The organism is Sphingobacterium thalpophilum, from assembly GCF_038396785.1.
Lineage (GTDB): Bacteria > Bacteroidota > Bacteroidia > Sphingobacteriales > Sphingobacteriaceae > Sphingobacterium > Sphingobacterium thalpophilum_A.
On record NZ_CP151087.1, the window covers coordinates 5,421,118 to 5,478,788 of the forward strand.

General features: G+C 41.1%; 53 protein-coding genes, 1 pseudogene and 1 riboswitch (2 of these 55 only partly in view). Of the genes and pseudogenes, 38 read left to right on the forward strand and 16 right to left on the reverse strand.

All coding sequences use genetic code 11. The annotated features are described in order from the left end of the window. A protein-coding gene (locus tag AACH28_RS23895; protein WP_341831729.1) for a two-component regulator propeller domain-containing protein crosses the window boundary here: on the reverse strand, positions 1-1,247 show its 5' end (the start). The gene continues 1,909 nt to the left of window position 1, outside the view; 1,247 of the gene's 3,156 nt are visible here — the first part of the coding sequence; it begins with the start codon at positions 1,245-1,247; its stop codon lies beyond the left edge, outside the window. A 173-nt stretch (positions 1,248-1,420) separates the two neighbouring features. Between AACH28_RS23895 and AACH28_RS23900 the strand changes: the two genes are divergently transcribed. The 9 genes from AACH28_RS23900 (at position 1,421) to AACH28_RS23940 (ending at position 17,255) form a co-directional block, all read left to right on the forward strand. Next, positions 1,421-2,581: an aldose epimerase family protein gene (locus tag AACH28_RS23900; protein WP_286734813.1), complete on the forward strand. Its 1,161-nt coding sequence runs from the start codon at positions 1,421-1,423 to the stop codon at positions 2,579-2,581. Between the two features lie 201 nt (positions 2,582-2,782). Next, positions 2,783-5,974, forward strand: coding sequence for a TonB-dependent receptor (locus AACH28_RS23905; RefSeq protein ID WP_341831730.1), 3,192 nt, complete (start codon positions 2,783-2,785; stop codon positions 5,972-5,974). Positions 5,975-5,978: 4 nt separating this feature from the next. Continuing rightward, positions 5,979-7,802 carry a RagB/SusD family nutrient uptake outer membrane protein gene (locus AACH28_RS23910; RefSeq protein WP_341831731.1) on the forward strand — a complete coding sequence of 608 codons (1,824 nt, stop codon included), beginning with the start codon at positions 5,979-5,981 and terminating at the stop codon, positions 7,800-7,802. 10 nt (positions 7,803-7,812) lie between these two features. Then, the gene (locus AACH28_RS23915; protein WP_341831732.1) at positions 7,813-8,487 is read left to right on the forward strand and encodes a DUF3823 domain-containing protein; all 675 of its coding nucleotides are present in this window, start codon (positions 7,813-7,815) and stop codon (positions 8,485-8,487) included. A gap of 2 nt (positions 8,488-8,489) precedes the next feature. Next, positions 8,490-10,535: a beta-L-arabinofuranosidase domain-containing protein gene (locus tag AACH28_RS23920; protein ID WP_341831733.1), complete on the forward strand. Its 2,046-nt coding sequence runs from the start codon at positions 8,490-8,492 to the stop codon at positions 10,533-10,535. Positions 10,536-10,575: 40 nt separating this feature from the next. Further along, positions 10,576-12,420, forward strand: coding sequence for a sugar-binding domain-containing protein (locus AACH28_RS23925; protein WP_341831734.1), 1,845 nt, complete (start codon positions 10,576-10,578; stop codon positions 12,418-12,420). 90 nt (positions 12,421-12,510) lie between these two features. Then, complete coding sequence (locus AACH28_RS23930) at positions 12,511-14,985, forward strand: glutaminase domain-containing protein (RefSeq protein WP_341831735.1); 2,475 nt, start codon at positions 12,511-12,513, stop codon at positions 14,983-14,985. A 41-nt stretch (positions 14,986-15,026) separates the two neighbouring features. Further along, on the forward strand, positions 15,027-16,127 hold the full coding sequence (locus AACH28_RS23935) for a family 43 glycosylhydrolase (RefSeq protein WP_341831736.1): 1,101 nt from the start codon (positions 15,027-15,029) through the stop codon (positions 16,125-16,127). Positions 16,128-16,193: 66 nt separating this feature from the next. After that, positions 16,194-17,255 (forward strand): acyltransferase, encoded by a 1,062-nt coding sequence (locus AACH28_RS23940; protein ID WP_341831737.1) that lies wholly within the window; start codon positions 16,194-16,196, stop codon positions 17,253-17,255. On the opposite strand, the gene AACH28_RS23945 is transcribed toward AACH28_RS23940, so the two are convergent. Beyond that, the gene (locus AACH28_RS23945; RefSeq protein WP_341831738.1) at positions 17,247-18,191 is read right to left on the reverse strand and encodes an alpha/beta fold hydrolase; all 945 of its coding nucleotides are present in this window, start codon (positions 18,189-18,191) and stop codon (positions 17,247-17,249) included. The two genes, AACH28_RS23940 and AACH28_RS23945, sit on opposite strands and share 9 nt — an antisense overlap. 426 nt (positions 18,192-18,617) lie before the next feature. On the opposite strand from AACH28_RS23945, the gene AACH28_RS23950 reads away from it, so the two are divergent. From AACH28_RS23950 to AACH28_RS23965, 4 genes are all read left to right on the forward strand, one after another. Beyond that, positions 18,618-20,123: an ankyrin repeat domain-containing protein gene (locus tag AACH28_RS23950; protein ID WP_341831739.1), complete on the forward strand. Its 1,506-nt coding sequence runs from the start codon at positions 18,618-18,620 to the stop codon at positions 20,121-20,123. A 118-nt stretch (positions 20,124-20,241) separates the two neighbouring features. Next, positions 20,242-20,727, forward strand: coding sequence for a DUF2271 domain-containing protein (locus AACH28_RS23955; protein ID WP_341831740.1), 486 nt, complete (start codon positions 20,242-20,244; stop codon positions 20,725-20,727). A gap of 13 nt (positions 20,728-20,740) precedes the next feature. Continuing rightward, positions 20,741-22,939, forward strand: a complete 2,199-nt coding sequence (locus AACH28_RS23960; protein ID WP_341831741.1) for a PepSY domain-containing protein — start codon at positions 20,741-20,743, stop codon at positions 22,937-22,939. A gap of 85 nt (positions 22,940-23,024) precedes the next feature. Then, a complete protein-coding gene (locus AACH28_RS23965; RefSeq protein ID WP_341831742.1) occupies positions 23,025-24,005 on the forward strand; it encodes an FAD:protein FMN transferase in 981 nt (326 codons plus the stop codon). A gap of 367 nt (positions 24,006-24,372) precedes the next feature. On the opposite strand, the gene AACH28_RS23970 is transcribed toward AACH28_RS23965, so the two are convergent. Further along, positions 24,373-25,569 (reverse strand): IS110 family transposase, encoded by a 1,197-nt coding sequence (locus AACH28_RS23970; RefSeq protein ID WP_341831097.1) that lies wholly within the window; start codon positions 25,567-25,569, stop codon positions 24,373-24,375. A 265-nt stretch (positions 25,570-25,834) separates the two neighbouring features. On the opposite strand from AACH28_RS23970, the gene AACH28_RS23975 reads away from it, so the two are divergent. The 4 genes from AACH28_RS23975 (at position 25,835) to AACH28_RS23990 (ending at position 27,806) form a co-directional block, all read left to right on the forward strand. Further along, on the forward strand, positions 25,835-26,392 hold the full coding sequence (locus tag AACH28_RS23975) for an RNA polymerase sigma factor (RefSeq protein WP_201303555.1): 558 nt from the start codon (positions 25,835-25,837) through the stop codon (positions 26,390-26,392). 12 nt (positions 26,393-26,404) lie between these two features. Further along, on the forward strand, positions 26,405-26,743 hold the full coding sequence (locus tag AACH28_RS23980; RefSeq protein ID WP_070567905.1) for a hypothetical protein: 339 nt from the start codon (positions 26,405-26,407) through the stop codon (positions 26,741-26,743). 238 nt (positions 26,744-26,981) lie between these two features. Next, a complete protein-coding gene (locus AACH28_RS23985) occupies positions 26,982-27,275 on the forward strand; it encodes a hypothetical protein (RefSeq protein ID WP_341831743.1) in 294 nt (97 codons plus the stop codon). Between the two features lie 75 nt (positions 27,276-27,350). Then, positions 27,351-27,806 (forward strand): Hsp20/alpha crystallin family protein, encoded by a 456-nt coding sequence (locus AACH28_RS23990; RefSeq protein WP_341831744.1) that lies wholly within the window; start codon positions 27,351-27,353, stop codon positions 27,804-27,806. Positions 27,807-28,463: 657 nt separating this feature from the next. Here the strand turns inward: AACH28_RS23990 and AACH28_RS23995 are convergent. Beyond that, complete coding sequence (locus AACH28_RS23995; protein WP_341831745.1) at positions 28,464-29,048, reverse strand: DUF4126 domain-containing protein; 585 nt, start codon at positions 29,046-29,048, stop codon at positions 28,464-28,466. A gap of 266 nt (positions 29,049-29,314) precedes the next feature. On the opposite strand from AACH28_RS23995, the gene katG reads away from it, so the two are divergent. From katG to AACH28_RS24100, 21 genes and pseudogenes are all read left to right on the forward strand, one after another. After that, positions 29,315-31,594, forward strand: coding sequence for a catalase/peroxidase HPI (gene katG, locus AACH28_RS24000; RefSeq protein WP_286767936.1), 2,280 nt, complete (start codon positions 29,315-29,317; stop codon positions 31,592-31,594). 408 nt (positions 31,595-32,002) lie between these two features. Continuing rightward, positions 32,003-32,404, forward strand: coding sequence for a hypothetical protein (locus AACH28_RS24005; protein ID WP_341831746.1), 402 nt, complete (start codon positions 32,003-32,005; stop codon positions 32,402-32,404). Between the two features lie 82 nt (positions 32,405-32,486). Beyond that, positions 32,487-32,831 (forward strand): hydrogenase maturation nickel metallochaperone HypA, encoded by a 345-nt coding sequence (locus AACH28_RS24010; protein ID WP_070567893.1) that lies wholly within the window; start codon positions 32,487-32,489, stop codon positions 32,829-32,831. Between the two features lie 11 nt (positions 32,832-32,842). After that, positions 32,843-33,571 carry a hydrogenase nickel incorporation protein HypB gene (gene hypB, locus AACH28_RS24015; protein WP_112376082.1) on the forward strand — a complete coding sequence of 243 codons (729 nt, stop codon included), beginning with the start codon at positions 32,843-32,845 and terminating at the stop codon, positions 33,569-33,571. Between the two features lie 155 nt (positions 33,572-33,726). Next, a complete protein-coding gene (locus AACH28_RS24020) occupies positions 33,727-34,257 on the forward strand; it encodes a hypothetical protein (RefSeq protein WP_286767937.1) in 531 nt (176 codons plus the stop codon). Continuing rightward, positions 34,258-35,259, forward strand: coding sequence for an ABC transporter substrate-binding protein (locus AACH28_RS24025; RefSeq protein ID WP_201638979.1), 1,002 nt, complete (start codon positions 34,258-34,260; stop codon positions 35,257-35,259). Then, entirely contained in the window at positions 35,256-36,272 is a 1,017-nt protein-coding gene (locus AACH28_RS24030) for an iron ABC transporter permease (protein ID WP_341831747.1), read from the forward strand. The genes AACH28_RS24025 and AACH28_RS24030 overlap by 4 nt, the downstream gene beginning before the upstream one ends. Beyond that, a complete protein-coding gene (locus tag AACH28_RS24035) occupies positions 36,269-37,111 on the forward strand; it encodes an ABC transporter ATP-binding protein (protein WP_341831748.1) in 843 nt (280 codons plus the stop codon). Before AACH28_RS24030 ends, AACH28_RS24035 begins: the two co-directional genes overlap by 4 nt. A 94-nt stretch (positions 37,112-37,205) precedes the next feature. After that, positions 37,206-37,799 (forward strand): GNAT family N-acetyltransferase, encoded by a 594-nt coding sequence (locus AACH28_RS24040; protein ID WP_341831749.1) that lies wholly within the window; start codon positions 37,206-37,208, stop codon positions 37,797-37,799. Beyond that, the gene (locus tag AACH28_RS24045; protein ID WP_341831750.1) at positions 37,744-40,278 is read left to right on the forward strand and encodes a TonB-dependent receptor; all 2,535 of its coding nucleotides are present in this window, start codon (positions 37,744-37,746) and stop codon (positions 40,276-40,278) included. The genes AACH28_RS24040 and AACH28_RS24045 overlap by 56 nt, the downstream gene beginning before the upstream one ends. A 186-nt stretch (positions 40,279-40,464) precedes the next feature. Continuing rightward, a complete protein-coding gene (locus AACH28_RS24050; protein ID WP_070567885.1) occupies positions 40,465-40,815 on the forward strand; it encodes a hypothetical protein in 351 nt (116 codons plus the stop codon). A gap of 176 nt (positions 40,816-40,991) precedes the next feature. Further along, the gene (ureA, locus tag AACH28_RS24055) at positions 40,992-41,294 is read left to right on the forward strand and encodes an urease subunit gamma (RefSeq protein WP_070567883.1); all 303 of its coding nucleotides are present in this window, start codon (positions 40,992-40,994) and stop codon (positions 41,292-41,294) included. A gap of 18 nt (positions 41,295-41,312) precedes the next feature. Beyond that, a pseudogene (gene ureB, locus AACH28_RS24060) lies at positions 41,313-41,618 on the forward strand (urease subunit beta); the annotation flags it as partial. A 65-nt stretch (positions 41,619-41,683) separates the two neighbouring features. After that, positions 41,684-43,405, forward strand: a complete 1,722-nt coding sequence (ureC, locus tag AACH28_RS24065) for an urease subunit alpha (protein WP_070567879.1) — start codon at positions 41,684-41,686, stop codon at positions 43,403-43,405. Positions 43,406-43,601: 196 nt separating this feature from the next. Beyond that, a complete protein-coding gene (locus AACH28_RS24070) occupies positions 43,602-44,150 on the forward strand; it encodes a hypothetical protein (RefSeq protein WP_070567877.1) in 549 nt (182 codons plus the stop codon). Between the two features lie 3 nt (positions 44,151-44,153). Continuing rightward, complete coding sequence (locus AACH28_RS24075) at positions 44,154-44,729, forward strand: urease accessory protein UreE (RefSeq protein ID WP_286767939.1); 576 nt, start codon at positions 44,154-44,156, stop codon at positions 44,727-44,729. Positions 44,730-44,771: 42 nt separating this feature from the next. Then, positions 44,772-45,461: an urease accessory protein UreF gene (locus tag AACH28_RS24080; protein ID WP_070567872.1), complete on the forward strand. Its 690-nt coding sequence runs from the start codon at positions 44,772-44,774 to the stop codon at positions 45,459-45,461. A 12-nt stretch (positions 45,462-45,473) separates the two neighbouring features. Continuing rightward, entirely contained in the window at positions 45,474-46,112 is a 639-nt protein-coding gene (ureG, locus tag AACH28_RS24085) for an urease accessory protein UreG (protein WP_341831751.1), read from the forward strand. A gap of 2 nt (positions 46,113-46,114) precedes the next feature. Beyond that, positions 46,115-46,912, forward strand: a complete 798-nt coding sequence (locus AACH28_RS24090) for an urease accessory protein UreD (RefSeq protein ID WP_159333069.1) — start codon at positions 46,115-46,117, stop codon at positions 46,910-46,912. 10 nt (positions 46,913-46,922) lie between these two features. Further along, complete coding sequence (locus AACH28_RS24095; RefSeq protein ID WP_201638982.1) at positions 46,923-47,813, forward strand: urea transporter; 891 nt, start codon at positions 46,923-46,925, stop codon at positions 47,811-47,813. A gap of 28 nt (positions 47,814-47,841) precedes the next feature. After that, entirely contained in the window at positions 47,842-48,648 is an 807-nt protein-coding gene (locus AACH28_RS24100; RefSeq protein ID WP_341831752.1) for a DUF2490 domain-containing protein, read from the forward strand. Here the strand turns inward: AACH28_RS24100 and AACH28_RS25580 are convergent. The 12 genes from AACH28_RS25580 to AACH28_RS24155 form a co-directional block, all read right to left on the reverse strand. Further along, positions 48,645-48,911: a helix-turn-helix domain-containing protein gene (locus tag AACH28_RS25580; RefSeq protein ID WP_407073625.1), complete on the reverse strand. Its 267-nt coding sequence runs from the start codon at positions 48,909-48,911 to the stop codon at positions 48,645-48,647. The two genes, AACH28_RS24100 and AACH28_RS25580, sit on opposite strands and share 4 nt — an antisense overlap. Next, the gene (locus AACH28_RS24105) at positions 48,854-49,531 is read right to left on the reverse strand and encodes a hypothetical protein (RefSeq protein WP_341831753.1); all 678 of its coding nucleotides are present in this window, start codon (positions 49,529-49,531) and stop codon (positions 48,854-48,856) included. Before AACH28_RS24105 ends, AACH28_RS25580 begins: the two co-directional genes overlap by 58 nt. Before the next feature lie 150 nt (positions 49,532-49,681). Next, positions 49,682-50,260 carry a DUF1572 family protein gene (locus tag AACH28_RS24110; RefSeq protein ID WP_341831754.1) on the reverse strand — a complete coding sequence of 193 codons (579 nt, stop codon included), beginning with the start codon at positions 50,258-50,260 and terminating at the stop codon, positions 49,682-49,684. 423 nt (positions 50,261-50,683) lie between these two features. Continuing rightward, positions 50,684-51,427: a GIN domain-containing protein gene (locus AACH28_RS24115; protein WP_341831755.1), complete on the reverse strand. Its 744-nt coding sequence runs from the start codon at positions 51,425-51,427 to the stop codon at positions 50,684-50,686. Positions 51,428-51,668: 241 nt separating this feature from the next. Then, positions 51,669-52,325, reverse strand: coding sequence for a thiaminase II (gene tenA, locus AACH28_RS24120; protein WP_341831756.1), 657 nt, complete (start codon positions 52,323-52,325; stop codon positions 51,669-51,671). Next, positions 52,312-53,151 (reverse strand): bifunctional hydroxymethylpyrimidine kinase/phosphomethylpyrimidine kinase, encoded by an 840-nt coding sequence (gene thiD, locus AACH28_RS24125; protein WP_341831757.1) that lies wholly within the window; start codon positions 53,149-53,151, stop codon positions 52,312-52,314. Before thiD ends, tenA begins: the two co-directional genes overlap by 14 nt. Further along, a complete protein-coding gene (gene thiE / locus AACH28_RS24130; RefSeq protein WP_341831758.1) occupies positions 53,148-53,780 on the reverse strand; it encodes a thiamine phosphate synthase in 633 nt (210 codons plus the stop codon). The genes thiD and thiE overlap by 4 nt, the downstream gene beginning before the upstream one ends. After that, positions 53,770-54,573 (reverse strand): hydroxyethylthiazole kinase, encoded by an 804-nt coding sequence (gene thiM, locus AACH28_RS24135; RefSeq protein WP_341831759.1) that lies wholly within the window; start codon positions 54,571-54,573, stop codon positions 53,770-53,772. The genes thiE and thiM overlap by 11 nt, the downstream gene beginning before the upstream one ends. 82 nt (positions 54,574-54,655) lie before the next feature. After that, positions 54,656-54,748, reverse strand: a riboswitch (TPP riboswitch). Between the two features lie 62 nt (positions 54,749-54,810). After that, the gene (locus tag AACH28_RS24140) at positions 54,811-55,653 is read right to left on the reverse strand and encodes a VanW family protein (RefSeq protein WP_341831760.1); all 843 of its coding nucleotides are present in this window, start codon (positions 55,651-55,653) and stop codon (positions 54,811-54,813) included. Positions 55,654-55,778: 125 nt separating this feature from the next. Continuing rightward, positions 55,779-56,435, reverse strand: coding sequence for a hypothetical protein (locus AACH28_RS24145; protein WP_341831761.1), 657 nt, complete (start codon positions 56,433-56,435; stop codon positions 55,779-55,781). 30 nt (positions 56,436-56,465) lie between these two features. After that, positions 56,466-57,029, reverse strand: a complete 564-nt coding sequence (locus tag AACH28_RS24150; protein ID WP_341831762.1) for a hypothetical protein — start codon at positions 57,027-57,029, stop codon at positions 56,466-56,468. Between the two features lie 33 nt (positions 57,030-57,062). Continuing rightward, positions 57,063-57,671 carry the 3' portion of a dienelactone hydrolase family protein gene (locus AACH28_RS24155; protein WP_341831763.1) on the reverse strand. Its footprint extends 135 nt past the window's final position, so the window shows 609 of its 744 coding nt (coding positions 136-744); its start codon lies beyond the right edge, outside the window — the gene reads right to left on this strand; the stop codon is at positions 57,063-57,065.

The window sequence follows — 57,671 nt, forward strand, 5'->3', positions numbered from 1 at the left end:
TCCAGGCCATTGACGAAGGTGCCGATCAGTAGTTTATCACCAATAGGAAGAACGCCATGGATATTATTGTTTGCCAGATTCCCCTGCTTATCGGAAAAGTTTTGGATATTACCCGACTTAGGGTCCAGTTTAGATAGCCCTCCATTTTCGGTGCCTATCCATATATTCTGATCGATATCTTTTTTGATAATGCGTACAACAGAGCCTTTTAAGCTCCCGGGGCGATCTTGTGGGAGGAATTTTTCGATGATACTATTGTTCTTATGATAATAGTTGATCCCACCAAAATAGGTTCCCAGCCAAATACCCTCATCCTTATCCTGTAGGATGTTATAAATGGCATTGTCAGATATACCCCAAGGGTTTTCTTGTTCTTTCTGAATGTTGATGTAACGTCGGCTAGCAATTTGATAAATGAAGAGGCCCGACTCCGTTGCAAACCAATATTCATGATCATTTGGCTGTATAATATCTCTGACATAGAGAAATTGATGCAGTTGATCTGGTCCAAGGATAGACTTAAGGGATTTATCTCGAAAGCGATAGCTATAAACACCAGTTTTTGAAGTACCAATCAATAAGTCTCCGTCGCGGTTTTCCATTATTTTCTCAATACTAAACCAATCCTTAGCACCATATTTTGCTTGAAAGTCAAGCATGAGTACGGGTTTTCCGGAAGGACCTATTTGGAAGATTTTGCCTTCAGGAGTTCCAAAAAATACCGCTCCATTTTTTGTGCAGCTGATGGACGTAATGTAGAGATCTGATTTTGTAAATTGTTGAATTGCATGACTAACTAAATCATGGCAATAGAGCATTCCATTTGATATAAACCAGATCCTTTTGCGTTGATCGGTAATAATAACAGGGACGTCCGCATTTTCAAATTGTTTACTCAGCAGTCTAAATTGTTCATCGACGGGGTTGTAACAATAGATTCCCTGATCTGTACCAATCCAAATTCTCTTTCGAAAATCTTCTTTCAATGAAATGATATTATTGCCCCCCAGACTATTTTTTCCAGATTTTGATGCATCAAAATGTTTGAAATTATTACCATCAAAACGATTTAACCCATCTTTTGTACCGAACCAAAGAAAGCCCTGACTATCTTGCATACTACAAATGACAGCATTGTTAGACAATCCTTCATTGATTTGATAATGATTGAAATAATAGGGCTGCGCATGGAGCAACGAGGGAAGCAACAGAAAAAATAGAAGACGTAAAGGCTTTAGGTTGATCATGATCATTTGGTTATTGATACAAAATAGTGCTAAAATGAAACAATTTAATCTTAAAATTTCTGAAAAATTTAAGACTTTAGCTTATATATTGTAAGCGTTAAAATTATAAAAAATCTAGAAAAGGACGTATGTTCTATCTAAACAAAGATTATAAACCATTTAAAATATTACGAATGAGAGGAAAATTGACCTTGCTTGGTCTTTCTGCAATGCTGGCATTTTGTGTGTCTTGTCAGCAATCGACTGGTTCCAAAACTTCAAAAGCAGATTCTTTATCGGCCTACATGGATACCGCACAGTTCAGCGGAACTATTGATCAAAAACAGGCTTATCTATATGAACTGAGCAATAAAAATGGCGTACAAGCTTATTTTACCAATTTTGGTGCACGTTTAGTGGGATTATGGGTGCCTGACAATAAGGGGGAGTTATGCGATGTTGTTTTGGGTTTTTCTAAAGCGGCTGATTATAATAATCCCAAAGAACCATTTTTTGGTACTATTGTAGGGCCTTTTGGTAATCGGATTGCTAAGGGAAAATTTAAGTTGGATGATAAAACCTATACATTGGCGGTAAATAACGGTCCTAATACACTGCATGGAGGTTTTAAAGGTGTGCATTTTGCCAATTGGACATTAAAATCGTCAGATAAATCGTCTCTTACTTTTGCTTACACCTTACCTGATGGACACGAGGGTTTTCCAGGAAACATCCAGATGGAAGTGACTTATACGCTTAACGATAATAATGAATTGATGATTGCCTATCGTGCTACTTCCGATAAAAAGACGGTGATCAATTTGACCAACCATGCTTACTTTAATTTAAATGGTGAGGGGAGCGGTACAATTCTGGATCATCAGCTTCAATTGTTTGCGAATGAATACACACCAGTGGATAGTACACTAATACCAACAGGGCAATTAGCACCGGTAAAGGGAACAGCTTTTGATTTTACAACCTTGAAACCAATAGGAAAAGATATTAATGCCAATGATCAGCAACTGAGCTTTGGAAAGGGCTATGATCACAACTTTGTCTTAAGCAAGGAGAAAGATGGCGATTGGTACAAAGCAGCCCATGTGATTGGAGATAAATCGGGTATTGTTATGGATATTCTGACTGCAGAACCTGGAATACAATTTTATAGCGGTAATTTTATGAATGAACAAGTGCAATTGAAGAACGGGAAAAAAGACTCCTTTCGTACGGCCTTTTGCCTCGAACCGCAGCATTTTCCGGATGCACCAAACCAACCTAATTTTCCAACAACTGTCCTAAACCCCGGGCAAGTTTATCAAACGAAATCCCTGTATCGTTTTTCGGTAAAATAATACATATTTAATAATGATTGGTTTGAAAGTACACCACTGAAAAGAGGTGTACTTTCTCTTTTTAATAGACCTTAAAACGTTTTAGGTCTATTTTATTTCTTTGATACAAATAGGCAGTTTTTTGAGAAAAAACGAAAGTCTGTACGATTGAATATATCTTAATTTTGGACAAATCAATTATACAAACTAATCAATCTAGGTATGTTTAAGGGTCTTAAATGTCTGCCAATATCTGCTACATTGCTCTGCTGTGCGAGCAGTTTTATCCCCTTAGCAAAGGGAGCTAATTTAATTCCAGTTTCTCCAGGGGGGATCGAGTTGCAAAAAGCAATAAAAGGGGTTGTTAAGGATAAGGATGGCAATCCTATTGTAGGAGCGACGGTCGCATTGAAATCCAAACCCAATATTGCAGTCTCAACAGATGCGAAAGGTAATTTTAACTTGACAGGTGTCAATGCCGGTGAACTTTTGACCGTAAGATCTGTAGGCTACCTCTCCAAAGAAGTCGTAGCGAGTGCCGATTTAGTCATTACATTGGACGATGAAAATTCACGTATCGGCGAAGTGGTTGTGGTAGGGTACGGTACACAAAAGAAGGAATCTGTTACTGGTGCAATCACGGCAATTTCTTCGCAGGATATTTCCAGATCTGTTGCGACTACAACCTCAGGAGCTTTGGTCGGGAAGATTGCAGGGGTCAATAGCCGGATGTCAGATGGACGCCCTGGCGCATGGACGGGGATCAGCATCCGGAATATGGGAACTCCCTTGTATGTGATCGACGGTGTTCAAAAAGATGAAGGCCAATTCAATAATTTGGACTTCAATGACATCGAATCTGTTTCGGTTTTGAAGGATGCGTCCGCAGCGATTTATGGTGTACGCGCAGCCAACGGAGTGGTGGTTGTAACGACAAAGAAGGGGAAGCGGGGCGACAACAATACCTTTAATATCAATTCGTATTATGGCTGGCAAAGTATGTTTCGCTTTCCCAAGCCTGCAGATGCAAGTACCTATGTAAAGAGCTACATTCAATCGGATGCCATTCTTGGTGTGAAGGATCCCAAGTATTCATTAAGCGATCTTGAAAAATGGCAGCAGGGGACGGAAAAAGGTTACCGCCCATTTGATTGGTACGATTATATCTTAAAAACTAGTCCGCAAACCTATGTTTCTGGAAATGTGAGCGGTGGGTCCGAAAAAATCAATTATTACTTAAGTGCCGGGCATCTCGACCAGCAGTCCATCATCCGTAATTACGGCGGCTTCAATCGTACCAATGTGCAGATGAATATTGACGCGAATGTATCAAAACGATTAAAGATTGGTGCCAATTTGAATGGGCGGATCGAACAGCGCAAACAACCGGGCGTACCTGGTGCTGACGATACTTGGCAGGCTTTATTTGCGATATATCGCAACCTGCCTACTGCACGGCCTTTTGCCAACGACAATCCTTTATATCCAACGCAGACATCGCCCAATGCGGAAACTAACTTTGCGATGCTGAATTATGATCTGTCCGGTACTTATCAGGAAAAATGGCGGGTGATGCAGTTAAATTTTAATGCGGAATATAAGATCACAAATGATTTGATCGCTAAGGGAACAGTAGGCTATTATCTGGCCAATAAATGGATGGATAATCAGGAGTTTACCTATAAACTATATGGCTACGATGAGAAGACAGATACGTACCCGGTAACTTTTAGCATGGACAACCCTTGGCGGGAGAGATCTATTTCGCAGGTTGAAGAAATCTCAACCCAATTTACCTTAAATTATAACAAGCGATTCGGCAAACATGGAATCAATGCTGTGCTTGCTGCGGAGTCCATAAAAAGGGATAATCCAGATGTTTATGTACACGATCGTCCAGCCTCTAATGCCTTAAGTTTGATCTATTTTCAGACGATGGACACCTACAATGATACTGGAGTGAATACCCAGGCGAGAGCCGGTTTTGCAGGGCGGGTCAATTATGATTATGACCAGAAATATCTTTTGGAGCTTTCTTCACGCTATGACGGTTCATGGAAATTCGCGCCAGGAAGCCGATGGGGATTTTTTCCTTCGGTATCTGCAGGCTGGCGTGTTTCATCTGAAAAGTTCTGGTCTGAAGGTATGAGAAAGGTATTTGACGATGTGAAGTTAAGGGGATCTTACGGTGTATTGGGCGATGATAATTTGGATGCCTGGGAATATTTTGCTTTTGGTTATCTAAGTGGATATAATTATTTCCGAAAACCAGTGCGTGATGGCTATCAAAATATCGTCGGCTCAACAATTGACGGGAAGTATGTTATCGGTTCTCAAGCACGTGGCCTTCCCGTTAAAACGCTTTCTTGGATTCAGGCCCATATGCTAAATGTTGGTTTGGACTTTAGTACACTAAAAGGTAAATTAACAGGTTCGGTAGATGTCTTCCGTCGAAAAAGAACAGGACTGCCTGCCAAGCGAGAAGATGTATTGATACCGAATGAAGTAGGCTTTAGTTTACCTTATGAAAATCTGAATTCGGATATTCATCAAGGTATCGATGGATCATTAATGTGGCGGAGTAGCGTCAATGGATTTAACTATTTCGTAGGCGGTAATTTCACTTTCGCACGGCAAACTGACGGCGAACAATATAAACCACGTTTTGGAAACTCTTTGGATCAATATCGAAAATCGATCTATGACCGTTATGCCTTTCTCAATTGGGGATTACATTCCATTGGACAATTCCAGTCGTGGGAAGAAATTGCCAATTATGATATAGACAATGACCGTAAAGGCAACTCATCATTACGGCCGGGTGATATTAAGTATGAAGATATTAATGGCGATAAAGTGATCAATGAGCTGGATGAACGGCCAATCGGATATCGACAAGGCGGTCTTCCTTATTTCAATTACGGAATTAACCTTGGCGGCCAATTTAAGGGATTTGATTTGGCAATGGATTTCACCGGAGCAGCTTTTGCTTCTTTTAATCCCAGTTATGAAGCTGTTTTCCCTTTCCATGATGGTGGCAACAATCCGCAATACTATATGGAAAACCAGTGGATGCTGAGCGATATTACGGATCGAAATAGTGCATTGATCCCAGGAAAGTACCCTACATTAATTAAAGGAAATAGAGATCATAGTAATTATTGGCATAGCGACTTCTGGCTTACCAATGTCAACTATTTGAAATTAAGAAACCTGCAGATCGGATATACTTTACCGGAGAAGTGGATGAAACCTCGAGGAATTCAGAAATTGAGGATATATACCATGATGCAGAATCTGTTTAGCATAGATAATTTGGGTGATATGAAGATCGATCCAGAAATCACAAGTGATTCGGGCGTTCAGTACCCAACAAACAAAGTTATAAACGTTGGTGTTACCTTAACTTTTTAATAAGATGATAAATAAGAAAGTTATTTTATTGGGTGTATGTCTCGTATGTACATTTTCAAGCTGCAATAAATTTTTGGAACGGGAATCACAGGCTATTTTTACCGACGATCAGATATTTTCGGATCAGAATATGATAAAATCTGTTCTAGCGAATTATTATGGGCGGATTAGCTGGGGACAGCAATTTGGAGACAATGGATCTTTTGCGATGTTAGATGAGGCCGGATTTTCAAGCGGTGGCCCCAATACGATGCAGGAATTTCCGAATGACTTTTGGCGTATGTACGATTATGAACTGATTCGCAATCTGAATCAATTTATCGTAGGTGTTCGTCAATCATCATTGGACGAAAATAATAAAAAGAGCATCGAAGGCGAGGCCAGATTTATTCGTGCTTGGACCTACTTTAATATGATCAAGCGTTTGGGCGGAGTTCCTTTGGTGGGTGATAAGATCTATGATTATACGGGTGGCATGGATCCAGCAGAGTTGCAGACACCGCGATCAACAGAAGCAGAGAGTTATAATTACGTGATTAACGAATGTACCGAAGCCGCTAAAATGCTCGGTACAGAGAAAACCATAAATTCAGCTAGAGCTAATAAATGGACAGCTTTGGCACTTAAGGCGCGGGCAAGTCTGTACGCCGCCTCAATAGCGAAGTATAACTATAAAACGCCAGACGTCAAAACAGCAGGCAACGAGGTGGGAATCCCTGCGGCGGACGCCAATAAATATTACCAGATTGCTTACGAATCAGCATTGGATATTATCAACAATAGCCCTTATGCCCTCTATAATGGAAATGCCGATAAAGGAAAGAACTTCTATCTTGCTGTAAGTTCAAAATCAAGTAGCAATGAAGTTATTTGGGCCAAGGATTATGCGTATCCAGGTGAAACACATTTTTTCACCAACAATAACATTGCCTCATCGGTCCGTGGAGATATTGATGCCAATTTTGTTACGCCTGTTTTAAATTTGGTGGAAGCATTTGAGTATACAGATGATCGAAATGGAGCATTGAAAACGAAGACTGCTACGGGAGATTACATTTACTATAACAATCCCGAAGAGATATTCGCCCATAAGGACGCGCGTCTGTATGGTACTGTAATTTACTCTGGTGCTGATTTTGCTGGTACCAAAATCACTTACCAAGCAGGCGTTAGATATAAAGAAGGAGGTGTTTGGAAGACGATGACCGCAATACCCGGTACTTCAGATTCCAAATTCGGAGGAATTATTACAAGCAAAGATGGACCAACGACTTCCAATGATATGTATGTCAACAAGACGGGATTTAATATCCGGAAGTTTATTGACGAAAACAAAGATGCTTCTACCCGTGGTCGAGGTTCGGATATTTGGTTTGTTCGTTTTCGTTACGCCGAATTTCTGCTGATTGCCGCAGAGGCAGGGCTTGAACTTGGTAAACCGCAAGCTGAGTTAACGGGGTATGTCAATAAGATTAGGGAGCGCGCGGGGATACAGGCATTGACAACCATTTCCCTGAATGATATTATTCAGGAGCGCCGGGTTGAATTTGCCTTCGAAGATCATCGTTATTGGGATCTGAAGCGTTTGCGAATTGCCCATGAAATCTGGAACGGAAGCGCTGATAATTACAATGCGGTACACTATGCCCTATTTCCATACAAAATATATGCTCCGGGGGATCCGAACGATGGTAAATGGGTTTTTGAGAAACAGAAATCGAGTCATACGCTCTATCCACGAAATTTTAAATATCAGAACTATTATAATTTCATCGATCAAGATTGGATTAATAACAATCCGAAGTTAGTTCGAAATCCTTATCAATAGCATTATCCTTATGAAAACTTTTTTTTGTAAATTAATAGTCAGTTTGTGTTTGATCGTAGGTGTATTTGCGTGTGGCAAAGATAACTATGATGCCCCTAAAAGTACACTGAACGGTCGTGTAACCTACAATTCAGAACCTCTAGGAGTAAGAGGATCAAACCAGTCCGTTTCACTTCAGCTATGGCAAGATGGTTTTCCGCTTCGATCTGCTATTAATGTGTATGTGACGCAGGACGGTTCATTTGCTGCAAAGCTGTTTGATGGGAAGTACAAATTGGTAGCAACCAGCGGAAATGGCCCCTGGCTGAATAGTGCGGATACAGTGCTGGTTGAGGTGCGGGGCAATACAAGCATCGAGTACCCAGTTAAACCTTATTATACCATGAGTAATATTGCCTATAATGTTCAAGGGAATATGCTGAAAGCTTCTTTTGACGTCAAGACAATAGATGCTTCAAGAACGATTGATTTTGCCACCTTATTGGTCAATGATACAAAATTCGTGGATTTGGGTCAATATACTTATAAGATGGAAAAAACTGGAATTAGTTCGGGGCATGTCGATCTGGAGCTGGATATCAAAGATATTTTGACCAAGAATGCTGCAGTGTATGCGCGCGTGGGCTTGAAGATAAGCGGTATCACCGAGGCGCTATACGATAGTTCACCTAAGAAATTGAAATAACAATGATCAAAAAATTTAGCTTTTTAAGCCTATTAATGGGCATCGGTCTTGTTACGACTGCACAAACGGGAATAGCAACAGCTGTAGACCAATTACCATTAACCGGAAAGAATACGCAATATCTGAATAATAGGGCTCCTTTAAGACAGAATGCCTTGCTAAAATTACCCGTGGGCAGTATCGTCCCGGAAGGTTGGCTCGGGAAGTATCTGGAGCTGCAGAAAGATGGTCTTACAGGCCATCTGGGAGAAATTAGCGCTTGGCTATCGAAGAAAAATAACGCTTGGTTAAGTACGGATGGGAAAGGAGATTATGGCTGGGAAGAAGTTCCTTATTGGTTAAAAGGCTACGCTAATTTGGGCTACATCTTGAAAGATCCTAAGATAATAGCAGAGTCAAAAATCTGGTTAGAGGCCGCGCTAAGAAGCCAGCGTCCTGATGGATACTTTGGCCCATTGATCCTGCGTAATAACAAACCTGATCTTTGGGGAAATATGTTGATGCTATGGTGTTTGCAGTCCTATTATGAATATAGCGGTGACCAGCGTGTTTTAACGTTGATGACCAATTATTTTAAATGGCAGGCCAATTTGCCGGATAGTTTTTTTCTCAAGGATTATTGGGAAAACAGTCGTGGTGGTGACAATTTGCTATCCGTATATTGGCTCTATAACAGAACACAAGGTAATGAATGGTTGATGGATTTAGCGGATAAAATCCATCGGAATACAGCCAATTGGCGGCAGAAAGATGATTTGCCCAATTGGCATAATGTCAATGTAGCGCAGTGTTTTAGAGAGCCAGCAACCTATTATCTGAAAAGCCAGTCGACTGCAGATCTTAACGCAACCTACGATAATTTTCATTTCGTCAGACAAGTATTTGGTCAGGTTCCGGGCGGCATGTTCGGTGCCGATGAAAATGCACGTCCGGGATATACCGATCCCCGTCAGGGAGTGGAAACCTGTGGAATGGTGGAGCAGATGGCTTCCAATGAAATCCTTCTCGGGATAACAGGCGATCCTTTTTGGGCGGATCATGCGGAGGAAGTTGCTTTTAATACCTACCCAGCCGCTGTGACAGCCGATTTTAAAGCATTACGCTATATCACGAGCCCAAATATGACCATCAGCGATAGCCATAATCATGCTCCTGGGATTGATAATAATGGACCATTTTTAATGATGAACCCCTTCAGTTCACGTTGTTGTCAACATAACCACAGTCAGGGCTGGCCATATTATGCGGAGCATCTGTATATGGCAACAAATGATAATGGTGTTGCGGCAGTACTTTATGCCGCATCAAAAGCTGAAGTCAAAGTCGGAAACAATCAATCCATTCAGATTAGACAAGAGTCCAATTATCCGTTTGAAGAATCGCTGCGATTTGAAATAGGAACACAGGGTAAAACGGTTGATTTTCCCTTTTATCTCCGTATCCCTGCCTGGGCGAAACAAGCCAAAGTAACGGTTAATGGTAAAAGTCAGGCTATAGAAGCTGGAGCAAAATATATTCGGATTGAACGGAAATGGAAAGACGGCGACAAGGTCGAGCTCTCCTTGCCGATGACCATAGATCTGAAAACATGGACTGCCAATAAAAATTCAGTTAGTATCCAGCGTGGACCATTGACCTATGCACTCAAAATCAAAGAGAATTATGTGAAAAAGGATAGTAAGGCTTCGGCAATTGGGGATTCTAAATGGCAGGAGACTGCAGATCCATCAAAATGGCCATCCTATGAAATCCTTCCTGCAAGTGACTGGAATTATGGACTTGTACAAAATCAGCTACAAGCTGTTGACCAACTAAAAGTGGTCAAACGACCATGGCCTAAAGATGCATTTCCTTTCGACGCAGAAGCAGTACCTATTTCGATTCTTGTGAAAGCGAAACGTATTGATGGATGGAAAATTGATGAAAATGGACTAACGGGCGTATTGCCCCTGAGTCCAGTGGAAAGCAAGGGCGAGGTGCAGGAAGTTGAACTGATTCCCATGGGAGCAGCACGTTTGCGCATTGCTGCTTTTCCAACTGTGAAATAATGTAAATACGATATATAAATTAATGACTTAACGATTTTTTATGATGAAGAAAACCTTACTTTTTGCCAGTTTGATGATGGCAGCACAATTGAACTTTGCTCAGGATTGGAAACCCGCAGGGTCACATATATTAACCCCTTGGGGCGAGAAAGTAACGGCACAAAAGCCACATCCTGAATATCCTAGACCACAATTAACCAGAACCAATAACTGGCAGAATTTAAATGGACTATGGAAATATGCTGTCACTCCAGTAGGTACTAAAGAGATTCCTCGTCAATGGGACGGCAATATCCTTGTTCCTTTTGCTATTGAATCGGCATTGTCCGGTGTTGGTAAAGAGGTCGGGAAAGATAAAGCGTTATGGTATAATAATACCATAACATTGGACAAGTCTGTCAATAAAAATAAGGTCCTGTTGCATTTCGGTGCCGTAGATTGGCAATGTGATGTGTATGTAAATAACCAATTGGTCGGAAGACATGAAGGTGGTTTTGATCCATTTTCGATGGATGTGACAAGCTTCCTAAAGAAAGGAGCGAAACAGGAAATAGCCATTCGGGTATGGGATCCGACTGATGATGGTCCACAACCACGGGGTAAACAAGTGAACAAGCCGAATGGTATATGGTATACACCAGTGACGGGAATTTGGCAGACCGTTTGGTTAGAAAGTGTCCCCCAAACTTACATCGTGAGTACCAAACAGACTCCGCGTTTAGAAGATGGAGTCTTGGCCTTTCAGGCTTCCGTAGAAGGAAGTCAAGCCGGTGACGAAATAAAGGTGCGTGCATTGGATGGCGGAAAGGTTATTAAAGAACAAACAGGACAACCGAATACATCTTTCGATCTTTCGGTACCTAATCTGGAGCCATGGTCCCCAAGTAACCCTAAGCTCTATGATCTAGAAATTCAGCTGATTCGAAAAGGAAAAGTCGTAGATCAGGCGAAAAGCTATTTTGCCATGCGGAAAATAGCCATGCAGAAAGACGAAAATGGTGTTCAACGTTTAATGCTAAACAATAAGTTTACCTTCCAATATGGTCCATTGGATCAAGGCTGGTGGCCAGATGGTCTACATACAGCACCAACGGATGAAGCGCTGAAGTTTGATGTTGTCAAAACAAAGGAAATGGGATTCAATATGATCCGTAAACATATCAAAGTAGAACCGGCGCGCTGGTACCGTTACTGCGATAGTATAGGTATGCTTGTCTGGCAAGATATGCCTAGCGGCGATCTTGGCGGAAACCATTGGGATATGCAACCAGGAAAGATTTCAGGAGGAAATAGGGATAAAGTACGTTCGCAGGAATCTGAAGGGTATTACAGAAAAGAATGGAAAACCATTATGGAGGTATTGCACAACTATCCAAGCATCGTCATTTGGGTACCTTTTAATGAGGCTTGGGGGCAATTCAAAACGAAGGAAATAACGGAATGGACAATGGCCAATGACCCTTCAAGACTAGTAAATAGTGCCAGCGGTGGTAATTTTATGGAAACTGGACATATCTTGGATATCCACAATTATCCCGATGCAGCCATGCCTGATCCAAATTTATTCGGCGCCAAACAAGTGCTTGCATTGGGTGAGTTTGGTGGTCTGGGATTACCGATCGATGGGCACTCCTGGCAACAAAAAGACAACTGGGGATACCAAAGTTTTAAAAATAAAACGGAATTATTGGAGCGCTATAAACGCCTGATCCATGACTTGGCACGTCTAATTCCTATGGGATTGTCTGCCGCTGTTTATACACAGACGACAGATGTGGAAGTAGAAACAAATGGTTTGATGACCTATGATCGTAAAGTTGTCAAAATGCCTGAAGCAGAATTGAAAGCTGCACATCAGGCGCTTTATAATGCACCTACCAAATAATTGATAGCGATATGGCCGCAACACGGGTTGCGGCCTAAATTTATCGCTGAAAGTATACCTGTCAACCTAAACCTGTTTTATACAAAATCAATGAAATTAAAATTACTAATTGCAACGGCTATTGTATGTCAATCGGTATCGTCGTTTGCACAAAAACAAATCCTTAAGAATGATCTTCGCGCGCCTGCCTATCCTTTAGTAACAATTGACCCCAATACAAGTGCCTGGTCGTATAGCAACGAATTGAATGCGGATGTTGTACGCCATTGGACCGGAAAATCCTTCCCCTTATTGGGCGTCCTTAAAGTGGATGGGAAATCCTATCGCTTCTTAGGTAAAGAAGAAGTTGAACTCTTGCCTTTGGCGCGGATGGGTGAACATGCGGCTTGGACCGGAAGTTATGTTGTCAATGAACCCGCCCCAGACTGGATGAAACCTTCATTTGATGCACGGCAATGGAAGACGGGGGCAGCGCCATTTGGTACCAAGGATAAAGAACCCAATGTGGAGACTGATTGGCAGGAACCTAAAATTTGGATTAGAAGAGAAGTTGACCTGAGTGAGGATCTTACAGGCAAATCCGTATATATCGAATTTACACATGACGATGACGCTATTTTGTACGTCAACGGTATTGAGGTTGCTAATACAGGCAATTCGACAGGTAAAAATAGTCGGGTCAAGCTGCCCGATCATGTCGTGAAAACATTGAAGAAAGGAAAAAATATACTCGCGGGTTATTGCTATAATAGGGTTGCGAATGGATATTTTGATTTTGGACTCTTTACAGAAAAAGATGGTAGTATTCAATTCGACAATGAAGCGAAGCAGATCGCTTCCAATGTGCAGGCAACACAAACCTATTATTCGTTTAACTGCGGGCCGGTCGATTTAAATATTACATTTACCGCGCCGATGTTTCTGGATAAATTGGACTTAATGGCTAGACCCGTAAATTATCTTTCCTATACGGTCCATGCGAAGGATGGCAAGAAACACCAGGTACAACTTTATTTGGAGGCAGCACCAAATTGGGCACTGAATTCTCCACTTCAAGATGCTGCAAGCAGTTCCTTTGTTTCAGGAAATCTCCAGTTTGTAAAGACAGGAAGCAAAAGCCAGCAGGTTCTAGGAAGGAAAGGTGACGACCTACGGATAGATTGGGGGTATTTCTATATGGCTGGCGCAAAATCAAAGACAAAGTCCGCGGTCGGAAGTAGCCATCAATTACGGTCTAATTTTCTGAAAAGTGAAAACAGCTCTTCTTCAAATGGAGGACAACAATTGGCACTGATGCAAACTTTTGATGTCTCATCAAGCTACCAGGATAAGATCTTGTTGGGGTATGATGACCTGTACTCCATCCAATATTTTGGACAAAATTTACGACCTTATTGGAATACCAATGGAAATAGTTCCATTGAGAAGCAATTTGAACTGGCCGACAAAGAGTATACGGCTCTCAAAAAGGCTGCTGATAAATTTGATGCCGAATTATGGGGTACAGCTTTGCGCAACGGAGGTGAGGACTATGCTGCATTGTGTGCCTTGGCCTATAGGCAGGCAATCGCCGCTCATAAACTTGTAAAAGCACCTAATGGCGATCTGCTTTTACTGTCCAAAGAAAATGATAGCAATGGGTCAATAGGAACTGTTGATGTAACCTATCCTTCGGCTCCGATTTTCCTTTACTATAATCCAGAACTGGCAAAAGCACTAATGAACGCCATTTTTTATTATAGTGAAAGCAATAAGTGGACAAAACCTTTTGCTGCACATGATGTTGGGACCTATCCTTTGGCGAATGGCCAAACTTACGGTGGAGATATGCCTGTCGAAGAATCGGGAAATATGTTGATATTAACTTATGCTTTAGCAAAGGTCGAAGGAAATGCAGCTTATGCCAAAAAACATTGGAAAGTGTTGTCTACCTGGGTAGATTATTTAGTAGATAAAGGCCTTGACCCCGAAAATCAGTTGTGCACAGATGATTTCGCGGGCCATTTCGCGCATAATGCCAATTTATCAATTAAAGCTATTTTAGGTATTGCATCTTACGGTTATCTAGCCCAAATGCTTGGTGAAGAGGCTACGGCGAAAAAGTATCTGACCGAAGCAAAAGCAATGGCTATGAAATGGAAAGAGATGGCTGAAGATGGAGATCACTATAAGTTGACTTTTGATAAAACCGGAACCTGGAGCCAAAAGTATAATATGGTCTGGGATAAATTGCTTAAGATGGATATTTTTGACCCTTCTATTCGTGAAACTGAAATTAAATACTATCTCGGTAAACAAAATAAATATGGACTTCCCCTGGACAATCGTCAGCCTTATACCAAAACCGATTGGATTATTTGGACGGCGACCATGGCAAATGACAAGCCTACCTTTGAGGCATTTTTAAAGCCAGTCTACCATTTTATGAACGAAACAACAGACCGTGTTCCCATGTCGGATTGGACGTATACAGACCGTCCTAAGAGAGCTGGATTTAAAGCAAGATCCGTTGTTGGGGGCTATTTTATCAAAATGTTGGAAGAGAAATTGGGAAAAGCAAAATAGCTTTTCCTGTGATGAAGAAAATAATATAAAAAAATAATAAGATGTTGAATGCAATGTTGTTCAGATATTGGATCGGCGGAGTTGTCGTACTGAACTTGTTGAGCTCCTGCGGAAGCTCTCCAGGTTCAGTTAAGCAGTCGGGTCAAATAACAAATGCTACGGCTCAGCATAAGACCTACAGCAATCCGGTTTTCGAGCCTATACTTGCTGATCCTACAGTCGTTAGAGATCCTCAGAGCAAAATGTTCTATGCGTACGGGACAGCCGACAATTGGGGCGACGGAAAGGGACAGCGTTTGGTGTCTATTCTACAATCGGCTGATCTTGCTCATTGGACCTGGATTGGCACGGCCTTCAGTTCAAAACCGAGCTGGAAAGCCGAGGGGGGAATCTGGGCACCAGATGTCGTGAGGTTAAATGGTAAGTATATCTTATATTATGCTTATTCAACATGGGGAGACCCCAACCCCGGTATCGGTGTAGCCCTAGCAGATAGACCGGAAGGCCCCTTTATCGATCAAGGTAAACTTTTTGATAGCAAGGAGATCGATGTACCGAATTCAATAGACCCTTATTTTTTTACAGAAAATGGACAGAATTATCTGTTCTGGGGTAGTTTTAGTGATGCGAATACGCAAGGAACATACGGTGTTGAACTCGATGAAAATGGGACCGCGGTACCCGATTTAAATAAAAAATTTAAAGTTGCTGCTGGGGATTTTGAAGCTGTCGTGATCCATAAACGGAAGGGATATTATTATTTTATCGGATCCAAAGGCTCCTGTTGTGAAGGAGAAAAAAGCAGTTATCATGTTCTTGTGGGGCGCTCTCGCAAGCTGAAGGGACCTTATATCGATCAAGAGGGGCGTAATCTTATACAGCGGGGGAGTGGAACGTTGTTGTTAAAGGGAAATGAACAATTTGTGGGGACAGGTCATACTTCGCGCATTATTACAGACGATAAGGGAAAAGATTGGATACTCTATCATGGCATGGACCCAAAGCAGCCTCGTGTTGCGACGGGGGGAAATCGTCGGATGCTATTTTTGGATCAGATTATCTGGGATAAGGACTGGCCCAAAATTGAAGGGGCAACCAGCAGTGTTGCAGCGCAACGGGCCCCAACGTTTAATTTTAAATAGAATTTTCAATAGCTAGCAGCAGAGGCCTACCTTTGTGGGCCTGGATTTTCGCTGTCCATAAAAAATATGATACATCAAACGAAGAAACATTTTGAACTTCTTGACGCCATGCGTGGGGTGGCCGCAATTGCAGTCGTACTGTTTCACTTTATGGAAATTGCACAACCGGATTATCGCAATAGTTTTATTCCACATAGCTATTTAGCCGTTGATTTCTTCTTTTGTTTATCGGGTTTTGTAATTGCCTATGCCTACGATCAGAAGCTGGTTACAATTGGTCTAAAACGATTCTTTCTTTTGCGTTTGCTAAGATTGCACCCATTGGTTATAATCGGTACATTAATTGGTTTATTTGCATTTATTTACGACCCATTCAGTAATTTGGCCAGCTCATTTTCCGTCTTACAGAAGATAGGGATGTTCATTAGTGGGATAACCTTGATCCCATACCCAGCTGTACCAGAGCGATATTTTAATCTTTTTCATTTAAACCCACCTACATGGTCGCTATTTTGGGAATATATCGCCAATATAGCCTATGCTTTGATACTGGTACGGATTCCAAAAAAGGTTCTTTGGGGAATAGTGCTCCTCGGTGCGGCAGCGCTATGTGCTGAATCATTTCATTCCGGCTATTTAGCTGTAGGTTTTGGGGCAGATAATTTTTGGGCTGGGGGAATCCGTTTATGGTTTTCATTTTCAATGGGACTACTTATTTTTAGGTCGAACTGGACTATTTCGAACAAGCTACCTTTTTTCAGTATTCTTGGTCTGCTTGCTGTCGTATTTTTCATTCCATTTTCTGAAGTTTATGGTAGGTATATCGATCCTATTGTCGTTATCTTTTATTTTCCTTTATTGCTCATGCTGGGGATAGGAGGACTACCTGTTTTTGGAGGGGTCAAGAAGGTCTGCAAGTTCTTAGGTGATATTTCCTATCCGCTCTATATCATTCATTATCCATTTATCTGGATTTTTATGAGCTATGTGGAACTCCATCACCCATCGAATAAGCAAATGGCTGTGATTATTATAATTGGAATGCTGTCGTTGATTTTTTTAGCTTTATTGGTCTTTAAATATTTAGATGAGCCTATTCGGAAATATTACAGCCGGAAACTAAACTAAATGGCGATGAAGCCAGGTACTGATGAACTGGAATACCTCCATTTTGCAGTCTTCATTTAAAATTTCATGCCGCATGCCTGGATATAATTTAATGGTTATATCGGTCTGTCCCTGTGCCCTTAACTGTGCCGCACTTTTTTCAACGCCTATTCCAAAATCTCCAATTGGATCATCCTGTCCGCTGATAAATACAATTGGTAGGTTTTTTGGGATATTCTTGGTAGCCTCGATAGCTGTCGCTTGCAAGGAAAGGTCTAATACGGTATGAAACCCATTGTTGGTAAACAATCCCCCACAAAGAGGATCTTCCAAAAATGAAATACGGTTTGCCTTGCTTACGCTTAACCAATTGCTGTTATTTTGGTTGGGCTCGTTCTTAAATCGAGCATTATTACGCCTGTCAAAAATACGGTTGATCAATTTACTTCTTCTTTTTGGGGCAATACTATTGAGAAGAGTGAGTAAAAGGCGAAAAGCTGTGGAACCTTTTTGACGTTGGCCTGTCCCCACGATAATGGCCCCCTTATATTGCTGGCCAATTTTTTGTAAAACGCAGCGTGTGACAAAGGATCCCATGGAATGCCCTAAAATAAATTGAGGCGGTTGCGGATATGTTTTTCTCAAGAAATTACTCATTGTAATGGCGTCATCAATGAGTTGTTCTTTAGCCCCATGCTGTTTAAAATACCCCAATTGATCGGCATCTAGCGCTGTCTTTCCATGACCCAATTGATCGTAAGTTAAAACCGCAAAATTCTGTGTAGTCAGATAATTGGCCAATTCTTCATACCGACCACTATGTTCCTGCATGCCATGTACCAGGAGTATTGTTGCTACTATCTGATTGTCGTCGGGTACATACAAACGATAGAAAATTTTATGTTCATTTTCAGTCGTCGCGCTGATTGTATAAAAATTGGATGCTACCTTGCTCATTATACCTCTTTATTTTAAGTAAACTAAGATAATTTTAGTGCATTTGCAAGTTTAACAATCTTCTTTCCGATTTTGTTCGGATGAGACCGAAAGGCTTTAAGGGCAGTTGATCAATGAAAATTAGCACGATTAATTTTTGTGGTTTGGGAATATTTTTTAGATTTGCATTAATTTAGAATTAATTTAAATAAAGTAGTTATTCTATTTTAAACATGGGCTTCTCTGTATGCAGAAATTGTTGTACAAAATCGAATTCGGAAAGCTCCCTTGTTCTTAAAATATACGCATTTACACTTATATTCTGATGAAACCAGCACGATGTATTTCGACCCAAGTTATCGTATGACTGTAGCTCAATTTGCCGAATAATTGAGTGGGAATGAATAGGCCATGTTACTTCATCAACTTCAAAAGACAAATAAAAGGATGAAAAAGACACTTTTAGCAGCTTTATTATTCGCTGCAACTTATGCACAGGCGCAAACAAATTCGTTAATGAACGGCGAGTTTTGGAAAGGTAAACCTACCTTGACAATTGTTAAAGAAGAAATCAGCAAAGGAAATAGCCCTTCTCAGCCTAATGCGGCATCCTTTGATCCAGTCACAATGGCGATATTAAATGGCGCTCCGACGGATGTTGTCAAGTTTATGATCGAACAAGAAGGGAATAGTGTAACGAAGAAGACGCATCACAGCCGTAGTTATTTACACTGGGCAGCGTCAAGTGGAAATGCGGAGCTTGTCGAGTTTTTAATTGCAAAAGGATCGGATGTCAATTACCAAGATAGCCATGGTTACCCAATTATTGCTTATGCAGCTTCGACAGGAAATACAAATACTGCCGTTTATGATGCTTTGTTTAAAGCGGGTGTGAATCCCAAGCAAAAATATGAAGGTGGTGCTACATTAATGATGCTTGCAGCGTCTGCAGACAAGGACCTTGCATTGACGGATTATTTCATTAAAAAAGGATTATCTATTCAAGATAAAGACGAGTCGGGCCGTACAGTGACGGATTATGCGGCTAAACTTGGAAATACCGAGCTCATGGAGAAATTCATCGCCCGTGGCGTAAAACCAACCAATAATGCGTTATTTTTTGCGACTCAGGGTTCCAGACAAGCATCGAATGGTTTGTCGGTTTATACCTATTTGGTTGAAAAGTTCAAATTGGATCCCAAGGCTGTAAATAAAGAAGGAGCGACAGTGCTGCATGCTTTAGTTCGCAGACCAGATATGGCCGTGATCAATTATTTTTTGGATAAAGGTGTAGATGTCGCAAAAGCGGACAACGAAGGAAATACAGCGCTTATGGTGGCTGCTAGTGGTAAGGATGCTAAATTGGTCGAGCTGCTACTTGCTAAAGCGAAGAACGTAAATGCAGTAAATGAAAAAGGCGAATCTGCATTGACCAAGGCTGTAGCGAATGGGGCCCCCGAAATCGTGGCATTGTTGATTAAAGATGGAGCCGATATCAAGCTATTGGATAAGGAAGGTAATAACTTGGCCTTTTACTGGTTTAATTCCTACAGAGAATTGCCTCAGGGCGGCAGACCCGGTGGACAGGGAAATGCTTCACAAGGGGATGAGTTTAAAGAAAAATTAACGATCCTTAAGACGAATGGATTGGACGTTGTTGCTCCGCAAAAAAATGGTAGCACATTGTATCATTTGGCAGTAGCGAAAGAGAATGTGAAGCTTATCCAGAAAGCCAGCGAACTTGGAGCAGATATTAATGCACAGGATAAAGAGGGAACGACGGCACTACATAAGGCAGCTCTCATAGCGAAAGACGATTCCTTGCTAAAAACATTGGTTTCCCTTGGTGCAAAAAAGGAATTGAAAACAGAATTCGATGAAACAGCTTATGACCTGGCGAAAGAGAACGATTTCTTAGCTAAGTCCAATGTGCAGCTTGACTTTTTGAAATAAGACAACATCGTATTTCAGTGGTATTTCTAATCATATCGATGAAATATCCCGATAAATAATAGAAATATTGGTAACGCTGAACGGACTACGGATACCTTAAAATTAGATACAATTGAAGATGAATAACATATTTAAAACAACGATAGCCACTCTTTTATTTTCAATGGCAGCCCTAAGCTCTTTCGCACAGGCAGCTAGATATAAGTGCATGATCCAAATGAATGCCTACGAAGGTGAGAAAGCCTACGTCGTGATTTCACTGATTAATCCTAGTGGAGCTTACGAAAAAACACTCGCCGTATTGGGATCTGATAAGCAATGGTATAATACGATCAAGGAATGGTACAAGTTTCAAAATAAGACCAAAGAGAAGCTAAATGCGGTGACGGGTGCGTCAGTTGGTGGCGGTGACCGTGCCATGCGTACATTGGATATTGACGAATCGAAGTTCAACAAAGGGTATAAACTCCGTTTTGAATCTGCTGTAGAGGAACAAAAATATCATACTGCCGATGTTGAAATCCCTTTAACAAAAGAAGCTATTACCGAAAAAGCGAACGGCAAGGGATACATCAAACTTGTCAAGTTAAATAAAATACAATAAAAGAGGGGTAAAAATGCTGGTATCTATTTGGAGGTATGCACATTTAGCCTTAGCTATTGTTTCTTCTGTCTTTTTACTTTTATTATCGATAACTGGCGTAATATTGGCCGTTGACGCTGTCAACGAAAAAATTCCACCTTATCGGGTTGAACATATTGAAACTTTAAACCTTGCGCAGTCCGTAACAGGCTTGCGCAAGGTTTATCCCGAAATCATAGCGATTTCGGTAGATCACAATCAATTTGTGAGTATTGATGCCATAGACGCTGATGGCAATACCGTGAAGGGTTATATTGATCCGAATACCGGGCGTCTGCTTGGTCCCCAATTGAATAAGTCCCAATTTATTCAATGGGTTACAGCTTTACACCGCTCGCTCTTTCTGAAAGTGACCGGCCGGGTGATTATTGGTGTGGTTTCATTTCTGTTGTTTCTTATTACTATTTCAGGAATTGTTCTGATTGTTAAGCGTCAACAGGGCGTTCGACACTTCTTTGCCAAAATCAATCGGGACTTTTTTGCCCAGTATTTCCACGTTGTTTCAGGACGTTTATTTTTGATACCAATTTTGATATTGGCCCTAACTGGTACCTATTTATTCCTGGTACGTATTGAAATCTTAAAGAAGCCGAATCAAACCATCGAATATCCCAATAAGATGAAGGAAGATATCGAATTGGAGGTGTCAAAATTTTCAATATTCCAAAATACAAAACTTGTTGATTTGAAGACCTTGGAGTTTCCGTTTATGGAAGGCGATCCTGACGAATATTTTGTATTGAAGCTTCGCGATCGGGAATTGACCATCAACCAGTTGAATGGAAGCTTGCATAAAGAAGTCAAGTACCCCTTTACTGCATTGGCCGAAGAGTTGTCTTTGGACCTTCATACGGGTAAGACCAATATTATATGGGCTATTGTACTGGGGCTCGCATCGTTGAATATTGTGTTCTTTATTTATACAGGGTTCGTCATTACATTCAAGCGCACGCGTACAAAAATCAAGAATAAATATAAACCTGAAGAAGCGGAGATTGTTATTCTTTTCGGAACGGAAAATGGAAGTACGCTGTTTTTCGCCAATCAGATCCATAAACAGCTCTTGGCGGATGGGCAAAAATCGTTGCTGCTCGGAATGAATCAATATCAATGCTTTCCAAAGGCAAAACACTTGCTTGTGTTTACTTCGACATACGGGCTAGGAACAGCACCCTCCAATGCACTTCAATTTGAACAAAAGCTCAATAGCCATCCACAAAAACAAGATGTACAATTTTCGGTTCTCGGCTTTGGTTCAAAAGCCTATCCCGATTTTTGTGCTTATGCGCGCGAAATTGATTGTTTACTAGAAAAACAAGGTTGGGCTTCGCGTTTAACAGACTTACATACCGTTAATGATAAGGATGTTGATGAACTTATTTCATGGATACATGACTGGTCTTCGCAGGCCACTATTGCACTCGCTTCTGCACCAGCTATTTATAGTGCTAAAGTTGTCGGACTGACGAAATTTAAGGTGGTAGCGAAGTCTGCTGTTTCAGCGACTAACACGACCTTTACTTTAGTGCTGAAGCCTGCAAGTAAAATTAACATGCAATCGGGCGATTTATTGGCAATCTATCCCGCGCAAGATCAACGTGAACGTTTTTATTCAATCGGCTACAAAGATGGAATGGCGCAGCTCGTGGTGAAATTGTTTCCTGATGGATTTGGTTCTAGCTTCCTCTATCGATTGGAAACTAATCAAACCCTCCAGGCACGTGTCATGGTTAATCCAAGTTTTCATTTCCCGAAAGCAGCAAATGCAGTCGCTTTAATTGCGAATGGTACAGGGGTAGCACCCTTTCTTGGCATGATTTCAGAAAATGAAAGTAGGACGCCTTTGCGTCTGTATGCTGGTTTTCGCCATCGAAATGAAATGACTGCGCACTATGTGGATTTTGCTGATGAGCAGATAAAGCTGGGACATCTGAAGCAGCTTGAACTGGCTTTTTCGCGCGAGGAAAATCCACAATATGTCATGGACCTGATCCGTCGGGATGCGCTATATTTTGTCGAATTGCTTGAAAAAGGAGGTTGTGTATTGCTTTGTGGTGCATTGCGTATGCAGCATGATGTTGAACATACTTTAAATGAACTTCTCCTGGCGCATGTCGGCAAAACTATTGCCGACTACAAAGAAAGTGGACAAATCTTAACGGATTGTTATTAGTAAATTGATGGTACAATGGTAAATCCCGTCACGAAGACTACTTTTGGTATAGATCGACTTTATAATTCCTTTTTGGATCAATCTCATGAAGAACAATAAACAATGTGTCCTGCTTTTAATGCTCTGCTTTGTGTCCATTACTTCGGGGATTGCGCAGGTCGTGGTCAAGCGGCAGGTTACCCTTATGGGCTCTGTTTTTGAAATCAGCTTGGTAGATCGGGATAGCGCGATTACAAATCAGCATATCGATGAAGTCATCTCCGAAATAGATCGAATAGAAAACCTGATTTCAGAATGGCGTCCGCAAACCCAAATAGCAGCGGTGAACCGCAATGCAGGAATTAAGCCCGTTAAGGTGGATAGGGAAGTATTTGAATTAACAAAGCGAGCGATCCAGTATGCTCAAAATTCAGGCGGAGCCTTTGATATTAGTATTGTTGCCTTGGATAAAGTTTGGGTATTTGATGGTAGTATGACCACGATGCCTACTGAAGATCTGGTTAAAAGGTCTGTCGCCAAGGTGGGCTATCAACACATCCGTCTCGACAGTGCATCTTCGACAATTTTTCTGGAATTGCCCGGTATGAAGATCGGTTTCGGCTCGATCGGGAAGGGCTATGCTGCTGATCGTGGCAGGGACATGATGAAGGCAAAGGGAATTGAAGCAGGTATAGTTAATGCTTCCGGAGATCTTTCGGCTTGGGGAAACCCACCCCGGGGGGACGCCTGGAAAGTGGGTGTAAACAATCCGTTCAAACCCCATCAAATGGTCAAAGTTCTTCATTTGAATGAAATGGCCGTAGCAACTTCAGGCAGCTATGAGAAATACGCGGAGATCAATGGGAAACGGTATTCACATATTATAAATCCAGTGACAGGTTATCCAGCTACGGGATTAACTTCAGTGACGATTTATGGACCTTCCGCCGAGATTGCAAATGCCCTCAGTACCTCAATCATGGTACTTGGTGAGAAAGAAGGAAAAAAATTAATTCAGCGTTTCCCAGCATACCGTTATATTTTTATTACCGATAAAGGTAAAGTCATTCAGCAGCGGTGGAAGTAATAGACCACACAGCATCATTTTTTTTCTGAAAGTGTCTGATCTTATTGGCCAGAAAAAAAACTTCAGTTTGCTTTCATTGCTGTTGGTGTCTGCGAAGTCATGAAGGTTTTGTTTTATTCCCGATAAAGTAGGTTGAATGCATCAGCTATTAGCTGATTATCTCGTATCTTTCCTCTATAAATTAACTATAATACAGTCCCCTTGCGCATTGGGTTTTGCGATTTTCCTCTTCGAGTTTGGTCAGCCGTAAGGCTGGCATTAACTCATGCTTGTGTACTTATAGCCTTTTCAGGCATTTGCATTGGCCAATTTAAAAACGGGGTCTTTTAGCCACCATAAAGATACCCGGCCTTTACGCAAAAAATTGTTATGGTTTAAGTTTCGCTATGCGTTCCATTTCTTTTTGGTGATACCGTATCCTGGCATCTAGTTTGGCTGGTTCGTAGATCACCTGTAGTGCCGGATTATAAGGGGTTAAGTCTTTTAGGATATTCCATACAACAACGGATATTTTTCGTGCGATAGCGATCAGGGCCTTTTTCGAGGATTTTCTTATACTTAGACGGTTGAATTTGTCTTTAAAATAGGAGCCTTTACAGCGGCTTGCCGCCCAGGCAACCTGTACCAGTATTGGCTTGAGATATCTGTTTCCTTTAGTGATTGCTGTACTTTTATATTTCCCTGCGCTTTCATCATTCTTTGGTCGTAATCCGACCCATCCGCTCAGTTTACCGCTGTTTTCAAAAACTTTCATGTCTGCGCCGGTCTCGGCGATGATCACAGCGGAACTGATACGGCTAACGCCGGGAATCGTCTTTAGCAAGGCACTCTGCCGTGGAAAATCACGCAGGCAGATAGCTTCAATCTTTTCTATATACTCAGCAGACTGCTTGATCAACAGGTCGTATTCAGCTTTTGCCATCTGCAGGTTGAAGCGGTGGTGCTCCTTCATGCAGCCGGTTAGTGCTGCTGCCAGCTTTCCGTTTTCTTTGTTCTTCTTACTGGCATAGACCAGTTTGCTTAAACGTACGGCATCACGCTCCCCGGCTATCAGGGCATCAATGACACTCAGCATACTTTTCCCTCCGATATCGGTCACAAGACTACCCAAACGGATTCCGGCCTGTACGAGGATATTGTCCATTTTGGTAAGCATACGGACTATCCGCTGTTGCAACTTGCTATAGGAACGGGTGTAGCTCCTGAGTTCCTGTATTCGCTCACCGGGCACAAAACTCCCGCGAAGCATATCTTTGTGAAGTAGCTGGGCAATCCACTGTGCATCCTTTACATCGCTTTTGCGGCCGGGCAGCTGTTTGATTAAAAAGGGATTCACCAGCATCAGATCAAAGCCCATTTCAGAGAGAATATTCCAGACCGGGATCCAGTAAATACTGGTACTCTCCATCGCTACTCGGAGAACACCCGCAGCCTTCAAGTAGGCTCCCAACTGTCGAATGCCCGTACTGAAGGTTTCGAAAACCTCCACATCCGAATAATGCTTCCCATTAAATACCGCACAAAAAATACTATCTTTATGCACGTCAAGTCCTGCTGTTTTCATATAACTTTTTTTTTCAACATAAAGATAAGCAGCGGGACTTGCTTTGATTGCGATAGCTCTCGCCAATTTTTATCCGCTTGTGTGTAATCGGAAAATTAAATGTAAATTTATCCTAACAAAGCGTATACGAAAGAAGACGGTAGAGAACGTGTGCTTATTGGTCAGAAAGTTGAAGTCAGCAAGAAGAAAGATTCATGAAAATAATTTAAAGTAAAAGTTTGACTAGTTCGTCTATGCTGCTATGGACATTGCATACCAAAATCATATGGCAGAAAAAAATTCCAGATCATTTACGGATATCGTTAAGACTTATGGAAGTCAGCTGCTACGTTTTGTTAAGGGAAGGGTAAAGAAAACGGAGGATGCAGAAGATATCTTACAGGAAGTCTGGTATCAATTTAGCCGTTTGACCAATATGGACGAATTGGAGAATGCGGGAGCATGGCTCTATGCTGTCACACGAAATAAGATTACAGACAGCTACCGGAAAAAGAAAAGTGAATCGCTTGATGAGCTTATAGCGGGTGACGAGGATAGCGAAAGTACGTTTCCTATTCGTCAGCTCCTTTTAGCTGACGACTCCAATAATCCTGAGCTAAAATTATTTAAGGATATTTTTTGGGATGAGCTGATGAAAGCATTGGAGGAATTGCCGGAAAAACAACGTCGGGTTTTTGTGCTCAATGAACTGGAAGAGAAAACTCTTCAGGAAATTGCAGTCATGGAAAATGAGAACCTAAAGACGATTATCAGCCGAAAAGGGTATGCAGTGAAGCACCTGAGAATACGGTTGCGAAGTTTGTATGAAGAATTAAAATTTTAAAAGGATTAAGCTATGAATGGAAGAATGAAAAGACAGCGGAAGGGTAAATTCGCTTTTATGGTTGTCGCTATCATCGTTGGTGTTTTTTTGTTGGTAGCATTACTACAATATTTGTGGAATACATTAATGGTTGATATTTTCAATCTGAAAGCAATTACCTATTGGCAGGCGCTGGGACTCTTTGTCTTGTCGAAAATCTTGTTCGGCAGGGGCTTCGGTAAACCGGGAGGTGGCCGATTCCGACGGGATGTTCCGCCTCAGATGGAAAAAGGAGAAGATCTTTCCGATGAGGAAAGGGAACGTTTGCGGGAGGAATGGAAGCGTCGTTTTGGAGGGCGTTGCGGGTTCTGAAAAAAAGAATAAAAATTTTAAAGTAAAAACTGTTGTTGGGCGTCTTCTTCTATAAAGGCGCCTTTTTTTATGCCGATATCCTGATGGTAAACAAGTAACAGAACGCGAGGATCTGTCAGCAGGGATGTTGGATAAAACAAATAGTTAATTAAAACATACAAATGATCTAGGAAAATTCTATGTGCAATGTGCTGAAAATAGATATAATCCGCAATCATTTTTAAAAAAATGTATTCAAATGAAAAATAAACTTCGATTTATATTGCCACCCCTTATTGTGCTTACGGCAATAGCAGGATTAGCAACATTGATTATTGGGACGATCTTTAAGCTCTTGTTGTTTGGGACAATTCTCTTTGGTATAGGAAGCTTTGAAGCGGCAAGAATGAGTAGAAGAGATAGACAAGCATACAAAATGGATAGGGCTCCGGTATATCCGAACGTTCACCGTCATTATAACACTGTGGTTGCAATTGTTCCATTACAAGGGCAAAAACGTGCTAAGAAAGCAACAATAGTTCCAGTTTATTAATGTTAAAAATTGCAAGACGAGGAAATTCATCCCACATCAGTTTACACGTATTATTCAATATTAAAAATTAAAGACATGTTTAAAAGAAATCATTATACCAGCGGATATTCAAATCATAATAAATTTTGCGGACAACATTTCAAAGACCGCTTTGAAAAATTCCAACAACAGTTTTTTGATGGTGAAGCCGGGCACAATGCTGGCGTACAGCAAGCTGTTCCTGTAAATATTGCCGAAAATCAAGAATTCTATGAAGTGCAGCTTTTTGCCGCTGGACGTAAGAAAGAACAATTCCAAGTCAGCATAAATGACGGGATACTGAAGATTTCATGTACAGAAAACACCCAGGACAATGCCATAGATTATATCTATAAAGAGCAGGATGGATTGGCATTTGAACGTGAATTCCAATTAAATGAACAAGTACTTACAGATAATGTGCATGCAAGTTTCGAGGATGGGGTATTGACGGTTATCCTTCCAAAAGATCTTGAAAAAGTAAAACGGCCACAAGAGGTTGTTATTGATTAGTAAAAACCAGTTTTGATCTGGGCGCACATCAAGGCTGCTGATGTGCGTAGCCTTAAATCAGCGTAAGAGCTGATGTTGAAAAAGGACAGCATCGAATTTTGCTGTCCTTTTTCTGTCTCTTAATTTACCACCAACCGGTGCCCAAAAGCAGTGAACAGTAAACGAATTTCGAATAGCTGTTTGGCACTATGGTCATTATATCCGTACTGCTTTTCTAAGTATTCCCAGAATTTTTCTCGATTGTTGATCATTGCCATAATAACCTATTTGGTCTTAGATCAAGATAATCTCAAAACGGAAATGAACTAACACCAGATTATAGGTAACAACAATTTTTAATCAATTTTTAAACAGTATTCAATCATTGTTTATTCAGTCTACACTGAGCGATCACTGAACAAGCACTGAACGAGCACTGAATAAACACTGTCGAAAGGCATAACATGATACCTGCCAGGTCTTCGCTTGATTGAAAGGTATAAAGGTTAGGGATTTGGAGTTTACGCAGCTATAGATCAGCTAGGGCTATAGATGGTTACAATATCCCTAGTTGGTTTGTGCATGCTAAACTGGCTTCTATCTGTGCTGGTGAGGCTTGGCTTTATTGTAGCTTGTATGGCACTGTGTGAAGTTTATTTAGATGTTATGTTGTGAAAGCTACTCCGTTCTTTTAAGTTTTTTATTGAGTTGCTCTTTGCCAAATCGCCAAAAGAAATAGAATAAGCCTATAACAACTATAATTGCCATAAAGGGCACAAATATGGCGAGTATGGTCAAAATGGTTGAACCGATGGTTTCCATGGTCGAGATCATAAAATTGCCAAAACCTGCCGTCCCAACAGACGAGACTGCACGCGTACCAGCTAGCGCTGTACTGATGGTCGCCGCGGTACCGCCACCAGCGATGATTGCCATAGCCCAGCGGAAAAAGGGTGAAATATCTGCAAACTGTATGGCAAAAAGTAAGGTACCTGCTATCGTCGCGAGAGGAATTGAAAGGCTGTCCAATATATTGTCAATAAAAGGAATGTAATATCCTGCTATTTCCAGGATCATGGCTAGGCTTGTCGCTGCCAAAACAATAGGTGAGCCCGCCCAGGCCAATTCATTGCCAACCTGGAACAGTTCAAGCCGACAGCCAAGGCTCAATAAGAATAACGGCATGAAAACCCGGAAGCCGGTAGCTGCAGCCAGACTCAAGCCTATAAAAGCACTTACCAAAAATGTGGATAGCTCACTCATGGTCAATATTTTTGATACAACCTAATTATAGAATAGTAAAAGAATCGCTTTTGTTTTTCAGACTTCCAAAAATCGTCATATTCTAGCTGCTCATTAAAAGATGATTTTTAGTATTTTATATAATTATATATTGTGTATATAGATTTTGATTATAGTGTATCGAATCATTCGATGTACAAGTGGGATCTCATTTGTGTAATTTTATGAAAGTGGGAGTCAAACAATTTGATCACTTAAGATATTATATAAATAAACTTTCTTTTCATATGGACAACAACGAAAAAGACATTAGCAAATGCCCATTTCATAATGGTACAATGCGCAACGCCGTTGCGGGAGGGGGAACTCAAAATCAGGACTGGTGGCCAAATAGACTTCGTGTAGATCTGTTGAGACAACACGCGAGCAAGTCAAATCCGATGGACGAGGGCTTTGATTATGCGGAAGCATTTAAACAATTGGATTTAGAAGCCGTAAAAAGAGATTTGCATGCCTTGATGACCGATTCGCAGGACTGGTGGCCCGCTGACTTTGGACATTATGGACCATTATTCATCCGGATGGCTTGGCATAGTGCAGGAACCTATCGGGTAAGCGATGGTCGAGGCGGAGCTGGGTCTGGGCAACAACGTTTTGCACCACTGAATAGCTGGCCTGATAATGTGAGTTTGGATAAAGCACGTCGCCTGTTGTGGCCTATCAAACAAAAATATGGTAAAAATATCTCCTGGGCAGATTTATTAATTTTAACAGGTAATGTTGCTTTAGAGTCTATGGGCTTCAAGACTTTTGGTTATTCTGGTGGACGTGTGGATGCTTTTGAACCTGAATTGGATGTCTATTGGGGTTCTGAAAAAACATGGTTGGGCGGTGATGTACGCTATGCTCATGGTTCAGAAGGCGTAGTGGAATCACACGGTGTATTATCTGCCGATGATGATGCAGATGGTAAACAACATTCGCGCAATCTTGAAAAACCGTTGGCAGCGGTACAGATGGGATTAATTTATGTTAATCCGGAAGGACCAGATGGAAATCCAGATCCTATCGCGGCTGCAAAAGATATACGGGATACTTTTGGTCGGATGGCGATGGACGATGAGGAAACTGTCGCTTTGATTGCTGGAGGGCATACGTTTGGAAAAACACACGGAGCAGGTCCCGCCGACAATGTCGGAAAAGAACCTGAAGCAGCCGGCATAGAACAACAAGGGCTTGGTTGGAAAAGTACCTATGGCAGTGGAGTAGGAGCAGATGCGATCACGAGTGGCTTGGAGGTTATTTGGACACAGAAACCGACAGAATGGACCAATCTCTTTTTTAAAAATCTCTTCGAAAATGAATGGGAATTAACAAAGAGTCCTGCAGGAGCGCATCAATGGGTAGCCAAAGGAGCTGATTCGACTATTCCAGATCCTTTTGATCCAACTAAAAAACGTAGGCCAACGATGCTGACGACAGATTTGTCCTTGCGTTTTGATCCAATTTATGAAAAGATCTCGCGTAAATTTTACGAAGATCAAGACGCATTTGCCGATGCATTCGCTCGCGCCTGGTTTAAATTGACGCACCGTGATTTGGGACCACGAGAGCGTTATTTAGGTGCCGAAGTTCCTGCTGAGGAATTATTGTGGCAAGATCCTATTCCTGCTGTCGATCATGCTTTGGTCGATGCTAATGATATTAACATGTTGAAATCTACCCTATTGAGCGCAGGGCTCAGCACTGCAGAGCTCGTAACGACCGCTTGGGCTTCAGCTTCTACTTTTCGTGGGTCTGACAAGAGAGGTGGTGCAAACGGTGCGCGGATACGGTTGGCTCCGCAGCGTTATTGGCAAGTCAATAATCCAACACAATTGCAAAAAGTTCTTACTGCGCTTGAGCAAATTCAACAGGACTTTAATGGAAAGCAACAGGGCGGAAAGAAGATTTCCTTGGCAGACTTAATTGTCTTAGGTGGTGTTGCTGCGATAGAGCAGGCCGCTCGTGCAGCTGGACATGCTGTCAACGTACCGTTCCATCCGGGGCGTATGGATGCATCACAGGAACAGACGGATGTAGAATCCATGGGCTATCTTGAGCCAATTGCGGATGGATTTAGAAATTACCGTAAAGGTGCTTACACCGTGTCTACGGAATCATTATTGATCGACAAAGCACAATCACTTACGCTATCTGTTCCGGAATTAACGGTATTGATCGGCGGACTTCGTGTTCTTCAGGCAAATTTTGATGGTTCTGCATTAGGAGTGATGACAGATAGGCCAGGCCAATTGACGAATGATTTTTTTGTCAATCTATTGGATATGGGAACAGCTTGGAAAGCAATCTCTCCGGACCGGGAAGTTTTTGAAGGATCAGATCGTAAATCTAGTGTTAAAAAATGGGAAGCCGGACGTGCAGATCTTGTTTTTGGTTCCAACGCTGAACTGAGAGCTGTTGCTGAAATATATGGCAGTGCCGATGCAAAAGATAAATTCGTACAAGATTTTGTGAAGGCATGGACTAAAGTGATGGAGTTAGACCGTTTTGATCTGCATCGCTAATTGTTAAGAATATCAGTTTTTCAAGAAGCCAGGTCCGACGCGAACCTGGCTTCTTGTTATTTTAGATTTATCCAGATAACCCTGAAATTAACCTTTTGCTCCGGCGCTAAGATTGGCTCAGATTTTTTATGATGTACCTGACCAATATTTATCGCTATGGTCTACGACATGGACCAATTTATTTAATGAGAATAGCAGCCAAAAAAGAACCAATTTTTGCCTCTAATATCATTTTAATCTCACTTTAACCAAATTTTAATTTAATATATGAAGAATTATGGAATTTTCTTTGGGTGTTTCCTATTTTGTGAAATAAAATTCAAGATTTGTGCTACTTTTTCTTCTTTGATCGGTAGTAACTTTGTAATGGTTTCAAAGGAATCTTTGATACATTGTTAGGTTAAAGCTATGTGGAAGCACTTTATTTTTCTGTTTGCAGCACTGTTGTTATCATTTAAGAATTTAAATGCAAACAGTCGTGTACTGAAAAGTGAAAGTGTCGAATCCCAGTTTTTATCTGCAAAAAATCCTTCCAACAATGCGGACCATACACACATCGTCCATTTTCATAAAGATCATAGTCAATTTTGTTCGCTTTACCCATCGCTTCAATCCATTGTTGCGGAATTGGACGCCGAAGTGGCACAAGATTGGTTGATGGAGCGTTGGTTGGTTACGGTTGATTTGCTATGGCATGAACTACTGCCATCCCCAAAACAGAAAGATTATCGGTATGAACATACCCTTGATCTAGAGCATATACCCATCGCTCGATTTTTGCTGTTTGAGCAAATCAAAATTCCATGCTAAAGCATACGCTTTTCTTTACATCATACAGGCAAAGAGAACTGTCATTTCTTTTCTAAATTTATTTATTTCTTAAAATATACCAATGCACGAGCTAAGTATAGTAAAGGATATTTTTGATACGTTGACCTCGTATTATGAGGCTAGGGTAGATGATATTCAAAAAATTCAGGTCACAGCAGGATTGTTATCCAACGTCCAGCCTGTATTGATCCAAAATGCATTTGATGCTTTTATTGCTGAAAATACGCAATACCAAGATATGGAAATGGAAGTCGTTGTAAACGATATCATTGCATATTGTGAACATTGTCAGAAAAATTTTCCGGTTCATTTTCATCGATTTGTATGTGATTGCGGACAGGCTTCTAGTACAATTGTTCAAGGGAATGAACTCTATATATCAAAAGTAATTTTTAAACAAGACTAATATCGTTTATCATGTCAGACAATACTTCAAATCCTAAAAGTTTAGGTAACCGTGTAGGTTCGGTTCAATGTGAAAATACAACGCTACATTTATTAAAAGCAAATGATTTTGTCGCAAAAGCCATCCGCGATAGACTGAAAGACGTTTGTGTGATCAATGTATGTTCTTCTCCGGGTTCGGGTAAAACTACCTTGATGCAAGAAACGGGAAAACGTTTGGCCAAAGATCTGAATATTGCTGTTTTGGTGGGTGATCCGGAAACCGAACGTGATGCGGTTCGTATGCGTGAGGTAGGCATTAATGCATTGCAGATTGTCACTGGTGGAATGTGTCATATTGAGGCACAAATGATCTTACAAGCCCTGGATCATATCGATATCGAAGGAATAGACCTGTTGTTTATTGAGAACGTCGGGAATTTATTGTGTCCATCAGCGTTTGATTTGGGTGAAGATTACCGCGTGACCTTATTGGCGACCACAGAAGGGGACGATAAACCGAAAAAATACCCACGTATGTTTTTAACAAGCGAATTGATGTTGGTTTCCAAAGCTGATTTATTGCCATATGTACCTTTCTCGGTAGATGCGGTAACGAAAGATGCGCGCGAGGTGAACCCCAATTTGGAAGTTATTACAATCAGTACATTAAATGGTGACGGTCTTGATACCTGGTGTGATTGGTTGAAAGAAAGAGTTCAGGCGAAAAAAGATCAATATAAGGCGCTTGAAGTAAAATAACGGCCAATTGATAAAAAGAGTGGTATAGCAATGATCCGCGCTTCATTGTTATACTGTATATGTTGACATGTTATTTGTGTTTAGAGGAAATAGATTTGACGGAGAACGAAACTGTGTCAGTGCCGTTAACGAAATGAAGAAGATAGGTTTACAATATGAATGAGCTACCTGTACCAATAGATAAAATTGTAGCAAAGCATGAGTTTGCTCTTAGTGAAGTCGATCAAGTGTATCTTGAATGGTATGAAGTCCACAAAAGGCGCCTAACACGCAATACAACGGGCGGAAAGACAATCTTTATGCAATTGGAGCAAGGTGCGGAATGGCGTCATGGCGATGCTTTATTTCATCAGGAAACGCTACAGGCGATCCTGGTTGTCAAGCCTACGTTGACCATAAGATTCAATCCAATAGATTTGGTGCAGCTTGCAGATTTTGGTTATTTTATTGGAAATAGACATCTGCCCATATTCAACGTAACAGATGCCCAATCACTTCGTCTTCCTTACGATGGACGGCTCTATGAGCAGGTCCTGGCAAAGTATGGAACCTCGATTCAATTGGAGGAAGCCTTACTGTTATCCGAGAATTTGATTCGACTGCAGGCGAGAAATAAAAAGAAAGCAGATTTAAGCGGAACAGATGAACATGTTGATCCGCGTAAGCAAATCCTAAAAAATAAGTAGATGAAAGTGAATCGTATTATACCTGTATTGCTTTTGGCATGTTTGTGTTTGGTGAGCGCCTGCCAAAATCGGCAAGCAGGTGCGGTCAGCAATCAAGTGAAAGCTGTCGACAGCCGTGGAAAAGAAGTGGTATTAGCGCATACGGCACAACGTGTGGTTGTATTATTTCCGTCCCTTGTTGATGAAGTCTACATGTTGGGTGCTGAAAATAGCCTTGTTGGTATTCCTGAACAGGTTTATCAGGTCGAAGATACCTATAAGTTTTTATCCAAATTGGATGATAGGATCGCAAAAAAAACACTGGCGACACCTACTTTCGCAGGCCAGGCAAATAATGTGGAAAGCATAGTGAGCTTAAACCCTGACCTTGTTTTGACATTCAATACCGATCAGGATAATATTTCCCAACTAGAAGATCTTGGAATTCCAGTGTTCACTTTTTCTTCGCAGGATGAAAAAAGTATTTTTAATGAACTGACAGGGATGGGAGCATTACTCGGAAAGAAAGCGCGAGCGGAAGAAATTGTTCAGTTTGTTTCGGCGGAGATCAAAAAAATGACTGCTCCCAAGGATCAAATACAGAAGAAGGTTTATTACGCTTGGTCTAAAGGTCGGGTACTTTCGACATCCGGTCGTGGTAGTTTGATTGATATGGCGATCCGCCTTTCGGGCGCAGCTAACGCCTGTCCGTTGGAAATGGAAGCCCCAAATGTCGGCGCAGAGACAATTTATAAATGGAATCCGGACCTCATTATTCTTTGGAATTCTACATTGGCAGACGTCTATAACTTAAAGGAACTCGCGGCCTTACCTGCAGTGCGAAATAAACAGGTATTTGTGATGTCACCGTCGTTTCCATTCGACCCACATACCGTCAAATTTATGCTTTTTGCCAAACAGATAAGGCATTGGTGTTTTTCGGATTATACGAAACAGCAACTTGACCAGGATATGGCTATCGCTTTTGAAAAACTTTACGGTAAAGCAGGATTACTTCAATGATGCATCAATTAAAAAAGCTGTTATTGCTCGTTGTTCTGCCATTGTTGGTTTTATTGTTTTCCCTATTGGTGGGCTCAAGCCAGAACATTGGTTTTGTTGAGCTCTGCCAACGCATTGGATCGGAAGTGGGGGGATATTTAGGTCACCCTACTGCGGTATTGAAGGATAATATGGATACGATATTGTGGCAGGTACGTTTACCACGGATTCTGCTGACCTTTATGGTCGGAGCTGCTCTAGCGTCTTCTGGCGGAATCTTGCAGGCCATTTTTAGGAATCCAATCGTTGATCCCTTTACATTGGGTATTTCTTCGGGATCTGCTTTTGGGGCTGCATTGGCTATGTTGTTTCCGCTATTGCCGGTCAATATATCCGCATTTTTGTTTGGTGTATGTGCTGTGGGGTTGACTTATTTTGTTTCAAATGCTGGTTTTAAAACCTCGATTATTGGGATGGTATTGGCAGGAATGGTTATTTCCGGAGTATTTACAGCCATGTTAACCTTGTTGCAATACATCAGTGATCCCTATAAATTACAAGCTATTGTACAATGGACAATGGGGAATCTGCATACGGCCTCCTGGTCGAAAGTACAGCATGCTTTTCTGCCGATAACAATAGGATTGGCTATCCTGATCCTGTTTCGTTGGAAGCTGAATCTTTTAGCCTTGGGCGATCAAGAAGCAATTGCTGTTGGCGTCAATCCGAAAATATTGAAGCTGGGATTTATTGCTGTAGCTACACTAATTACAGCATCAGCCGTTGCAGCTGTAGGGGTAATAAGTCTATTTGGATTAATTGTTCCACACATCAGCCGGATGATCTTTGGCCCCAATAACAATATTGTTGTGTGGGCAAATATCAGTATTGGTGGTACTTTTCTTCTACTGATCGATGATTTTTCTAGGGCGGTCATGCCATTTGAAATTCCGATCGGTGTATTTACAATGATTATTGGCGCTCCCTTGTTTATTTACCTGATGCGTCGTAATGAAATCAACTGGAATTCATGAGTAATTCGATTCATATCAACAACCTTTCTTTTGCCTACGGTAAGGATATCATTTTAAATGATGTAACCATGTCATTCCCAAAAGGAAAGCTTTCTGTTATTCTCGGTCGGAATGGAAGTGGTAAATCTACGCTGTTCAATATTATTGCAGGGCTGGAAAAAAAATATGATGGATCGGTTCTTATTAATGAAACGGAGCGTCGCAATTGGAAGGTTGGTCGGGCTAATTCATTGAAATTGGGTTTTCTGAACCAGTTCCATCAGACCACATTTCCTTTTAGCGTTGTTGATGTTATTCTGACGGGACGGGCTTCATTTTCTCGTTTTTCACCAAGTAAAGAAGACTTCGAGGCAGTAGAACAGATCTTGGATAAATTTAACCTCACACACTTAAAGGACAAACCCTATACGTCGTTGTCTGGAGGGGAGCGACAATTGGTGTTACTATGTCGGGTATTGGTACAGCAACCTGATTTATTATTGCTTGATGAGCCTACGAATCATTTGGATCTGAAATATCAGATTGCGGTTCTGCAGACCGCCAAAGAGCTGGTCAAGGAGGGGACAACCGTGTTATGTGTAATGCACGACCCTAACATGGCGTTTCTTTTTGGTGATCAGTTTTATCTGATGAAAGACAATAGGCTCGTGGACCTCCATGGTCTGGATCGGGAACAAGTAAGAAATTTATTGGAACAGACCTATCAACTTCCTTTGATTAGTTTGGAAAATCAAAAGAAATGGATGTTTGTTCCGATGCTGAGTGGTGCTGCGGCATTTGAACCCATTGAGGGGGCAGAACATGGTCCAGCAACCGTCACTGAGCTGAATACACCCTGATGAAGTGTGGAGTAAGCGCCTTTGTAAAAACATCATGGTTTGTAGGTGAAATGCCCAGTTTACGGGGCGATTATTTTAAAATAGCGATAACACTATGAATATATTTAAAGACAGTGGTCATATATTGATTGAAAATAAACGGATGAGTAAGGGATCTCTTCCCGCTCAACCTCAGTTGAAAAATATAACCATATCTCGTGTTGAAGAGGAGGATATTGATGTCGTATTACCTTATGTCATTGAATTTCGGAAACAGTTGTTTCCGATGTTGGATTCCAATAAGCTTCCTAAGGATCTACTCGCATTTTCAGCAGTGTATCTTGAGGCTGAAGCTGCTGAATTCTTGCAGGCAAAAGATCATCGGGGTAATTTGATCGGCGTGGTTGGTATGTCGGCTTATGACTACCGTTTTCCGCATTTGGATATAGACAGAAGGAAAACGGTGGAAGTTGCCCGGCTTTTTGTGGATCCGAGTTACCGTAGGTCAGGTTTAGGAACAGCCTTGTTCAAAAGTTTGGTCGCTGTAGCTAAGGAGAAAAGTATAGAAAGGCTTTATTTACATACGCACCCATTCTTGACAGGAGCCTATGAGTTTTGGGGAAAACAAGGCTTTCAATTAAAGGACTATTGTAATGAATCGAATTTTCCAACGATACACATGGAATTATTCGTTGATCGTATTGCTTAAACCCAATTTGGGTAATCCAAAAAAAAGAAAAATTATTCTAATGAACAACATGATGAAAGCGCTAGCTTTCGCTTTATTGACAAGCGCTTCCGTACCGGGAGCCGTATATGCACAACAAGGTGTAGCATTATTTGGAAAAATTCAGGATGAAAACGGTGATCCCATCGCTGGGGTTACACTGACCTTAGTCGATGGACAACAACAGACAAGTTCTAATGCTCAGGGCGAATTTAGTTTTACCGGAATAATTTCCTTTCCTGTACAGTTACGTGCAGATGCAATTGGGTATAAGCCTGTATTGCTGGATTTGAACGCCGCTAGCTGGAATGCAAAAAAAGGAGTTCGATTACTGATGGTGGCCGGTGATAATACCTTGGATGAGGTATTGGTAACAGGTAGACGCAACAATTCTTATCTGACAAACGACATGGAGTTGGGCGGAAAATTTGCTGGAAAATTAAAAGATCTTCCACAATCTGTTGCTGTTTTAAGTAAGGAATTTATAGAGGATAAGCAGGCATTCACCACAGGGGCATTGGTTCAGGATTTGGCTGGTGTGACCGAAGCATCTTCCTATGATGATGTTGTCATTCGTGGCTTTAAAAGCGGTTATGAAACGGGTGTACGGCTTGTCAATGGCTTACGCTCGGGGTATGGTTATGGTAACAGTTATTATAATTCTCCCTTAACAATCAATCTTGAAAATATCGAGGTTTTGAAAGGGCCAGGAGCATCTTTGTTTGGAGATATCGTACCGGGTGGTACAATTAATATGACGACCAAGAAGCCTTTGGAAGATTTTAGAGGGAATGTGAATTTTTCAGGTGGTAGTTTTGAAACGATGCGAACAACTGTGGATCTCGGTGGACCTCTGGACAGTGCCAAACGTATTTTATATCGTTTTAATGCGGGTTACGAAGATACAAAGACTTTCCGCGATGTAAATCGCCAGAAACGAATCATGGTGGCTCCTTCGTTCACCTTTAAACCAGCTGAGGGCACGGTGGTGGATATTGATATGGTGTATAATCAGTTCAACGGTTATCTTGATCGGGGAATGGGTATTAAGGAAAATAACTTTTATGCTTTGCCAAGATCATTTACGTTGAGCCAGCCTTCCGATTTTTATAATTCCAAGACTTTTTCGTTAAGCGGCCGCTTGTCTCAGCGTCTGGCAGAACATGTTAGTTTGAATCTGAGCTACATGAAATCCATCTATCAGGAGGATGTCAACGAACATCGGACAATGAACACCTTTGCTGATGCGCCACATAATACCATTATGAATATGCGTTTTTTTGATCGTCATGGACGTGACTATACAGATAATGTTGTGGGTTATGTTAAGTGGGATCTTTTGGGCGATAGAGTCGATCAGCATTTTGTTGCAGGAGTTGATTTTGCACAATATCGGGGCGACAAAGAAAATCAATTGCGGGAGGCGCGGCAGCAAACTGTAGATGGCAAAGTCGTCCCGTTGACTTTTGATTTGAACAATCCCACTTATACCACGCATGATCTAACGAATTATGTGTGGCGCACGGGAGTCGCTTATCCTTTTTTGAGCCCTTATAAAACAACGGGTAAATATATTCAGGATCAAATCAGCATTGACGAGCGATTGAAACTTATTGTAGGTCTTCGTCATGAGCACTATTCTTCTGAGACACTTGACGGACAAAATCGCTTTCATGCAACGCAAAATGCCTTATTACCTCGTTTTGGTGTAACCTATGGAATCAATAAGCAGATTAGCTATTTTGCAAGTTATTCACAAGGATTTGTACCTGTGGGCGCCAATTTTATTCAGAACTATAAAGATTATGGTGCCGATAAACCCTTTGATGCTGAGCGGAGTTTCCAGGTGGAAACGGGGATGAAGGCCGTTTTTTTTAAAGAGCAATTGCAAGTTGATCTATCCTTATTCCGAATTGAACGACGGAATATGCTCATTGCCACAGGGGCTATCAACGATTCAGGGTTGCCGGAGTATAGACAATCTGGCAAAGCGCTATCGCAGGGTGTCGAACTCGATGTGCGTGGGCAGTTGACACGTGAGTTCCAGATTATGGCCAATTATACCTATAGTGATACGGAGGTAAAATCATCTTCTGTTCCTTCTGAAATCGGGCAGTCCCTACCGGGAGCACCTAAAAATATGGCGAGTGCCTGGTTGAAATATGTGTTTTCAGCTAGTACATTAAAAGGTTTGGGTTTTGGTGCCGGTGTTTATTATGTAGATCGTAAAAGGATGGATAACAGTATCGGAAAGGATAGCGAAGGAAATGCACTCTGGGGGCAATGGCCTTCGTATACCACTGTAAATGCTGCTGCCTATTACCGCATTGGTGCGATGAAAATGGCCTTAAATCTGAACAATGTATTCGATAAATATTACTTTTTAGGTGGTTTTGACTACACGAGAGCCTTTGCTGGTGCACCGCGAAATGTCATGGTATCAGTGGGTTACTCTTTTTAATGCTGAAATAGTAATCTAAAACCGACAAAGCGGGCTTTTTCAACAAATTTGGACTATTTAATTCAAGATTTGTGCTAGTCAAGTAGCCCGCTTTGGTTGTAAATTTGAACAACAAATAATAGTATTGTGAACGCAAGAATGAGGTATAGTTTAATCTTTTTAGTTTTTCTTTTGAGCACCCTGCTCATGAAAGGAATAGCTATGCCATCACATTCTACTGTTCAGCATTTACCCCTCGTCCGCCTAAGTCTGTCTGTATTTCCTTCTCATGTAGATAAAGCTTTAGGACAGTCAGAACGGGAAAATCTGTTAGCCGCGGTTAAAGATCATGATGTCTATGATATCACCGAACAGATGGACCTCAAAGATGAATGGAGCAAGCTGCTCTATTGGGGCGTGCTTTCAATTTGTCTTTTTGTATTCTGTTATCCTGTACGTCTCAAAATTCAGAATAACAGAAGGCCTTATATGGATCGATTGATCCTTCCGCCAAAATATATTCTTTTCCAAAGTTTAAAGATCCCATTTCTGGGGTAAAAATTTCCATTTCTTACAAGGGTTGAGAAAAGACAGACCTTGCGCTGTGTAGGGGTGTAATCTGTCCTATTCATCACGATTTTGAACGATTTTTTTAAGTCGTATGACCTTGTCGTGACCTGTACCCACCGTGACTTGTTTTTAATTCGAATAACAACAATTTAAATAATATTTATATGCATTTATTACCTAGAGAGACAGAGAAGCTATTGCTTCATCTTGCCGGCGAACTAGCGAAAAAACGTAAAGCTAGAGGACTTAAATTAAACTATCCGGAGTCTATTGCATTGATCAGTAGTGAACTTTTAGAAGCTGCTCGTGACGGGCGTACTGTTGCCGATTTAATGCAGTTTGGTGCAACATTGTTGACACGTGAAGATGTTATGGAAGGTGTGCCCGAAATGATTCATGATGTACAGATAGAAGCAACATTTCCAGATGGTACAAAACTGGTCACTGTTCATAACCCGATTCGCTAATTGTTAAAAATATAATCTATGATCCCAGGAGAATTTTTTATTGCAGATGGCTATGTGATCTGCAATGAAGGTAGAGAAGTTACAACCATCACTGTGACAAATACAGGTGATAGGCCCATTCAGGTAGGTTCACATTTCCACTTCTTTGAAGTGAACAAAATGATGGAGTTTGATCGCGAGAAAGCTTTTGGTAAGCGCTTAAATATTATCGCAAGTACTGCAGTACGTTTTGAACCAGGCGAATCAAAAGATGTCGAATTGGTTCCGTATGCAGGTGCAAGAAGGATCTATGGCCACAATGATTTGGCAAATGGAGATACCGAAACCGAAGTTGCGAAAGCAAATGCAATGAAAAAAGTAAAAGAACAAGGCTTTAAAAACAAAGTGTTATGAGTTTAAAAGTTAGCAAATTAAATTATAGCGCCATCTTTGGCCCTACAAGTGGAGATAAAATCCGTTTAGGAGATACAGATATCATTATTGAAGTCGAAAAAGACTACGCTTACTATGGCGATGAAGCCAAATTTGGTGGTGGTAAGACCGTGCGTGACGGGATGTGCCAATCTTCCGTTCATACACGTGATGAAGGTACACTGGATATGGTGATCACTGATGCTATTGTTATTGATCACTGGGGTATCGTGAAAGGTGATATTGGTATTAAGGATGGTAAAATTGTTGGTGTTGGTCGTGCTGGAAATCCGGATACCATGGATAATATTACACCAAATATGATTATCGGTGCTTCTACGGAGGTGCATGGTGGATCAGGATACATCTTAACTCCAGGTGGTATTGATACCCATATCCACTATATCAGTCCAACACAAGTTGAAACGGCCTTATATAGTGGTGTTACAACAATGATCGGGGGCGGTACAGGTCCAGCGGATGGAACAAATGCAACTACAGTAACACCGGGTAAATGGAATTTACGCCGCATGTTACAAGCTGTTGAAGATCTTCCAATGAACTTTGGTTTTTTTGGTAAAGGAAACGTTGGTACTGAACAACCTATTGTTGAACAAATTGAAGCTGGTGCCTTAGGTGTTAAAATCCACGAAGATTGGGGTGCTACACCAGCAACAATCGACAGAGCGTTGACGGTTGCTGATCAATATGATGTGCAGGTGGCTATCCATACCGATACGCTGAATGAAGCGGGTTTCTTGGAAGACACGATCCAGGCAATCAACGGACGCGTGATCCATACATTCCATACGGAAGGTGCTGGCGGTGGGCACGCTCCGGATATCATCAAATCTGCGATGTATCCAAATGTATTGCCAGCATCGACAAATCCAACACGTCCATTTACAAAAAATACAATTGACGAGCACTTGGATATGCTGATGGTTTGTCACCACTTGAGCAAAGAAATTCCGGAAGACGTGGCTTTTGCCGATTCTCGTATCCGTCCAGAAACGATTGCAGCTGAGGATGTACTACAAGATCGCGGTGTATTCAGTATCATGAGTTCCGATTCGCAGGCAATGGGACGTGTAGGTGAAGTCATCACACGTACTTGGCAGACTGCAGACAAGATGAAGAAACAAGTAGGTCCATTGCCTGAAGATGAAGGTAAGGACAACGACAATTTCCGTGCACGTCGCTATGTCGCGAAATACACGATCAATCCAGCAATTGCCCACGGTATTTCGAAGTACGTTGGTTCTATCGAGCCTGGTAAAATTGCCGATATGGTGATCTGGCGTCCAGCTTTATTTGGCGCAAAACCAGAAATGATTATTAAAGGCGGGATGATTATCGCTTCAAAAATGGGGGATGCGAATGCTTCTATTCCTACACCACAACCAATCATCTTAAGAACCATGTTTGGCGGTTTAGGTAAAGCCGTTCACCAAACTTGTTTTGACTTTGTCTCTAAAATTTCATTGGAAAAGGGAATTAAAGAAGAGTATAAACTGGAAAGAACCTTACTTGCCGTAGAAAATTGTCGGAATATCTCAAAAAAAGATATGATCCACAATGATGCCACACCTGAAATTATCGTCAATCCAGAGAATTATGAGGTAAGTCTTGACGGCGAGATCTTGCGGTCAAAACCTGTTGATACAGTTTCGTTGGGACAACGATACTTCTTGTTTTAACCCTATAACTACTTTTTATGGCGTGATCCGATGTCACGCCATAAGCTATGAAAAACAATAGGTTGATGAAATCATCATGGGCTTATCAAAAGCGCATAAAAGAGAGGGAATACTGATTGCTCATGATGCTTCATTAAGCTAAAATACGATTTACGCTAATGAAAAATTTGAAGACATTTTAGGCTGTTGTATAGCAATGGCGTGCTTAACCATACAATCGGCCTATGCGCAAAAGGGAGGTATCATGATTTATGGGGCACTGAATTACCACGAAACAACAGCTGGGCATCAATTTAGTGCCGCTCCGGTGGGTGCTGCTTATTTTTTCACTGACAACATGAATGCGGGGCTAAACTATGGATTCAATTCTGTTAAGGATAAAGCACTGGATTTTACGGATCATTCGCATGAAATAGGACCTTTCTATAGCAATACTTGGCCCCTGAGTGAGCATTTTATGTTAATTGGCCAGGTTGATGTGCATTATTTGTGGGGCGATCAACATGTCGCTACCGGTGGTACTATGGTAGATGGTAAATACAATGGCTATCTATTCAGAGTGTACCCGCTTGTGGGTATCGCCTTGGGAAAAGGTTGGGCATTAAAAGCTAAAGTAGCAGAATTGTCTTATAAAAAGAGAAATAGTAAAGATGCTGCAATTCCCAATGATCACGAACTCATTACGGGAATCAATGGATCTACAGTAGGTTTAGGCTTGTCTAAAAATCTATTTATTAAAAATTAAAAAATGATAATCACGGAAATCACAAGGAATATTCAGGGGGAGCAGATCACTAAGCGCCTCGATTTGCTTGCTATTGAATGGTATGAGTCGACCAAACGTATTCAACGTTTACGTACAGCGGAGGGAATGGATATTGCCGTCAAATTGTTGGGTAATACATCCAGCTTGCAGGATGGTGATGTCTTGTACGAAGACGAAGAGAAAATTGTTGTGGTAACGATCAAACCTTGTGAAGTCATCCGTGTCATGGCAATTGATTTCCTGCGAACTGCTTTTGTAAGCAGCGAAATTGGAAACAAACATTTGCCTCTATTTGTGGAGGCAAATGAATTGCTTATGCCTTATGAACGGTCAATGTACGAATGGTTAACGAAACAAGGATTTGACCCGCAGCGTGGCGAGCGCCAACTTTTACGTCAGCTCAATGCAAATGTCGATCCCAAGCATCATCAGAAGATGAAGTCTTCAACGAAGAATATACCGCTCTTGATCAACGACAAGGCCTTCGTGAATTTGCAAGCGCCAACAGCCGGTATCGCTTTAATGCCCAATGATAGAGAAGATTACGCAAGGAGCTGATAAATCCTTGAAGATATATACTTATATAAAAAAATAATGTCAATGAAAAATACATTTCTAGGCAAGTTACTCCATCTCGCAGATCCTACATTACCAATTGGAGGGTTTACCCATTCAAATGGACTGGAGACTTATGTGCAACAGGGCTTGGTCTGTGATAAAGTTACGGCGGACAATTATGTGCGTCATAACCTCTGGTATAATCTGAAGTACAATGATGCTGCTTTGATGAAATTGGCCTATGAAGCAACTTCTTCGCAGGACATGGATGCATTGATCGCGTTAGATCAAGAATGTACAGCATTAAAAAGCCCAAGAGAAATTCGCGATGCCAGTAAAAAACTGGGTGTACGTATTTATAAAATATTCAGTCGTTATCAACAGCAGGATTTTATGCTATCCTGGGGTGAATTAATCCAAAAGAAGGAAGTAGATAGCCATTACTGTTTGATGTATGGCATGTTGGCGTCACTTTTAGAAATTCCTTTGGAAGAAGCATTACATGGCTTTTATTATAATGCCGCCATTACGATGGTGACCAACGCTGTAAAACTTGTGCCATTAGGACAGTTGGATGGCCAAGATATACTTTTTGGTTTACATGATGATATACTTGATCTCTGCAAAGAGACCTTAACCGTTGAACGGAATTTAGTGGGCTTATGCAACATTGGATTTGACATCCGTTGCATGCAACACGAACGATTATATTCTAGAGTTTATATTTCTTAAAAAACAATTAAAATGGAAAATAGAAAATATGTTAAAATAGGGGTTGGTGGTCCAGTAGGGTCTGGTAAGACAGCATTATTGGAACGATTGAGCAGACGGTTGATGAATGAAATTGATCTTGCCGTAATTACGAATGATATTTATACCAAGGAAGATGCGGAACATATGGCCAAAAATAGTTTGCTTCCCCGTGAACGAATTATCGGTGTGGAAACTGGCGGTTGCCCCCATACAGCGATACGGGAAGACGCGAGTATGAATCTCGAAGCTGTAGATGAACTAGCTAGCCGTTTCCCGGATTTGGAGTTGATTTTAATTGAAAGTGGTGGTGATAACCTGACTTCTACTTATAGTCCGGATCTTGCCGATATCACCATTTTTGTCATTGATGTTGCCGAAGGTGAAAAAATGCCGCGTAAAGGTGGGCCGGCAATTACAAGATCAGACCTGTTGTTGATTAATAAAAAAGATTTGGCACCCTATGTGGGCGCAAGCCTAGAAGTGATGGAACATGATGCACGTAAAATGCGTAAAGGTTCTCCATTCCTGTTTTCAAATCTAAAAACCGGCGATGGTTTGGAAGAGATCGTAGGCTGGATTAAAAAATACGCACTCCTTCAAGATATTGAGGAACCTAATTTACTACGTTAATTATGATTTGTTCTTTAGCTATTAAGATAGCACATCGCGAAGGAAAATCCTTTTTAAAAGATGCATATGCGACACAACCGTTTCGTATCGTTCCTGTTGGGCAATATCAAAAAGACAATGCAGCGTACTTGATGATTATGAGTTCATCGCCTGGTTTGTTGGATGGAGATGACCATCGTATTCAAGTTGATATTGCTCCGGGGTCTAAGTTACAGTTACAGACGCAGGCTTACCAGCGTTTGTTTCATATGAAAGGTCATTCGTCCCAAACGATGGAAGTGAATGTAGGCGAAAATGCTGTTTTTTCTTATGTACCCCATCCCGTCGTACCTCAGCATTCGTCTCATTTTTTGAGCCATAACATTGTACATCTTGCTTCAAATTGTCACTTATTGCTGAGTGAAATCGTGACCTGTGGCCGGAAAATGTCCGGTGAAGAGTTTATGTACAATCACTTTCAAAATCTGACAGAATGTTATGTCAATGGTAGGCTCGTGGTGAAGGATAATGTATTGCTTCAGCCAGATCGTATGCCTATACAAGGTCTGGGTATTTTGGAAGGCTATACGCACCAGGGAACGTTGATCTATTTGAATAGTGCCGGCTTGAATCCAAGCGACTGGATCGAGGCTTTCCATGAACAGTACGGGGAAACCAAAGACGTCGCGTTTGGGATTAGCGAATTGCAGCATGACGGTTTTATGGTTCGCGTTTTAGGTAACGGTGCCGAACAGCTTTATCTTCTTTTTAAAGAAATGCAAAGCGCACTATGGGGCAACATATTTTTGAATAACAACTAATTATATTCCAATGAAAAATAACATCCTAGCTTTTATAAAAGCTTTTTTTAAAGGATTTGGGCAGATTATGTTACAGGGTAACATTTGGACGGGTATCTTATTTATCGGAGCCATTATTTATGATTCGGCACTTATGGGCTTTGCAGGGGTTCTCGCTAACATCGTAGGCGTACTGACGGCCAAGTTGATGAAATTTGATGAGGATCATATCAATGATGGACTTTTCGGATTTAATGCTACGCTTTACGGTATTGCTTTGGTTTTCTATTTCCAGACAAACGTTTGGGTATGGGGAGCCTTAATCGTAGGATCTGCGTTGACCACCATTTTGATGGGGTTTGCATTAAAGAAGAATCTGCCGGTATTTACATTTCCTTTTATCTTAATTACCTGGATCGCATTGTATGTGTTGAGTATTCCAGAACTGGCCTTGCGGACTGTACCCGAGCATTTTGTTGATATTCAGGAAATGGATGACTTCCTAATTGAAGGCCATGCCTTTGGTCAGGTTATTTTTCAGGGTAGTTTAATTGCTGGATTGATCTTTTTCATCGGGGTTTTCCTGAGCAATCCCATGGGCGCACTTTACGGTTTCGCTGCTGTTATCATCAGTGTTTATATATCGCACCATGGCCATGAATCTGTAGATATGACCAATAATGGCATTTTTAGCTTCAATGCGGTTTTGGTTGGAATTGCCCTAAGCGGCCCCCGCGTTAGAGATGGTGTATATGTTCTAATCGGAACGATTATCGCAACATATTTCGATCATTTTTTGATTCACAACGGATGGACAACATTGACTTTTCCATTTGTTTTTGCGATGTGGGCTATGCACCCTGTCAAACTTATCGATAAATGGTTGGTGAATAGGTTTTCATCAGCTGAAGGGACTTCCTAGTCCTTTTTTGTGAACTAAAATTTTATGTATGTTTAAATTTCGTTTAATAAAACTATTCCCAATAATGCTCTTATTGGGAATTCATGTAAATACGGTGTACGGACAAGTCAGTCCGCCGGGATTAGGAAAAGCAAGGACCGCATCTTGGTCGGTTTTGGGCTTGCGTAGGAAATTAGACAGTGCTGGAACGAAGGAAGCATTTACCTATATTGGTTTGGGAACTAAAAGTACACCCGACGATTCAAATCCATTTCACAAGCAGGCTATTTGGGTGTTAAACCATGAGGTCTATCATAAATTTGCTAAAAATCAACAATATAGTTATGCGTTGAGTTATCGTCGCCAAAACGTTTACGATGAGGCTGCCCCATATCATAACGAAGGTGTTGAGCAAGAGTTTAGGTTGTATGGACGATATGCGTATACATTGACCCTTAATGATCGTTTGAAATGGAAAAATACATTAAGGCAAGAGTTCCGAAAGTTCTTTACAGCCGATTTTCAAAAGACAGAAGAGAATTTTCAATTTAGGACCCGCTTGAAGTCGCAGCTAAATTTCAAAATTTCGGCTAAAAATAAGCAGGAATTGGCGTTGAGCGCTGAAGGACTTTTTGCAATCAGCAAGCTCTACGAACCTGTTAGTATCTGGTCTAGCTTTGGCTATAAAGAGACCCGTTTGGGTTTTTATTACATGACAGATATTCCAAAGACACCTTTGCGATTGGATCTGGGTTATATGAATGACTTAATTAAAGGCTATGACAAAGTAGATTTTGGGGTTCATTATTTAGCCGTAGATTTAATCTGGAATTTACCTTACCGTAAAAAGCATTAGCCCGCCATAAACTTATGTTTCCGATAGTCACTGGGTGAATACCCAGTGATTTTTTTGAATAGCCTGGTGAAATAGGAGGGCGATTGAAATTTCAATTCAAAGGCTATACCGGCAATATCTCTCGTAGCATCCTGCAGCAGAATCTGACTATGTAAGATACTTATTTCACTAATCCATTGCTTCGGAGGTTTATTTGTCGCTTCCTTTACACATTTATTGAGGTAGTTTTCTGAAATATGCAATAAATTGGCGTAGAATAACACGTTTTTATATCGATATGAAATTTTTGTACATATTCGCGGAAACGGAAAGCAATATCGAGCTGTCGGCTCATCGGCGCCTTAGTCTCTATATCCGATTTTATCACCTTCAATAGGATACACTGCATCATGGATATGCAGACTTCCATTACGCGGCCCTCGGTAAAAAGTTCCTCTTCCAATAACATCAACATTTGCTGGATCCAATGTGCTACATGGGGTTTAAGTGTGGTAAAAGGATGGGAATTGAAAAATTTAATATCGTTTATGCCAAGCTCAATATCAGTTACAATTTCATTTTCATAAACCACGAAAAAACCTTCTACATCATCAGAGATTGCCAGTGTAGCCGTAATATTACCTTGTTTGATGTTAATGACTTGATTTTCGGTTAAGGTATAAGATGCGCTTTCGAGATGTTGGGTCAGGGACCCCTTCGTTACAAAAATGAGAAAATTAAACGTCGTACGATAGGGGATGACAGGCATCAGGATACTGCGGAGGTAATTCTCGATTCGATAGACTTGAATTTTATTCTCATTGAATAAATTGTGCTCAGAAACATCCGGTAAAAATAACTTTTTGTACTCGTAATTGTTGATGATCTTAATCGAATTTTTCATAGTTTTAAAGACAACCTACTTACCAATGAAATCAAAAAAAAGGAATAGTTGTATGTATGACAAATATACTTAAAAGTTTGCGGAAATTAGGTTAGCATCCGATGCTTTCCAATCAAGTAATTATTGTGTTAACTAAGAGAAAAAGCTTATTTAAGACAAATTGTCCTGATTCCCTTTTATAAACTCCGACGTGAAATGTTGTTGCTGTTTTTCATGGCTGAATTTCTCCCTATTATAGGACGCTGAACTACCTTTGGGTATTGATAAGGAGGTCCATTTATCATCCAAACATATTTTCCCAATATAGAGCATCTGACCGATGTGGTAGGGATAATGTGCTAGCTGCCGCAAGATCGCTTCCATGACGGTATGTCCTTGATTACGGATATAAATGATTTTAGCGAGATCTTCTTCTTCGAGGGATTTAATTGCTTGAAACAGACAGGACCATCCAGCATTCCAATAGGTAATAAGCTCATCGCGATCTACCCAACTGTTCTCAAACTCCTGGTCGCGGTTTCTATTTTGTTTTTCGCCATCTGTGGTGAGGAAATCGGTCCATCGGGAAAGCATATTTCCACCTAAATGTTTAACAATTAATGCAATGCTATTGCTCGAATCATTGGGTTGCCAAAAGAGTTGTTCAGTGCTTAACTGTGCCAATGTTTTATCACCCAAAGATTTATAATATTGAAATTGCTTGATACAAGTCGCTAAAAAATTGTCCATTGCGTCGAAAGTTTGGCATTTATATGAATATTAATATACAAAAATGTCCTGAAACCGAGACCTAAAATAATTTTTTTAGCTGAAATCTGGTTTTGCTATCGATGTCATTAATTTCCTGATACAGTTTTTTGAGGTGATAAATGTGTGAATTTATAAGGAGAAGGAGAAGGAGAAGGAGAAGGAGAAGTGTGAGCAAAAATGCTAATAAAAGCAAAGGTGATACTGTGTGAATTTATAAGGAGAAGGAGAAGGAGAAGGAGAAGGAGAAGGAGAAGGAGAAGGAGAAGGAGAAGGAGAAGGAGAAGGAGAAGTGTGAGCAAAAATGCTAATAAAAGCAAAGGTGATACTGGGGTATGTATCACCTTTAAGCTAACTAAACATTAAACATAAATAAACAGTCTTTTTTAAAGACCACACTAAAAATTACAATACTACTCTGCCACTTGTTGATTTGTCAACTTGGACATTTTTTGGTTGATTTTTTAACGCAATTCTTGCCGATGTAGAAACATTTCCCTGTAAGTTTTCTTTCACGCCGAGCGTAACATTTGCAGACGAATTGGCTTGTACTTGGGCATTTGTTGTCGAGAAACGGCTCATGTCAACCGATGCGGATGAATTGGTGTTCAAATTTAAATTTGAAGCGCTACCCGCAATTTCCTGCTTAGACGAACTGCTTGCCGATACTTGCAAATTTTTACTGCTGACATCTGTCGTTAACTTGCTAGAAGAGCTCGTTGAAAGGTTGATATCATCAGCAATTAATTTTTTAAGCGATATTTTTGCGGAGGAGGATACGTCTACAGAAATTTTGTTTGCCTTAATCGTTTCATCGGTATAGATCGAACTGCTGGATGATGCCGAAAAGCGTGTCGGTATCTTGCTTGAGTAAACAGTTACGCGATTGTTTCTCGCATTTCTGATTGAACTGTTTCTTTTATACTGTACATACAGTGTACCGTTTTTTACAGTCGTTTCGATAAGGGATAAATGTTCGGGATTATCTGCTTCAACAATAACTTCGTTGCGATTAGAGTGAATATAATCTACACGTAATGAAGTTGCCGATGAAATGCCATCTGGAGCAGTGATCTTACGTGTTTCGCGTTCTTGTGCCTGAGCTACATATAAAAATGAAATAAAGGCAATGGTTAAGATTCTTTTCATTATTTTTCTGTTATTAGTTTAAATTTATTTTTACTGAAAGTTTCATTTTAATTTCCCTTTTTATCGTTTCTTATGCACTTATGCATACGCTCTATCGTTAACTGCCACCTATAGTATAATAGTAATGCCAAAACTTTAAATCCGTTTAAAATACTGATTAACACTAGTTTTGTTCCTGAGTGCTATTTTCGTTCATGCTCATTTTTGAACATCAACTGTTCGGTATCGGACAATAGTTTGTTTACCAGACTCTTCGTTTGTAGGCTGCTAACCAGAATTGATACTCTAATTGGGAAGCTGTTATAAATACTTGTCGCATCTTCTCCCGTTTTGTTGCAGTAGTTTCTGCTGCAATTTTGTCAACGTAGTTTTTCGCCTTGATAACGCCCTGTGCAAAATCCTCACCGCTATAAGTTGCTATCCATTTGGAATAGGGATTTCCCTGTGTATTTGCTGTCGATACAATGTGATCTCCGACCTCCTTATAAATCCAAAAACAGGGGAGTGTTGCCGCCATAGCGACCTCAACGCTCTCGAAAGCGGCTACGCTTTTAAGAAAATGGACATAATGATGGCAGGTTGGTTCGATCTTGTTGCTCTTGTCGGCAGGACTTAAACCAAATTCCCGAAAGTAATTTTCGTGTAGTGCCCGTTCAACAAGAAGCGCATTGCGACCAAATTCGAAATAGTCCAATGCTTGTTGGTTATCCGTACTTTTTGCACCTATAAAGGCGAGCACGCGGCCAAATTCTTCTAAATAGAAAGCATCCTGCTGCATGTAAAATTGAAATTTATCCAGGGGAAGACTACCATCACTAAGCTGAACTATAAACGGCATAGTAAGTATATCCGAATAAATAGCTGTTATGGATTCCCAGGCATGATCAGTCCAGTTCATATTGAATAAGTTTAATCGGATTGTGGAAGTGATTTAATGGCCCATTTCCTTTGCCAATGACGAGGTCTTTGCTACCAGCTATTGCTGCGTGTATATAGGCCAATGCGAAGTCTACTGCGCTAACGAGACCAACGCCTTGTGCCAAATGGCTCGCAATTGCTGAAGAAAGCGAACAACCGGAACCATGTGTATTTTTGCTGTTAATTTTTTGTGATTTGAATTCAATTGGTGGATTCTTGTGCTGGAACAACAGGGATGTTAACTCTTGGCTTTGGAGATGCCCGCCTTTAATCAAAACGGATTGACAACCTTTCGCCAGTAGGCTATTTCCCGCTTTTTTCATCCTCTCGACATTGTCAATAACTTCGTCTACTAAGACACTTACCTCATCTAAATTTGGTGTAATCAGTGTTGCTAAAGGAAAAAGAAGTTCTATGCAGGCCTGAATTGTATCATCGTGAATGAGCTTGTGCCCGCTGGTCGATACCATGACTGGATCAAATACGATAGGCCCTTTATATTCTTTTAAATAGGCGCTAATAAGCTCCACAAGTTCAATATTGTGTACCATCCCTATTTTGATTGCATCGGGATAGATGTCGTCAAAAATAGCATCTAATTGGTCCTGGACGGCTGCTGTAGGAATTTCATAAATATTTCTTACACCTTGTGTGTTCTGAACGGGTAAGGCAGTTAAAACATTCATGGCATAACAACCTAATGCAGATATGGTTTTGGTATCTGCTTGTATACCTGCACCACCGCTACCATCGAACCCTGCAATGCTGAGTACGGTAGGGACGCGGTATTTTTTATCTTTTGTCATTTTAATAGTTCTTTTAGTTGTGCACTGGCAGCTCTGGGATCTTGACTTTGGCATATGGTCGAAACGACTGCAATGGAGTCTGCACCGGCGTTCCAGGTTTCTTCTGCTGTTTGTAAATTCATCCTTCCGATTGCGATCAATGGTTTTTCCGTCCTACTCCGAAGTTGTTTTAAACCTGCAATTCCCCATTCAGTAACCGTATCTACTTTTGTTTTCGTAGAAAAAATGGGGCTTACACCAAGGTGGTCGACGGCGTACATTTGTTGACTTTCCAGTTGTTGCATGTCTTCTATGGACCAGCCTATCGTTAATTTATCACCATATTTTTCGCGAATAGCGAGCGGTTGCAAATCATTTTGACCCACATGTACTCCCCATGCCTCGATTTGGGCAGCGATTGCTACGGCATCATTGATCACGAGCGGAATACCATAATGATCGGTCAGTTTTTTTAAACGGATGGCTTTATCCAAAAATGTGGCCGGATCGTCAGCTTTTTCGCGCAATTGTATAAGATCGACTCCACCAATAATAGCTTCTTCGGCAACATTGAGCCAATGTTGAGGATAGCAGTCCCGCTCAGAAATGACCAAATATAGCGGGTAGGGAAAAAGCGGATTAATGCGCATAGCGTTTGATCTTGAGCTTCGATTTGAGGCGTTCTGCATTGAGCTGATAGAGTTCATCGTAGAGATTCAATTGCAGGGTACCCGGGCCAGCTGCTGTTTGGGCAGCGAGTTCTCCCGCTAAGCTCAAAATGGATACACCGGCAACAGCTGCTTCAAAATAGTGGTCTGTAACACCTAGAAATGCACCAATAAGCGCAGTAGCACTACAGCCAAGTCCAGTTACCTGTGTCATTAAAGGGTTGCCATTAAAAACTTCAACCCGGTATTGCTGTGAAAGAATATAGTCTACTTCTCCAGAAATACAGATAATGGAGCCGGTTTGCTCTTGTAATAATTGGCCAAATCGGAGGGCATCTTTACTTGCTGTCGTGCTGTCGACTCCTTTTGTGTTCGGTTGGTTGAAATTGTACAGCGTCATGATTTCTGATGCATTTCCACGAATAACCGTTGGTTTGAGATCCAGTAGATTGGATAATAAATCGTTGCGGAATGCCGATATCCCAGCACCAACAGGATCAAGTACCCATGGCCGTCCAATGGTATTGGCATGTTCGGTAGCAACAAGCATAGCTTCTGCAGTATCTTCACTCAAGGTGCCGATATTAATGACAAGAGCTTGTGCAATATCGACAACCTCGCGTACTTCTAATGGACTGTGTACCATCACAGGGGACGCTCCTAAGGCTAAAAGTGCGTTGGCAGTATTGTTCATCACGACTAGGTTTGTGATGTTGTGTACAAGGGGTTTTTCGACCCTCAGCTGTTCTAATAAATTGATAATTGAATCTTCCATTCTTTTTACATATGCTAAGATGTACTGTGTGGCCTTGGAGGGAAGAAGAGCGATAGCCTGTGCAGTAAAGGAATATGCTGTACAGTGGATTTTTGCTTTTCCCTACGCCGGTATAAACCGAATCAGGTTCAAAGGGACTATCTCAATTCTATACAGAATACCCCCAAAGCCAGACCAAACTTAAACAAAAAAGAGGACTTTTCATATCCATCATTTTTCGATCATTAGCTTGTTGAATTAATCGGCCGGATTTTGATCGGCACTAATTTCAATATATTCAACAGGGGTATAGGTAACCCGGGCAAAATTTTTGGTCAAGAGTTCTGTCTCTAAAACTTTTCCACCCTGAAACTTTAAAAACTTCTCGCGCCAAATCTCATTTTTACGAAAGAACTGATTGTCTATTTTAAGAAATTGATGTTCTTTTTCAAAGATATGGTACGCAAAATCCAGTTCTTGATCGATCCTCAATTCACCTTCTAAACATTTGTCTGTGAACCAGAGATTTATTTGAAAGGTGTAAGGCGTGTTGTTGGTGAATTGATAGTCGCGATAATTATAAAAGACGGTAGCTCCACTACCGAATGGCAAAACACGGCCATCGTCAGGAAAAGGGTCAAAAGAGTGGTGATAACGTTCATTGACGTTGAGTGGACTATGGATAACAAGCCAATGGATGAGGTTGGATATTTGACAGATTCCACCGCCAATACCCGCTCTTGCTTCACCAAAGGATAACTCCATGCCGGGCAGATACCCTTTCTTTACGGTGGGGAGCCCCACGAGTTTACAAAATGAAAAGGTTTCCTTCGGTCTGATCAGAATGCTATTAATCTGTGCTGCTGCAATTTTTAGGTTGGTAACTTTGTTAATCTGCAATTGCATATTATTTTCGCCCAGTTTTTTTAATAAGACAGACTGATGCTTTTTAATACGAAAGGGAAGTTTTTCAGCTGATTTAGCTGTGCTGTATTTCTTATTATCAAATAGCCAAACGGCTTTGCGCCGCACTCTTCTCGCCCATACAGCAATAAAATAGAGTATGGGATGGTGTTGACTGATCAGTTTTCTTTTTCTCAATTTGACGTTTATGTATCGCTATCAAAATTAGTGCAGAAATGTGTTTTTTGCCGTGTTTTGTCGCATATTTTTTTATCAAAATCACGAATCTTATAGTCTGAGCTTGGTGCAGTTTTTCAGTTCGTTTAGTTGGTTTTCTTTACCTGTATGTATTTTGCTGTTAACTTTCCCTCCTTGTTATAGATCAAGCTTTCGTAGGTACAGTTTCCGAGGTCTTTTACAATAGATTTTTGTTGTAATACACCCTCATAATAAAACTCATCAATCGTTTCGTTGGCTCGGTATGATCGCTTGATTTCGGCTGTCAGTCGATTGCTTTGATCGAAGGTTTGGCGTAGTGAGTAGTCACTTGTTTCCGGACTATCATACTGATAGCGGACGCGACTTTCTCTTTGATCATTTCTACCCGAAATCTCTTCAGTAATTCGATTCTGTTGATCATAACTGTAAATGGTCCAGTCTCTCCGTTGATAGACAAAATGAATGGATTCACTTTTTATAACCTGGAGTTTACTGTTCAAGTGATAAATCATCGCCGATTCAAATGTAGGATCGTAGGAAACAATGGCATTTGGAAGATACCGGTAAATTGTACTGCTGCTCCACTTACTATTGCGAAGGTACTGTATGGAGTCGATAAGTCCGAATTGATTATAGCATCTTTTGTTGTAATAATTATTTCCCCCGGAAAGATTGTTCGATGTGATCTCTTTGCCTTCTTCATATACAGTCGTCATAATTGCACCGGATTGCACCGCATTTTCGTCCGAAAACTGCTGCATTACATAAGTGCCGTCACATATATTCTTACGCTAACTGTAATAAAGAGGAAGAGCGGGATTTGCGATAATAGCCGCTGCATATTGCCCGGATGGAATAAATTGAACTTGTGCGATTGAGTCAAAGAAATGTGAGGCATTATATTGTGCCGAAGCTTTCTTTGACGCAATTTGTGTGCTGGTGTTTAATATCGGTTTGGCTGCTGCCAGATAGGTATTACTATCGTATATGATCTTGGGTTTGGCTAATCCATCAAACAAGATCATGGCATGACGTTGCTTCAATGACAATACGTCGATAGTCCATTGGTGATTTTTAACGATGAATGTGAGTTTTTTTGCATCGGTTTTTGTGACCAGTAACTTTGTTGTGCTAAAAGGCACTTGTTTGAAAATCTCAGCAGCATTTTTTTCGTGTAGACGCATGATAAAATCAGTTGATTTATCGGACTCATTGGTTACAAAAAGAACTGCATGCGTTGGGCTAGCTATTGTTAGCGATTTTACTGTTTGCGATGCTGCGCTGGGACTATACAACAGCAATATCAACAACTGAATGATAATCGGATAAATGTGCAGTTTCGCGTTATAATTCATTTGGGTCGATATTGCTGTTGTTGATTTTGCTATTTAATTTAATACTTCTTTCAAAAATAATAAGGTGTGCTCCCAGGCACGTTTAGCCATTACGGGGTTATATTCGGCTGACTCGGGATTCGTAAACGTATGTCCAGAATTTGCGTAGGTAATTATTTGCCAGTCTGCTTTTCCTTCATTTAATTCCTTGACCAACCCATCGTAATCTTCTTTTGATACACTTTTATCGGCTGCTGGGTGCTCAATGAGTACTTTTGTTTTGATCGAACCATTGGGTCTGTCGGCAGCTTTGGATAGGCCGCCGTGGATACTGATCACTGCATTGACGGGGAAGCCGGCTCTCGCCGCTTCTAATGCGCCTGAACCTCCAAAACAATAGCCGATGATCGCAATTTTCGTCGGATCCGCACCCTCTTTTTTCAGCTGTTCCAATGCGAGCATTATGCGATGCTGATAAGCTTTATAGTCTGTCTTGTAGTGGCCGGCAATTTTCGAAGCTGCGGTGTTGTCCGAGGGAATATTTCCTTCACCGTAGATGTCGGCAATGAACGCGATGTAACCTTCTTTTTCAAGAAGCAATGCAGCTTGTTTCGCTTCGTTGTCAATTCCCTTCCATGCCGGAAGAATTAAGACAGCAGGGCC

Excerpts from the sequence above, each read along its gene's own strand:
- AACH28_RS23900 (WP_286734813.1), top strand. The coding sequence starts at position 1,421 with ATGAGAGGAAAATTGACCTTGCTTGGTCTTTCTGCAATGCTGGCATTT.
- AACH28_RS23905 (WP_341831730.1), top strand. The coding sequence starts at position 2,783 with ATGTTTAAGGGTCTTAAATGTCTGCCAATATCTGCTACATTGCTCTGC.
- AACH28_RS23910 (WP_341831731.1), top strand. The coding sequence starts at position 5,979 with ATGATAAATAAGAAAGTTATTTTATTGGGTGTATGTCTCGTATGTACA.
- AACH28_RS23915 (WP_341831732.1), top strand. The coding sequence starts at position 7,813 with ATGAAAACTTTTTTTTGTAAATTAATAGTCAGTTTGTGTTTGATCGTA.
- AACH28_RS23920 (WP_341831733.1), top strand. The coding sequence starts at position 8,490 with ATGATCAAAAAATTTAGCTTTTTAAGCCTATTAATGGGCATCGGTCTT.
- AACH28_RS23925 (WP_341831734.1), top strand. The coding sequence starts at position 10,576 with ATGATGAAGAAAACCTTACTTTTTGCCAGTTTGATGATGGCAGCACAA.
- AACH28_RS23930 (WP_341831735.1), top strand. The coding sequence starts at position 12,511 with ATGAAATTAAAATTACTAATTGCAACGGCTATTGTATGTCAATCGGTA.
- AACH28_RS23935 (WP_341831736.1), top strand. The coding sequence starts at position 15,027 with ATGTTGAATGCAATGTTGTTCAGATATTGGATCGGCGGAGTTGTCGTA.
- AACH28_RS23940 (WP_341831737.1), top strand. The coding sequence starts at position 16,194 with ATGATACATCAAACGAAGAAACATTTTGAACTTCTTGACGCCATGCGT.
- AACH28_RS23945 (WP_341831738.1), bottom strand. The coding sequence starts at position 18,191 with ATGAGCAAGGTAGCATCCAATTTTTATACAATCAGCGCGACGACTGAA.
- AACH28_RS23950 (WP_341831739.1), top strand. The coding sequence starts at position 18,618 with ATGAAAAAGACACTTTTAGCAGCTTTATTATTCGCTGCAACTTATGCA.
- AACH28_RS23955 (WP_341831740.1), top strand. The coding sequence starts at position 20,242 with ATGAATAACATATTTAAAACAACGATAGCCACTCTTTTATTTTCAATG.
- AACH28_RS23960 (WP_341831741.1), top strand. The coding sequence starts at position 20,741 with ATGCTGGTATCTATTTGGAGGTATGCACATTTAGCCTTAGCTATTGTT.
- AACH28_RS23965 (WP_341831742.1), top strand. The coding sequence starts at position 23,025 with ATGAAGAACAATAAACAATGTGTCCTGCTTTTAATGCTCTGCTTTGTG.
- AACH28_RS23970 (WP_341831097.1), bottom strand. The coding sequence starts at position 25,569 with ATGAAAACAGCAGGACTTGACGTGCATAAAGATAGTATTTTTTGTGCG.
- AACH28_RS23975 (WP_201303555.1), top strand. The coding sequence starts at position 25,835 with ATGGCAGAAAAAAATTCCAGATCATTTACGGATATCGTTAAGACTTAT.
- AACH28_RS23980 (WP_070567905.1), top strand. The coding sequence starts at position 26,405 with ATGAATGGAAGAATGAAAAGACAGCGGAAGGGTAAATTCGCTTTTATG.
- AACH28_RS23985 (WP_341831743.1), top strand. The coding sequence starts at position 26,982 with ATGAAAAATAAACTTCGATTTATATTGCCACCCCTTATTGTGCTTACG.
- AACH28_RS23990 (WP_341831744.1), top strand. The coding sequence starts at position 27,351 with ATGTTTAAAAGAAATCATTATACCAGCGGATATTCAAATCATAATAAA.
- AACH28_RS23995 (WP_341831745.1), bottom strand. The coding sequence starts at position 29,048 with ATGAGTGAGCTATCCACATTTTTGGTAAGTGCTTTTATAGGCTTGAGT.
- katG (WP_286767936.1), top strand. The coding sequence starts at position 29,315 with ATGGACAACAACGAAAAAGACATTAGCAAATGCCCATTTCATAATGGT.
- AACH28_RS24005 (WP_341831746.1), top strand. The coding sequence starts at position 32,003 with ATGTGGAAGCACTTTATTTTTCTGTTTGCAGCACTGTTGTTATCATTT.
- AACH28_RS24010 (WP_070567893.1), top strand. The coding sequence starts at position 32,487 with ATGCACGAGCTAAGTATAGTAAAGGATATTTTTGATACGTTGACCTCG.
- hypB (WP_112376082.1), top strand. The coding sequence starts at position 32,843 with ATGTCAGACAATACTTCAAATCCTAAAAGTTTAGGTAACCGTGTAGGT.
- AACH28_RS24020 (WP_286767937.1), top strand. The coding sequence starts at position 33,727 with ATGAATGAGCTACCTGTACCAATAGATAAAATTGTAGCAAAGCATGAG.
- AACH28_RS24025 (WP_201638979.1), top strand. The coding sequence starts at position 34,258 with ATGAAAGTGAATCGTATTATACCTGTATTGCTTTTGGCATGTTTGTGT.
- AACH28_RS24030 (WP_341831747.1), top strand. The coding sequence starts at position 35,256 with ATGATGCATCAATTAAAAAAGCTGTTATTGCTCGTTGTTCTGCCATTG.
- AACH28_RS24035 (WP_341831748.1), top strand. The coding sequence starts at position 36,269 with ATGAGTAATTCGATTCATATCAACAACCTTTCTTTTGCCTACGGTAAG.
- AACH28_RS24040 (WP_341831749.1), top strand. The coding sequence starts at position 37,206 with ATGAATATATTTAAAGACAGTGGTCATATATTGATTGAAAATAAACGG.
- AACH28_RS24045 (WP_341831750.1), top strand. The coding sequence starts at position 37,744 with ATGAATCGAATTTTCCAACGATACACATGGAATTATTCGTTGATCGTA.
- AACH28_RS24050 (WP_070567885.1), top strand. The coding sequence starts at position 40,465 with ATGAAAGGAATAGCTATGCCATCACATTCTACTGTTCAGCATTTACCC.
- ureA (WP_070567883.1), top strand. The coding sequence starts at position 40,992 with ATGCATTTATTACCTAGAGAGACAGAGAAGCTATTGCTTCATCTTGCC.
- ureC (WP_070567879.1), top strand. The coding sequence starts at position 41,684 with ATGAGTTTAAAAGTTAGCAAATTAAATTATAGCGCCATCTTTGGCCCT.
- AACH28_RS24070 (WP_070567877.1), top strand. The coding sequence starts at position 43,602 with ATGGCGTGCTTAACCATACAATCGGCCTATGCGCAAAAGGGAGGTATC.
- AACH28_RS24075 (WP_286767939.1), top strand. The coding sequence starts at position 44,154 with ATGATAATCACGGAAATCACAAGGAATATTCAGGGGGAGCAGATCACT.
- AACH28_RS24080 (WP_070567872.1), top strand. The coding sequence starts at position 44,772 with ATGAAAAATACATTTCTAGGCAAGTTACTCCATCTCGCAGATCCTACA.
- ureG (WP_341831751.1), top strand. The coding sequence starts at position 45,474 with ATGGAAAATAGAAAATATGTTAAAATAGGGGTTGGTGGTCCAGTAGGG.
- AACH28_RS24090 (WP_159333069.1), top strand. The coding sequence starts at position 46,115 with ATGATTTGTTCTTTAGCTATTAAGATAGCACATCGCGAAGGAAAATCC.
- AACH28_RS24095 (WP_201638982.1), top strand. The coding sequence starts at position 46,923 with ATGAAAAATAACATCCTAGCTTTTATAAAAGCTTTTTTTAAAGGATTT.
- AACH28_RS24100 (WP_341831752.1), top strand. The coding sequence starts at position 47,842 with ATGTTTAAATTTCGTTTAATAAAACTATTCCCAATAATGCTCTTATTG.
- AACH28_RS24105 (WP_341831753.1), bottom strand. The coding sequence starts at position 49,531 with ATGAAAAATTCGATTAAGATCATCAACAATTACGAGTACAAAAAGTTA.
- AACH28_RS24110 (WP_341831754.1), bottom strand. The coding sequence starts at position 50,260 with ATGGACAATTTTTTAGCGACTTGTATCAAGCAATTTCAATATTATAAA.
- AACH28_RS24115 (WP_341831755.1), bottom strand. The coding sequence starts at position 51,427 with ATGAAAAGAATCTTAACCATTGCCTTTATTTCATTTTTATATGTAGCT.
- tenA (WP_341831756.1), bottom strand. The coding sequence starts at position 52,325 with ATGAACTGGACTGATCATGCCTGGGAATCCATAACAGCTATTTATTCG.
- thiD (WP_341831757.1), bottom strand. The coding sequence starts at position 53,151 with ATGACAAAAGATAAAAAATACCGCGTCCCTACCGTACTCAGCATTGCA.
- thiE (WP_341831758.1), bottom strand. The coding sequence starts at position 53,780 with ATGCGCATTAATCCGCTTTTTCCCTACCCGCTATATTTGGTCATTTCT.
- thiM (WP_341831759.1), bottom strand. The coding sequence starts at position 54,573 with ATGGAAGATTCAATTATCAATTTATTAGAACAGCTGAGGGTCGAAAAA.
- AACH28_RS24145 (WP_341831761.1), bottom strand. The coding sequence starts at position 56,435 with ATGCAGCAGTTTTCGGACGAAAATGCGGTGCAATCCGGTGCAATTATG.
- AACH28_RS24150 (WP_341831762.1), bottom strand. The coding sequence starts at position 57,029 with ATGAATTATAACGCGAAACTGCACATTTATCCGATTATCATTCAGTTG.